At 41.9% G+C, this 57,671-nt stretch carries 56 protein-coding genes and 1 pseudogene (2 of these 57 cut by a window edge); 4 read left to right on the forward strand and 53 right to left on the reverse strand.

Features of this window, described 5'->3' with window-relative positions:
- A pseudogene (locus AC1FXP_RS10825) lies at nt 1-95 on the reverse strand (hypothetical protein) (its annotated part extends 46 nt beyond the left edge of the window); the annotation flags it as partial.
- Between the two features lie 233 nt (nt 96-328).
- Between AC1FXP_RS10825 and AC1FXP_RS10830 the strand changes: the two are divergent.
- Together AC1FXP_RS10830 and AC1FXP_RS10835 are read left to right on the forward strand one after the other, a co-directional pair.
- Nucleotides 329-1,186 (forward strand): MurR/RpiR family transcriptional regulator, encoded by an 858-nt coding sequence (locus AC1FXP_RS10830; RefSeq protein WP_480061210.1) that lies wholly within the window; start codon nt 329-331, stop codon nt 1,184-1,186.
- A 24-nt stretch (nt 1,187-1,210) separates the two neighbouring features.
- The gene (locus tag AC1FXP_RS10835) at nt 1,211-2,746 is read left to right on the forward strand and encodes a gluconokinase (protein ID WP_480061212.1); all 1,536 of its coding nucleotides are present in this window, start codon (nt 1,211-1,213) and stop codon (nt 2,744-2,746) included.
- A 515-nt stretch (nt 2,747-3,261) separates the two neighbouring features.
- Here AC1FXP_RS10835 and AC1FXP_RS10840 read toward each other — a convergent pair.
- From AC1FXP_RS10840 to prfA, 38 genes are all read right to left on the reverse strand, one after another.
- Nucleotides 3,262-3,531 carry a DNA primase gene (locus AC1FXP_RS10840; protein ID WP_480061214.1) on the reverse strand — a complete coding sequence of 90 codons (270 nt, stop codon included), beginning with the start codon at nt 3,529-3,531 and terminating at the stop codon, nt 3,262-3,264.
- Nucleotides 3,532-4,039: 508 nt separating this feature from the next.
- Nucleotides 4,040-4,462, reverse strand: a complete 423-nt coding sequence (gene fabZ / locus AC1FXP_RS10845; RefSeq protein WP_480061216.1) for a 3-hydroxyacyl-ACP dehydratase FabZ — start codon at nt 4,460-4,462, stop codon at nt 4,040-4,042.
- A 117-nt stretch (nt 4,463-4,579) separates the two neighbouring features.
- Nucleotides 4,580-5,221 carry a DNA-directed RNA polymerase subunit beta gene (locus AC1FXP_RS10850; RefSeq protein ID WP_480061218.1) on the reverse strand — a complete coding sequence of 214 codons (642 nt, stop codon included), beginning with the start codon at nt 5,219-5,221 and terminating at the stop codon, nt 4,580-4,582.
- A 56-nt stretch (nt 5,222-5,277) separates the two neighbouring features.
- Entirely contained in the window at nt 5,278-6,117 is an 840-nt protein-coding gene (locus AC1FXP_RS10855) for a flagellar hook-basal body protein (RefSeq protein ID WP_480061220.1), read from the reverse strand.
- 82 nt (nt 6,118-6,199) lie between these two features.
- Nucleotides 6,200-7,018 carry a flagellar hook-basal body protein gene (locus AC1FXP_RS10860; protein ID WP_480061221.1) on the reverse strand — a complete coding sequence of 273 codons (819 nt, stop codon included), beginning with the start codon at nt 7,016-7,018 and terminating at the stop codon, nt 6,200-6,202.
- 39 nt (nt 7,019-7,057) lie between these two features.
- The gene (gene mreB, locus AC1FXP_RS10865; RefSeq protein ID WP_480061223.1) at nt 7,058-8,062 is read right to left on the reverse strand and encodes a rod shape-determining protein MreB; all 1,005 of its coding nucleotides are present in this window, start codon (nt 8,060-8,062) and stop codon (nt 7,058-7,060) included.
- A gap of 129 nt (nt 8,063-8,191) precedes the next feature.
- A complete protein-coding gene (spoIIID, locus tag AC1FXP_RS10870; RefSeq protein ID WP_034632000.1) occupies nt 8,192-8,476 on the reverse strand; it encodes a sporulation transcriptional regulator SpoIIID in 285 nt (94 codons plus the stop codon).
- Between the two features lie 95 nt (nt 8,477-8,571).
- Nucleotides 8,572-9,255, reverse strand: coding sequence for a 3'-5' exonuclease (locus AC1FXP_RS10875; protein WP_480061225.1), 684 nt, complete (start codon nt 9,253-9,255; stop codon nt 8,572-8,574).
- Between the two features lie 39 nt (nt 9,256-9,294).
- The gene (locus AC1FXP_RS10880; protein ID WP_480061227.1) at nt 9,295-11,199 is read right to left on the reverse strand and encodes a DUF294 nucleotidyltransferase-like domain-containing protein; all 1,905 of its coding nucleotides are present in this window, start codon (nt 11,197-11,199) and stop codon (nt 9,295-9,297) included.
- Nucleotides 11,180-12,841 carry a sodium:solute symporter family protein gene (locus AC1FXP_RS10885; RefSeq protein WP_480061229.1) on the reverse strand — a complete coding sequence of 554 codons (1,662 nt, stop codon included), beginning with the start codon at nt 12,839-12,841 and terminating at the stop codon, nt 11,180-11,182. The genes AC1FXP_RS10880 and AC1FXP_RS10885 overlap by 20 nt, the downstream gene beginning before the upstream one ends.
- A gap of 42 nt (nt 12,842-12,883) precedes the next feature.
- Complete coding sequence (locus AC1FXP_RS10890; protein WP_480061231.1) at nt 12,884-13,186, reverse strand: DUF4212 domain-containing protein; 303 nt, start codon at nt 13,184-13,186, stop codon at nt 12,884-12,886.
- Between the two features lie 380 nt (nt 13,187-13,566).
- Nucleotides 13,567-13,743, reverse strand: a complete 177-nt coding sequence (locus AC1FXP_RS10895) for a hypothetical protein (RefSeq protein ID WP_250096833.1) — start codon at nt 13,741-13,743, stop codon at nt 13,567-13,569.
- 201 nt (nt 13,744-13,944) lie between these two features.
- Nucleotides 13,945-14,802: a stage II sporulation protein SpoIIQ gene (spoIIQ, locus tag AC1FXP_RS10900; protein ID WP_480061233.1), complete on the reverse strand. Its 858-nt coding sequence runs from the start codon at nt 14,800-14,802 to the stop codon at nt 13,945-13,947.
- 747 nt (nt 14,803-15,549) lie between these two features.
- Nucleotides 15,550-16,575, reverse strand: coding sequence for a stage II sporulation protein D (spoIID, locus tag AC1FXP_RS10905; RefSeq protein WP_480061235.1), 1,026 nt, complete (start codon nt 16,573-16,575; stop codon nt 15,550-15,552).
- 307 nt (nt 16,576-16,882) lie between these two features.
- Nucleotides 16,883-18,202 (reverse strand): UDP-N-acetylglucosamine 1-carboxyvinyltransferase, encoded by a 1,320-nt coding sequence (murA, locus tag AC1FXP_RS10910; protein WP_480061237.1) that lies wholly within the window; start codon nt 18,200-18,202, stop codon nt 16,883-16,885.
- Nucleotides 18,203-19,042: 840 nt separating this feature from the next.
- The gene (locus tag AC1FXP_RS10915) at nt 19,043-19,279 is read right to left on the reverse strand and encodes a DUF1146 family protein (RefSeq protein WP_480061239.1); all 237 of its coding nucleotides are present in this window, start codon (nt 19,277-19,279) and stop codon (nt 19,043-19,045) included.
- A gap of 542 nt (nt 19,280-19,821) precedes the next feature.
- Entirely contained in the window at nt 19,822-20,223 is a 402-nt protein-coding gene (locus AC1FXP_RS10920) for a F0F1 ATP synthase subunit epsilon (protein WP_480061241.1), read from the reverse strand.
- A gap of 81 nt (nt 20,224-20,304) precedes the next feature.
- Nucleotides 20,305-21,714: a F0F1 ATP synthase subunit beta gene (gene atpD, locus AC1FXP_RS10925; protein WP_480061243.1), complete on the reverse strand. Its 1,410-nt coding sequence runs from the start codon at nt 21,712-21,714 to the stop codon at nt 20,305-20,307.
- Nucleotides 21,715-21,880: 166 nt separating this feature from the next.
- Nucleotides 21,881-22,738 carry an ATP synthase F1 subunit gamma gene (gene atpG, locus AC1FXP_RS10930; RefSeq protein WP_480061245.1) on the reverse strand — a complete coding sequence of 286 codons (858 nt, stop codon included), beginning with the start codon at nt 22,736-22,738 and terminating at the stop codon, nt 21,881-21,883.
- A gap of 77 nt (nt 22,739-22,815) precedes the next feature.
- Complete coding sequence (gene atpA / locus AC1FXP_RS10935; protein ID WP_480061247.1) at nt 22,816-24,324, reverse strand: F0F1 ATP synthase subunit alpha; 1,509 nt, start codon at nt 24,322-24,324, stop codon at nt 22,816-22,818.
- A gap of 18 nt (nt 24,325-24,342) precedes the next feature.
- The gene (locus AC1FXP_RS10940) at nt 24,343-24,888 is read right to left on the reverse strand and encodes a F0F1 ATP synthase subunit delta (protein ID WP_480061249.1); all 546 of its coding nucleotides are present in this window, start codon (nt 24,886-24,888) and stop codon (nt 24,343-24,345) included.
- The gene (gene atpF / locus AC1FXP_RS10945; RefSeq protein WP_480061251.1) at nt 24,885-25,376 is read right to left on the reverse strand and encodes a F0F1 ATP synthase subunit B; all 492 of its coding nucleotides are present in this window, start codon (nt 25,374-25,376) and stop codon (nt 24,885-24,887) included. The genes AC1FXP_RS10940 and atpF overlap by 4 nt, the downstream gene beginning before the upstream one ends.
- A 156-nt stretch (nt 25,377-25,532) precedes the next feature.
- Nucleotides 25,533-25,745 carry a F0F1 ATP synthase subunit C gene (gene atpE / locus AC1FXP_RS10950; RefSeq protein WP_480061253.1) on the reverse strand — a complete coding sequence of 71 codons (213 nt, stop codon included), beginning with the start codon at nt 25,743-25,745 and terminating at the stop codon, nt 25,533-25,535.
- A 67-nt stretch (nt 25,746-25,812) separates the two neighbouring features.
- Complete coding sequence (gene atpB, locus AC1FXP_RS10955; protein WP_480061255.1) at nt 25,813-26,526, reverse strand: F0F1 ATP synthase subunit A; 714 nt, start codon at nt 26,524-26,526, stop codon at nt 25,813-25,815.
- A gap of 7 nt (nt 26,527-26,533) precedes the next feature.
- A complete protein-coding gene (locus AC1FXP_RS10960; RefSeq protein WP_480061257.1) occupies nt 26,534-26,926 on the reverse strand; it encodes an ATP synthase subunit I in 393 nt (130 codons plus the stop codon).
- A complete protein-coding gene (locus AC1FXP_RS10965) occupies nt 26,926-27,153 on the reverse strand; it encodes an AtpZ/AtpI family protein (protein ID WP_250096819.1) in 228 nt (75 codons plus the stop codon). Before AC1FXP_RS10965 ends, AC1FXP_RS10960 begins: the two co-directional genes overlap by 1 nt.
- A gap of 244 nt (nt 27,154-27,397) precedes the next feature.
- The gene (locus AC1FXP_RS10970; RefSeq protein ID WP_480061259.1) at nt 27,398-29,665 is read right to left on the reverse strand and encodes a S8 family serine peptidase; all 2,268 of its coding nucleotides are present in this window, start codon (nt 29,663-29,665) and stop codon (nt 27,398-27,400) included.
- A gap of 165 nt (nt 29,666-29,830) precedes the next feature.
- Complete coding sequence (upp, locus tag AC1FXP_RS10975) at nt 29,831-30,460, reverse strand: uracil phosphoribosyltransferase (RefSeq protein WP_480061261.1); 630 nt, start codon at nt 30,458-30,460, stop codon at nt 29,831-29,833.
- A gap of 515 nt (nt 30,461-30,975) precedes the next feature.
- On the reverse strand, nt 30,976-32,226 hold the full coding sequence (gene glyA / locus AC1FXP_RS10980; protein WP_480061263.1) for a serine hydroxymethyltransferase: 1,251 nt from the start codon (nt 32,224-32,226) through the stop codon (nt 30,976-30,978).
- 118 nt (nt 32,227-32,344) lie between these two features.
- The gene (locus AC1FXP_RS10985) at nt 32,345-32,908 is read right to left on the reverse strand and encodes a TIGR01440 family protein (protein ID WP_480061265.1); all 564 of its coding nucleotides are present in this window, start codon (nt 32,906-32,908) and stop codon (nt 32,345-32,347) included.
- Nucleotides 32,909-32,921: 13 nt separating this feature from the next.
- Nucleotides 32,922-33,359, reverse strand: a complete 438-nt coding sequence (gene rpiB / locus AC1FXP_RS10990; protein WP_480061267.1) for a ribose 5-phosphate isomerase B — start codon at nt 33,357-33,359, stop codon at nt 32,922-32,924.
- 124 nt (nt 33,360-33,483) lie between these two features.
- Complete coding sequence (locus AC1FXP_RS10995; protein ID WP_480061269.1) at nt 33,484-33,927, reverse strand: low molecular weight protein arginine phosphatase; 444 nt, start codon at nt 33,925-33,927, stop codon at nt 33,484-33,486.
- A 172-nt stretch (nt 33,928-34,099) separates the two neighbouring features.
- The gene (locus AC1FXP_RS11000) at nt 34,100-34,639 is read right to left on the reverse strand and encodes a manganese efflux pump MntP (RefSeq protein WP_480061271.1); all 540 of its coding nucleotides are present in this window, start codon (nt 34,637-34,639) and stop codon (nt 34,100-34,102) included.
- A gap of 299 nt (nt 34,640-34,938) precedes the next feature.
- A complete protein-coding gene (locus tag AC1FXP_RS11005; RefSeq protein WP_480061273.1) occupies nt 34,939-35,985 on the reverse strand; it encodes an L-threonylcarbamoyladenylate synthase in 1,047 nt (348 codons plus the stop codon).
- 223 nt (nt 35,986-36,208) lie between these two features.
- Complete coding sequence (locus AC1FXP_RS11010) at nt 36,209-36,658, reverse strand: GNAT family N-acetyltransferase (protein WP_480061275.1); 450 nt, start codon at nt 36,656-36,658, stop codon at nt 36,209-36,211.
- A gap of 124 nt (nt 36,659-36,782) precedes the next feature.
- Nucleotides 36,783-37,415 carry a stage II sporulation protein R gene (gene spoIIR / locus AC1FXP_RS11015; RefSeq protein WP_480061277.1) on the reverse strand — a complete coding sequence of 211 codons (633 nt, stop codon included), beginning with the start codon at nt 37,413-37,415 and terminating at the stop codon, nt 36,783-36,785.
- Between the two features lie 259 nt (nt 37,416-37,674).
- Nucleotides 37,675-38,535 (reverse strand): peptide chain release factor N(5)-glutamine methyltransferase, encoded by an 861-nt coding sequence (gene prmC, locus AC1FXP_RS11020; protein ID WP_480061367.1) that lies wholly within the window; start codon nt 38,533-38,535, stop codon nt 37,675-37,677.
- A gap of 10 nt (nt 38,536-38,545) precedes the next feature.
- On the reverse strand, nt 38,546-39,616 hold the full coding sequence (gene prfA / locus AC1FXP_RS11025; protein WP_480061279.1) for a peptide chain release factor 1: 1,071 nt from the start codon (nt 39,614-39,616) through the stop codon (nt 38,546-38,548).
- 393 nt (nt 39,617-40,009) lie between these two features.
- Here prfA and AC1FXP_RS11030 point away from each other — a divergent pair, with 393 nt between their 5' ends.
- On the forward strand, nt 40,010-41,323 hold the full coding sequence (locus AC1FXP_RS11030; protein WP_480061281.1) for an FAD-dependent oxidoreductase: 1,314 nt from the start codon (nt 40,010-40,012) through the stop codon (nt 41,321-41,323).
- Between the two features lie 214 nt (nt 41,324-41,537).
- Here AC1FXP_RS11030 and AC1FXP_RS11035 read toward each other — a convergent pair whose 3' ends face one another.
- The 9 genes from AC1FXP_RS11035 to AC1FXP_RS11075 all read right to left on the reverse strand — a co-directional run bounded on the left by AC1FXP_RS11035 (nt 41,538) and on the right by AC1FXP_RS11075 (nt 49,558).
- Entirely contained in the window at nt 41,538-41,999 is a 462-nt protein-coding gene (locus AC1FXP_RS11035) for a hypothetical protein (RefSeq protein WP_480061283.1), read from the reverse strand.
- Between the two features lie 105 nt (nt 42,000-42,104).
- Nucleotides 42,105-42,725, reverse strand: coding sequence for a thymidine kinase (locus AC1FXP_RS11040; RefSeq protein WP_480061285.1), 621 nt, complete (start codon nt 42,723-42,725; stop codon nt 42,105-42,107).
- Nucleotides 42,726-42,858: 133 nt separating this feature from the next.
- Nucleotides 42,859-43,104: a type B 50S ribosomal protein L31 gene (locus AC1FXP_RS11045; RefSeq protein ID WP_332628633.1), complete on the reverse strand. Its 246-nt coding sequence runs from the start codon at nt 43,102-43,104 to the stop codon at nt 42,859-42,861.
- Between the two features lie 150 nt (nt 43,105-43,254).
- Nucleotides 43,255-44,523: a transcription termination factor Rho gene (gene rho, locus AC1FXP_RS11050; RefSeq protein ID WP_480061288.1), complete on the reverse strand. Its 1,269-nt coding sequence runs from the start codon at nt 44,521-44,523 to the stop codon at nt 43,255-43,257.
- Between the two features lie 322 nt (nt 44,524-44,845).
- A complete protein-coding gene (gene glpX, locus AC1FXP_RS11055) occupies nt 44,846-45,811 on the reverse strand; it encodes a class II fructose-bisphosphatase (RefSeq protein ID WP_480061290.1) in 966 nt (321 codons plus the stop codon).
- Nucleotides 45,812-45,830: 19 nt separating this feature from the next.
- Nucleotides 45,831-47,114: a UDP-N-acetylglucosamine 1-carboxyvinyltransferase gene (locus AC1FXP_RS11060; RefSeq protein WP_480061292.1), complete on the reverse strand. Its 1,284-nt coding sequence runs from the start codon at nt 47,112-47,114 to the stop codon at nt 45,831-45,833.
- 154 nt (nt 47,115-47,268) lie between these two features.
- Entirely contained in the window at nt 47,269-47,910 is a 642-nt protein-coding gene (gene fsa, locus AC1FXP_RS11065) for a fructose-6-phosphate aldolase (RefSeq protein ID WP_480061294.1), read from the reverse strand.
- A 159-nt stretch (nt 47,911-48,069) separates the two neighbouring features.
- Entirely contained in the window at nt 48,070-48,933 is an 864-nt protein-coding gene (locus AC1FXP_RS11070; RefSeq protein ID WP_480061296.1) for a class II fructose-bisphosphate aldolase, read from the reverse strand.
- Nucleotides 48,934-49,195: 262 nt separating this feature from the next.
- Nucleotides 49,196-49,558 carry a response regulator gene (locus AC1FXP_RS11075; protein ID WP_480061298.1) on the reverse strand — a complete coding sequence of 121 codons (363 nt, stop codon included), beginning with the start codon at nt 49,556-49,558 and terminating at the stop codon, nt 49,196-49,198.
- A 237-nt stretch (nt 49,559-49,795) separates the two neighbouring features.
- On the opposite strand from AC1FXP_RS11075, the gene AC1FXP_RS11080 reads away from it, so the two are divergent.
- The gene (locus tag AC1FXP_RS11080; RefSeq protein WP_480061300.1) at nt 49,796-50,320 is read left to right on the forward strand and encodes a DUF2529 family protein; all 525 of its coding nucleotides are present in this window, start codon (nt 49,796-49,798) and stop codon (nt 50,318-50,320) included.
- A 167-nt stretch (nt 50,321-50,487) separates the two neighbouring features.
- Here the strand turns inward: AC1FXP_RS11080 and AC1FXP_RS11085 are convergent, their stop codons facing one another.
- The 5 genes from AC1FXP_RS11085 to AC1FXP_RS11105 form a co-directional block, all read right to left on the reverse strand.
- Nucleotides 50,488-51,087 carry a CBO0543 family protein gene (locus AC1FXP_RS11085; protein ID WP_480061302.1) on the reverse strand — a complete coding sequence of 200 codons (600 nt, stop codon included), beginning with the start codon at nt 51,085-51,087 and terminating at the stop codon, nt 50,488-50,490.
- 125 nt (nt 51,088-51,212) lie between these two features.
- The gene (locus AC1FXP_RS11090) at nt 51,213-52,811 is read right to left on the reverse strand and encodes a CTP synthase (RefSeq protein ID WP_480061304.1); all 1,599 of its coding nucleotides are present in this window, start codon (nt 52,809-52,811) and stop codon (nt 51,213-51,215) included.
- A 303-nt stretch (nt 52,812-53,114) separates the two neighbouring features.
- Nucleotides 53,115-53,645, reverse strand: a complete 531-nt coding sequence (rpoE, locus tag AC1FXP_RS11095; RefSeq protein WP_480061306.1) for a DNA-directed RNA polymerase subunit delta — start codon at nt 53,643-53,645, stop codon at nt 53,115-53,117.
- Between the two features lie 338 nt (nt 53,646-53,983).
- Complete coding sequence (icmF, locus tag AC1FXP_RS11100) at nt 53,984-57,223, reverse strand: fused isobutyryl-CoA mutase/GTPase IcmF (protein ID WP_480061308.1); 3,240 nt, start codon at nt 57,221-57,223, stop codon at nt 53,984-53,986.
- 16 nt (nt 57,224-57,239) lie between these two features.
- Nucleotides 57,240-57,671, reverse strand: the 3' portion of a protein-coding gene (locus tag AC1FXP_RS11105) for a TetR/AcrR family transcriptional regulator (RefSeq protein WP_480061310.1). Its footprint extends 207 nt past the window's final position; 432 of the gene's 639 nt are visible here — the last part of the coding sequence; the start codon falls outside the window, past its right edge; its stop codon occupies nt 57,240-57,242.

Below are 57,671 nucleotides of genomic sequence, written 5' to 3' on the forward strand. Positions count from 1 at the left end.
GGCAGACCAGGATGTCCGGAGTTTGCACGATTAATGCTATCAATTGATAAAGTTCGAATAGTATTAATAGAAAGTGTGTCGATGTTCTGATTCATTCAATTCCCTCCTGAAAGCAATTTATAGAAATATTTTTTACAGATAAGTTTGGCTTCCTCTACATTCTGAAATATATTTTTATGTATTACTTATCTAAAGAAAAAAACTTTCTTTTGTTATTGATTATATGCAAAAAATATTTTTTTACAAGTTTTTTTGTGAAAAATATTTTTTTATTTAGCGTTTTCGTATATGCTAAAGATGTGAATTTATATTCAAAGGAGAGAATACTATGCCATTCACTGAGGCTCATCCAACGATTACCAGAATCTCTTCTTCCTATACTTCTTTTAGTAGCAAAGAACAAATGATTGCCGATTATATTTTAGAAAATCCGAAAAAAATCATTCACTTAACGATTAGCCAAATTGCCGAAGATTTAGATATTGCCGAAGCAACTGTCTTTCGTTTTTGTAAAAGAATTGGATATAAAGGTTACCAAGCTATGAAGATAGCACTTGCGTCGGAATTCGTCGCACCTATTGAAGATATCCATGAGACAATTAGGGAAGATGATGATGAAAGTGTCGTAGCGGAGAAGGTTTTTAAATCAAATATACGGACCTTAGAAGAAACAAAACAGATCATAGAACAGACTTCATTTAAACAAGCAGTTGACGCAATTCTCAATGCCGAAAAAATTGAATTTTATGGATCTGGCGGTTCAGGAATGATTGCTAATGATGCACAGCATAAATTTCTACGGATTGGGATGAAAACATTTTTCTCTAGCGATAACCACTTACAAATTATGTCAGCATCGCAGTTATCACCAAAAGATCTAGTCTTCCTATTTTCACACTCCGGTGCTTCTAAAGATATAATTGAAGTTGCCGAATTAGCGAAAAGTACTGGTGCTACAACCATTGGCATAACAAACCTGGCGAAATCTCCTCTAAGTCAAACAGTTGATATTGCCTTATTTACGGCCTCAGCCGAAACAGAGTATAGATCGGAAGCACTTGCTTCTCGTATAGCACAGTTGAGTATTGTCGATGCTTTATTTGTGAATGTCAGCATGAGACGACAGCATATCGTCAAGGACTCGCTTCAAAAAATGCGGAAGGCAATTGCAAATAAGCGCATTTAGCCATTGAAGGGATTGGAAAATTAAATGAAAAAAAATTATGTATTAGGCTTAGACATTGGGACTACTAGTGCAAAAGCAGTTTTATTTCAAAGAAACGGTCTTGTTATTGCAGAGAATGAAAACGCATACCAAGTGTACCATCCTAACCCTTCTTGGGTTGAACAAAATCCATTAGAAATTGAACAAGCTGCCATTTCAGCCATTGCCGGTGCCGTTCAAAAGAGCGGAGTTCATCCAAATGAGATCGTTTGTGTCGGGATTTCTAGTGCAATGCATTCACTTATTTGTGTCAATGAACAGCATGAAGCTATCTCTCCTTCCATTACTTGGGCAGATGGCCGCAGCGTCGACCAGGCAAACCGATTAAAAGAGAGTAATGGAAGGAATATTTATCTGAAAACAGGAACACCTATTCACCCAATGTCACCTTTAACAAAATTAATTTGGATGAAAGAAACAGGGTATCAACCATACGTAGAAGCGGCAAAATTTGTTTCCATTAAAGAATTTTTAATGCTACGGTGGTTTGGTAAGTACATCGTTGATTACGCGATCGCCTCAGCGAGCGGTCTCTTTAATATCCATACGTTTCAATGGGACGAAGAAGCACTGTCTGATGCTGGCATCACAAGCGATCAACTCTCAGAACCTGTACCGTCTACCGCTATTTGCCAAGGCTTAACAGCAGAACTTGCTGAAAAGTTTTCTTTGCCGAAAGAAATTCCGTTTGTCATTGGTTCAAGTGATGGACCCCTTGCCAATCTCGGGATTGGAGCCATCAATCCTGGAGATGTCGCGATTACGATCGGGACGAGTGGTGCGATTAGGCAAATGTCCTCAAAGCCGCAAACCGATGAGTTACAGGAAATTTTTTGTTATGGTGTCACAAAAGACTTATGGATCATGGGTGGACCTACAAATAACGGCGGAATTGTCTTTCAATGGTTAAAAGATGTTCTCGGAGAAAAAGAAATTGAGCAGGCTCTAGCGGACGGAAGAAGCCCATATGATCTTTTAATGAATCTAGCAAAAGGGGTTAAACCCGGAGCAGAAGGCCTATTATTCTTACCATTTTTAAATGGAGAACGAGCACCTTATTGGGATGCAAATGCCCGAGGGAGCTTTATCGGATTAACTCTCTCTCATCACAAGCAGCATATGATTCGGGCGGGCTTAGAAGGAGTCATTTTTAGTATGTATAGTATCGGTGAAGCTCTTGAGCGTCTTGCTGGTGAGCCAGCTCAAATTTTTGCAAGCGGAGGATTTGCCCGATCACCACTTTGGTTGCAAATTTTAACAGATATTTTCGGTCATAAAGTTCAAGTGCCAGTCAGTCACCAAAGCTCAGCATGGGGTGCCGCTTGGTTTGGCCTTTATGCCCTTGGAGAAGTGTCATCACTTGCGGCAATAAAGGAGCACATTCCTATGAGTAATACTTTTGTACCTAATGCCGAAAATCACAAAGTGTATCAAGAGCTATATCAAACATACAGTGATCTTTACTTTTCGTTGAAGACTCACTTTAAAGCTCTTGCTACCATTCAACGAAATTCTCATTAAGAATAAAGGTTTCGTGAAAGATGATGAAAGTATACTTTTATCATCTTTTTTGTATGCAGACATTCCTTATCTTTGTTCTTTTATAAAGGCTCTTTTCGTAAAGATTGTTGCTTTTATTAAATCGATATGAACGAAAGTGGAATGGAGCGGAAGGCACTTGACTCCTGCGGGAAATAGAGGAAAAGGCAAGACCCCGCAGACGGAACGTCGAGGAGGCTTGGCTCCTCCCCGCGGAAAGCAAGTGCCTGCAGCGCAATGTAACGGACCCTGATTAATGTAGGAAAAAACCTACCGCCCGTAAGGAGTGCACTGAAAAAGGTGGACTTCCCTTTTTCAGTGCACTCTAAGCAATGGACGGAGCCGTTGCAATAATTTAAAAAGCCTGCTATGAGTGGTTTTCTCATAGCAGGCGTGCAACGTGTGGAGCCATTGCTACATAATCGAGGCACTGAAAAAGGTTTGTTTTCACCTTTTCCAGTGGCTTCCCCATAAGCGATAGGTTCCTATATCAGTAATTAGTTAGTTTCTTCTTCGTCTTCTTCCTCGTCAGCGAATTCGTCGCCTTCTTCTTCATCTAACTCGATATCGATTTCTTCTTCAGTATCGAATTCTTCATCGTCTAACGTAGGATCTTCTTCTACAGGCTCATCCATTGCTGGATCTTCTACTTGTTCTTCAACAGCTGGATCATCTAACATTGGCTCTTCTTCTGCAGGTGCTCCACAAGCTCCAAGTAAACCTACTGTTAATGCAGCTGCCGCTGTGGTCATTAAAATTTTCTTCATAATAATTACCCCCAAAATTTTTTATATGACTAGCAGATATATCTTTGGCTTGCTGTTAGTCTTTGTGTATCTTAGCAAGATTATTCATGCTCGTCTATGAATTGCGTACTTTTTTGGAAATGTCTAACAAGATTTTCACTTTGTTACATCTTTTTTCATAAAGTGGGTCAGACCCCTCGTAGCAATGTGCGGAGCCGCTGCCTTTTATTAAAAGCCTGCAATGAGCGGGTTTCATAGGTGCAAACTTGCTTTGCACCAGCAGCCGACTTTAGGAGGCTCATGTTTCTCATAGCAGGCGCGCAGTATGCGGAGCCATTGCTACTTCCTCGAATTTGCTAAAAGGGACTTTTTCAGTGGCCTTTTGTTAGTACCTTTTTCAGCGCTTTCCTTCTTTACAGTGTTAAAGCGAGCTAGACATACACAAAAGCAGAGCCTATCCGCTGTATTGGGATAGACTCTGCTTAGTTTCTCACGTTTGTATGATTTCATTCGTTCTCATTGCTTTGATTTACTTAACGGCAAACATAATATCTGTTTCACATGCAATTTCGCCATCAACCGTTGCAATGGCATGTCCTTTTCCGACAGGTCCTTTCAAGCGCACAATTTCCACCTCTAGGCGTAATTGGTCACCAGGCTTCACTTGTTTTTTGAAACGACAGTTATCAATTCCAGCGAAGAAAGCAAGCTTGCCGCGGTTTGCTTCAGGCTTTAAAATGGCTACCGCTCCCACTTGAGCTAGCGCTTCCACAATTAGGACTCCTGGCATAACCGGATAGTCAGGAAAATGTCCGTTAAAAAATTCTTCGTTCGCACTGACATTTTTGATTCCAACCGCTTTTTTTCCTTCTTCAATTTCCAAAATACGATCAACTAATAAAAACGGGTAACGATGCGGTATAATTTCTTTGATTTCTTCAATAGTAAGCATGTATGGTTCATCCCTTCAATATGTATATTTCTTCAATTATAGCATAACTTTCTTACTAATGAATAACAGCCGCGGTACATGCTTCCACATGCTATAAGCAAAAAAAATCGAGGACTGCTAGCGTCCTCGAATCATATCAATAATATGGTACCACGTTTCCGGCCTTGTTGCTTCACCAGCTTCACCACCGCCGATGACACTATAGCCAACGATCACGCCTAAAATTAAGCTTCCACCAACCAAAAGAATTGCAAGCAGTAGACGAAGCCAAATCGGAATAAGACGCAGACGCTCCTTCTTAGTGTGCTTTTTTCTTCGTGCCTCTCTTGTGGCTTCTTCCTCTTGATTTTTTTCCTGTGCTTGAAGAGCAAGTGCCTCGGCGTCAACAAGCTGCTCGTTCTTGTCATTTAGAGCTTCCTCATCTAAGAGTTCATCTGTGGAAAGATCCTCGTCCCCTAACGTAAGCGAGTTTTTGTCATCAAGCTTGTTAAGTTCTTCCACTTCTTCTAAGAGCTCTGTCTCGGTCATATGCTCAGAGCTTGTCAGTTCTTGATCAAGCAGCTGTTCGTCGTCATTTGAAGGCTCTGTCTCGTTGGATGCAACCTCATCATGCGTATCATCCAAAGCCTCTTCATGTATAACTGCATCATCTTTCTTGGAAGGTTCCACAAGCTCCGTCTCTTCGGTGTTCAAGTCCTTCTCTTCTGCTAGCTCTGATTCTAATTTTCGGCTTTTCTCATTTGATCGATTTTCAGTCATCGTTTTCTCCTCAATCTGTTCAGCCGTTCATGCTGATTTTCTTGCGTCTATTTTTATTATCTGCGGAGGCCGTTGACTAATCCAGACATTTCATCCGCCATTGAAATAGAACGCGCGTTGAATTGATAATGACGCTGCGCTTCAATTAACTCAGTCATTTCTTTGCTCAAGTCTACATTGGATCCTTCCAGAAAACCTTGGCTCACCATTTGTCCATTCGATGCAACATTTTCCTGTACATCTAAAAGTGCCAATCCTAATGCTTGCAGATCAGGAAAACGATACATATTGTCTCCAACAGCATTAAGCAGCTGCGGTTTTAGTACATTTGTTAAGCCAAGCTGTCCAACGTTTTGCACCGTTCCGTCATTTAATGTAACAAGCAATTGGCCTTCTCCAGAAAAGTTAATAGATTGAAAGTTTCGTGGTAGATTCATTCGATTCCCGTCTTGGTTTAAAACAAAATCACCATTATCTGTTACTAGTGCTAACGTTTGGGCGTTATCTGGGTCTTCCGTTAAGTAAAACGCTCCATCTCTTGTTAAACGCTCAACTAGTACACCATTTTCAATCGTTTGAATACGGAAGAAATGATTTTTTTCCGTTAAAGCAAAATCAAGTTCGCGCTCAGTCTTCATAAGAGCTCCGACTTCTGTACGAACAGCAGTTTGAGCAATTTTAGCTCCTGTTCCAACACGTATGCCATTAGGGGTAAGGCGGCCACCTTCAAATTCCGCTCTTGATTGATTGTTCACTTGCTGATGCAGCAAATCAGAAAACGTTGATTCACGACGCTTATAACCTGTTGTATTTGTGTTTGCAATGTTGTGTGAAATCGTATCAAGCTTTCTTTGAATCTGCCCCATTGTAACAGCAGCAATCATCGATGTGTTCATCGTCATCCCTCTTCTTTATAAAAATACGTGCTCAAACAGGAGCTCAAGCGAGCCACATCTTTTATGTGTCAACGAGATAAAGTTAACCTATCTTCCCTATTTCATTCACTGCTTTTTCCATGCTTTGATCATACGCTTGCAGGACTCGTTGATTTGCTTCAAATGACCGGTATGCGTTCATCATCTCTGTCATCGTCTGCTGAGCATCTACATTTGAACGCTCTAAAAAGCCTTGTTGCATTTGAAAACTGATTGCTCCGTTTCCAAATGCTGTTGGCAGGTCGCCCTCGCCTTCAAAACGTAGGAGCCCATTGCCTTCTTTTACAAGTTGCATTGGATCTTCTGCATAGACAACATTTAGTTGGGAAATCTGTGCTCCGGCTTGATTAAAAACAAATCCTTGCTCATCTACACGGAATTCCTCATTCCCAATTTCAATCGGCTGACCAAACGCATCTAGCACATAGTGGCCAGCTGGAGACGTTAGGAAGCCTGCTCCATCAACGGTAAGATTGCCATTTCGCGAATAACGAATGTCGCCATTTTCATTTTGAATCGTATAAAAAAGTGCGCCTGGTCGACCTGACTCAGTCTCAGGCATGACTCCCTGTAATAAAGCGATATCGGTGTTGTTTCCTGTTTCCATTAAGTCGCCTTGGCGGAAGTTCGGCATGCGTTCTTGTAAGTACACACCTGTTGTTAACTCACCAATTGTATGAGCTGGCCCTGGTATCCCTTGTGTATTCATTGCTTTGATTAGCATATTTGGAAACGCCCTGAGTGATGCTTGATCAGCTTTGAAACCTGGTGTATTGGCATTGGCTAAGTTATTTGTCAACATTTCTTGGCGCTGCTGTTGGGCAATCATCCCTGCTGCAGCCCCGTACATTCCACGAAGCATGCTCGTTTCCTCCTGCTACTATACTAATAGCTTGTCCGCTTATATACGTATTTTTTTACTAGACATACGATCTAGGTTTTCTAAAATAATCCCCGTTCCTTTTGCAACACAATGCATTGGCTCTTCTGCAACTAAGACAGGAACTTTAAGCTCCTCAGCTAGCAGTTGGTCAATGCCGTGCAATAAGGCTCCTCCGCCTGTTAAAATAACGCCGCGATCAATAATATCAGCTGAAAGCTCTGGAGGGGTTTGTTCTAACACTTGTCGTGAAGCTTGGACTATGTATGAAACAGATTCCAATAATGCTTCTTCAATCTCTTTTGAGTGTACCGTAATTGTTCTTGGAAGTCCACTTACCATATCACGTCCGCGAATGTCAATCTCTTCTTGTCGTCCACCCGGAAATACTGTTGCGACTTGGACTTTGATATTCTCAGCCGTTCTCTCACCAATTAAGAGCTTATATTTCTTCTTTATGTATGCCAGAATGTCTGAGTCGAAACGATCACCAGCTACTTTTATGGAAGAGGCGGTGACGATATCACCCATCGAAAGAACAGCAACATCTGTTGTTCCACCGCCTATGTCTACGACCATGTTCCCGCTTGGCTGAAAAATTTCCATCCCTGCTCCAATTGCAGCAACTTTTGGTTCTTCTTCCAAATAAACATTTTTCCCACCGCTTTTCTCTGCTGCTTCACGAATTGCTTTTTGCTCAACAGATGTAATGTTAGTTGGGCAGCAGATCAGAATTCTAGGCTTTGAGAAAAGACTTTTGACGTTGATCTTGCCTAAGAAATGTTTGAGCATTGATTCTGTCATTTCGAAGTTTGCAATGACACCGTCTTTCATTGGGCGTAGGGCAACAATATTTCCTGGTGTACGTCCGACCATACGGAACGCTTCCTCCCCTACTGCAAGTACTCGGTTGGTTGTTGTTTCAACCGCAACCACAGACGGTTCATTTAGGACAATTCCACTTCCTTTTACATAAATGAGGACATTTGCAGTACCTAGATCAATTCCAATATCGCGACCAAACATGATTCTTTTTCCTCCCTGTTATCCGAACATAATCGCATTTAGTATTACGATTTACCTAATTTTTTATTTTATCACATAATGTTCTAACAGGGTTCATTTTTTTGAAAAAATTGTTACATGATTTGGCAATTAATTTCGTGCTTTGACAATTGGTTCTGTTGATTCTTCTGATTTCCTATATTTCACCTTTGTAGCTTCTCCTCCGCGCAGGTGACGGATGGACTTGTGGTATTCCAGAATCTCCTTCACTTCATTTGCAAGCTCCGGGTTAATTTCTGGCAATCTTTCTGTGAGGTCTTTGTGTACGGTACTTTTTGAGACGCCGAATTCCTTGGCTATCGTTCTCACCGTTTTCTTTGTCTCAACAACATACCTACCTATCTTGATAGTTCGCTCTTTGATGTAATCGTGCACACGACTCGCCTCCTAATTCTGTGTTGGTGATTGGTACAGTTTATTAGGGGGAGTACGCAGATATACCACATTCTTGCAAGGACATGCTTGACTTTTCAGAATTGTATGTTCCTTTTAGACATGTCACTGATAGCTAAAAGGTCGGCAAATGTACGTTTGCCGCGGTTTTCAAGGTGATATAATAGCTCACAAAAAAGGTGCGCCGTTGTTAATGCATCGCCTAAAGCTTCGTGACGATTATAGATTCTTGTGCCAAATTGACTAGCGTAAACTTCTAAATCAAGCATGTACTTAGACGGGCTTATATAGCCAATCAGATCGAGCGTATCGATTGTTGTAGGCATATCGATTCGATACTGATGACGTTGTAATTCTTTTTTTATGACTAGCAAGTCGAAGCTTACATAGTGCCCGACCCAAATCGTGCTGTTTGCTCGCTCATTAAATTGTAGATACGCTTCGATCGTTTCAAGCGAGCTCGGAGAATGTCGAATTGTTTCCAAGGAAATACCGGTGAGCTCGGTAATCTCTTGTGGAATATTTCTCTCTGGATTTACATGTGTATGAAACGTTTCCTCTTCTAGGACGCGGTTTCCCTTCACATGAACCGCTCCAATTTCAATGAGCCGATCGTGCCTCCCTACCGCAAATCCTGTCGTCTCCGTGTCGAATACAGTAAAGGTGATATCAGAGATCGGCGTGTTAAGAGGCGTTTCAGTGTTGGTGATCAACCGGCTCGCTGGTAAAACAGGCTTCTTCCAAAACACGGAGTGGAGCACCCCCTTTCGCTTTAGCAGAGTGAAGAGGGGTCTGCCCCCTCAATACATCCCGACAACTTGGTTCTGCAGTGCTCGAATGGTTTTAAGTGATAATAGCAGTTCTTCTTTGTCCTTCGTTCGTAAGTGGTTGAAATCTATTAAACTATCATTCTCTCTGCCAGTTCGGTAGGCTTCCCATCCACGCTCCACACGAATCCGCAGCACCACCTCATAGGCAAAGCGCAACTCATCAGCGGTTTCCTCTGAGAGCACCTTTTTTTTCACGAGCCATTCCATTTGTTCTAACGGACTTCCGCCTCCAACGAGTCCCTTTCTCGCACAAAGCAGCTGCAGGCAATGATGAAACGGAAAAAGCGCCTGTTTTTTTAAGTCAACAGATTCCCGCTTCATCCTAAACAGCGCACGAATTGGATGATCAAACGTCGGCACAGGCTTCTCTTTCTCAAGTTCAGCCATTCTATATAAGAAGATACGTGACCGCTCAAGCTGTTCTTTCACACCCGTCACAAATTGGTCGTGCAGTGCTTCATCTCCATAGACATAGCGAAACGCCAAAAAATTATGAGCAAGCAAAATATTGTCATTTGTTGCTCGCATCCCCCAGCTACGCAACCGCTCCTTCCAAACCGTAAGCGTCCCGCGCCACTGTGACTCACTCGCCATCATCAAGCCCTTACACCGCTTATAGCCGGCAGCTTCTAAAAAACGGACGATCTCCGCACCCAATTTTTCAAAATACTCTTCAACCACTGCCGGATCACCGCCATCTTCATACACAAGAAAATGATCCTGATCTGTTAACATGAATTGTTCCTTTCGACCGCCACTTCCCATCATATACCAGGCAAATGCGACAGGCGGCTCACCGACCTCGGCGACAGCAAGCTCAATCACATGCCGAACGAAGCGATCATATAGCTTTGTCATCACATCAAGCGTATGGACCGTTGGGATACCGTCTTGAATCAAATTCCCTAACACATCATAAAAAGCAGAAGTAAGCTCATGTAGATTCTCAATCGTTGACTCCTCAACGGTTTGCAAAAGTTGCATCGTGCCGCGGTTTTTCTTTCGCAGTAAATCAGATAATGTCACCATCCCAATGACACGGCCGCGGTCCATCACCGGCAAATGCTTAATGCCATTCATCAAAAAACTCGACATCGCTTCGTAGTAGTACGCGTCCCGGGCAATAATGAAAGGGTGTGGAGTCATGATTTCACGAGCGACAGTCCCAGCACCTAATCCGCGCGCGACCACACGTTGCACGAGATCCTTTTCCGTTACAATCCCAATCAATTGGTCGCTATCATTTAATACGACAACTGAACTTGTGGAATGTTCCACCATCTTTCCTGCAATGTCCTGCACATCATCGTCCATATCCGCAACAACAACAGGTTCATTCATAATATCTTGAACTCTACGAATAAAAGGTTCGCTCTCTCCCCATTTGCTTGCTAGCTGTACTTGCTCAGCAAATGAACCATAAATATCACGCAGGCGAATCGTCGCTTGCTGCAACGCAAAATCTCGTACAGCCGGGTCTTCCCAGCGCATTTTGACAACAGTGTATGGAATATGAAGACATACCGACTCCTCCACAGCACCGACTTCTACCTCGTAGCGCTTGGGGTCCTCTGTTTTTCCTCCTAAAAAATCGGCTAAGCTTGAAAAACCAATCATATCGTTTTGCTCGAGCACCTCCAGGACCTCCTTCTGTTGGTGCTGCCCAAGCTCTGTTGCAACAAAAACTTCTGCTACCCCCTTTAGGATAAGCAGAAGTCCTTCTCTTGGTGCCTTCTTGTAAAGCACCTTGTCGCCTTTTTTATAGGATTTGAGAGCGCAGGCACCCAAGCATTCATCAAACTCTGAATCACTGAGTCCTTTGAAAATTGGATGCTCGCGAATTTGCATGTGGAACTTATTTTCCTGTTCCCTCATCCATCCATACCTCTCCGTCACGATACGTCATTTGTTCAGGATAACGGAGGTCAACGACTTCATCTTGAAGTTTTTGCGATGGTGCTGCTGTCATTTTTGAAACAAGGATTGTAACAAGTAAGTTAATTGGAACCCCAATTAAACCAGCACCTGTATCTTGAATACCAAATAGTGTAATGCCTGAACGTGCTAAGAAAATGTACGTAAGCGTAACCGTTAATCCCGTTAACATCCCGGCAATCGCACCTTGTTTGTTACAACGTTTCCACCATACACCAAGAAGCAAGACTGGGAAGAACGTTCCACCTGCAAGACCAAACGCCCAAGCAACAATTTGAGTAATAACCCCTGGTGGATTAAGCGCCACAACTCCTGCGACAACCGTTGCTAACACAATTGCCCAACGTCCTGCTGCTAAACGCTTTTTATCACTTGCATCTGGTTTTAATAAACGGTAGTAAATATCATGTGCAAACGAAGACGAGATCGTAATCAATAGACCACCGGCTGTTGAAAGGGCGGCTGCCATTGCACCGGCTGCAACTAAACCGATAACAAACACTCCAAGGTTCGCGATTTCCGGTGTCGCCATAACGACGATATCATTTGAAATGATAATCTCAGACCATTGAAGAATGCCATCCCCATTCGTATCAGCAAGCTGCAATAAACCTGTATTTACCCATGTTTCTGTCCAAGCTGGTAATTGATCAAGTGGCTGACCTGCTACACGCGTCATTAAAATGAAACGAGAGAATGCTGCATATGCAGGAGCGGATAAGTAAAGAAGTGCGATAAACACAAGTGCCCAAGCGCCGCTCCAACGTGCTGCTTTCATCGTTGTTACTGTGTAGAAACGAACGATAACGTGAGGAAGCGCTGCTGTACCAACCATTAATGTAAACATAAGTGCAATAAATTGTGATTTGTCGCTTTCAGCAAATGGAGCAAAATACTCCGATATCCCGAGTTCACGGTCAAGCTCCCCAAGCTGTGTCACGATGTTTCCATACGTTAACCATGGCAACGGATTGTTTGTCACTTGCAAAGACATAAATATGATTGGAATAATGTAGGCAATAATTAAAATCATGTATTGTGCTACCTGTGTCCACGTGATCCCTTTCATCCCGCCTAGTGTTGCGTAGATGGCAATAACGACAACTCCGATCATCGTTCCATACATCGCAGGGATGCTGAGGATACGTCCGATTACCACCCCAGAACCTGCAAGCTGACCGATAATGTATGTGAAACTGATGATAATCGTTGCAATCGCAGCGATTAGTCGTGCGGCGTTACTATCAAAGCGGTCACCGATAAATTCAGGAACCGTGTAACGTCCGTATTTTCTAAGCTGTGGTGCCAGTAAGAAAGTAAGGAATAAGTACCCACCAGTCCAACCCATTATGTAGGCTAAACCATCATATCCAAGAATCATCACTGTACCAGCCATTCCGATGAATGAGGCTGCACTCATCCAATCTCCACCGATCGCCATCCCGTTCCAGAAAGGCGGTACACCGCGGCTTGCTACGTAAAAATCAGAGGTTGCTTTTGCCCTGTTGTATACGGATATCCCAATATAAAGTCCAAATGTAGCCAAAATGAGAAGTAACGACACAATTGTTTGCTGATCCATTTATTTCTTCCCCCCTGCAGGTCTTTATTTTGCGAGCAAAACCTAGTGATCTAACACCTTTCCAGAACTAACTCTCGTATTATGTTCCTCATCAATTCCAAACTTTTTGTCGATCTGATCACTTATAATGGCATTTCCAAATAACAGGATGACGAATGTAACAACAGCTCCTTGTGCCCCCATATAATAATGGGCCGGCATTCCCATAATCGTAAATGTAGAAAACATTTCAGCAAAGGCAACAACACCAAATGAAACAAGCCCACCGATGAATAAGCAAATGACGACTAGCCAAGTACGAGCACGAAAGTATGCATCAGCCACTTTTTTATCAATTTTCTTCACAACTCATTCCTCCTCGTTTTTTATCAATCTCATTATTATGCGCAGCTGGCTAAGCTACTTCATCCCCCCCTTTACAGAGTAAACTTATCTTTTATATGGCTCTTAGATGTCGTTGGATTTTGTGACAGGACTTGCATCGTTTGAGAGGTTTTTGCTTTTTTGAAATGTACATGTTGATGATCGTCACAATCGGTACAAAAAGAAAGAAAATCGGGTGAATGGTGAAAACTAACAGCATCGTTAACACCCATGGCAGTACACTGAGCATAATGACATACCTAGAATTCGGCATCTCCTCTAGTTCTCCACGTTTACACTGCGAGCATACTGAATGGTCGGTCTGAATTAGACGTAGGTGACTCCTATTTTTCTTAGTCATTTTATCTCAACCCCATAATAAATCTTACTGTTTCAAAGAAGCCGAGTGGTACCATTGCAATTTGGACAATCATATAGATGAAAATGGAGATAAAGGGGACGGACAGCAATAATGGTTTTTTCAAGCGAAATGTAAAAATAATAGATAACAGCAAAATTACTAGAAAGACATACATCATTTTTTAGATCCCTCCAATGCCCTTTTGTAAGCGTTGTCATTATTGTTCTTAAAAAAAGTCGCCTGTTACAATAGAATTCTCATGCCAACCTTCTGTTCTATATCACATTATTTCAAAATTTCAGATTCTTGTCAAACATTTCCGTACGACAAAAAACACAAACTGACTTTTATTTGCAAGTCAGTTTGTGCTTGGCATCGTTTAGCCGATTTCACTTTGTTCTTCTTCGTCTTCACCTTCGTCATTGTTTTCTTCAGGTGTGACTTCATTTTCATCTGTCGTGCCATCTTCTTTGCCATCTTCTTCTTCAGCTGGCTTTTCTTCTTCTTTTTCTTGTTCATCCGCAATGTCTCTTACAGAGTCAATTGGTTGTTGGAACACATCATTTGGATTGACAGCAACGCCATCATAACGAATTTCAAAGTGTACGTGGATTCCAGCATCGGCATTGTAACTGTTGCGTCCTGCGCGGCCAAGAATCTCACCTTGCTCAAGTGTTGCGCCTTCTTCCACTTCCACATTTTCTAAACTGTGATAGTGTGTCACGACACCGTCTTCATGAGAAATTTCAACGACATAACCTAGCAATGAATCTTTCTCTGCTCTTACTACTGTTCCACTTAGGGCAGCAGCTACTTCAAAGCTTTCACCATCTACATGAGCGAAGTCCATTCCTTTATTCGGGAAATACGTATTATTGTAGTATACAAGAGCTTCTTGCTGTTCTTCAGGTGAACCATTCACATCATAGAAATACCCAACAACAGTGACTTCTTCTTCATCAACAACAGGCATTTTTACAACTTCAGATGAAGCCGTAACAGCTACAGCATCTTCACCATATGGATACATATCTCCAGTATAGTTTGGATCTGTTACTTCAACACTATCTTCTGGTGCTGCTGACTCGTCTCCACCTTGCATAACAAAAACGGCACTTAACACACCAGCTGCAGCTACTAAGTATACTGCAGGCAATACCCAGCGCTTACGTAATAAATTTTTTACATTTAGTTTTTCTTCAGATTTAGAAGAGCGATTGTTTTCTTCTTCTCTCATTTTCCATCACCTCAGCAATCATTCTGATCAGATTGCTAGAAATGTATACATCACATAAAAACTTTTTTTAAATTAGTTTTCGACAAATGGGTTTCTTTTATGCATTTTATTAATGAAAGTTGCTGATTGGCTTAGTGTTGCGTGTTGGTGAGAGGTTTTTATATGCTGATCCTCGTAATATTGAAATAAAAAAGGCAATTCACATACTATGGGTTCAGTTTTGGGAGAGAAAATGAAAAGTAACATTAAAAATAGCGTACAAATTCCCAATAAGAACCCGATCTTTTAAATTAACGGAGAAATTCCCCTTAATTGGTAATTAGCACTGAAAATAGCCTCAATAGACGGAGAGATTCCGCCTATTGACTCAGAAAATCCGAAATTGGGTAACTTTTCTTTGCATAATCGGAAAAACTCCCCCTATATACCTCGGAACGAGCTCTATTCTGCATTTAACCGAAAAATATCCGCTTATTTTACTATGGCTAGTTACAATATGGAACTTTTGTAGGAGACATTTTACTCTCGTTTGTTAAATTAATGAGAGTAGTTCAATAAGGGAAGAAAATATGAGTAAAAAGCACAGACAGATGAGGATAAATTCATTATCTGTCTGTGCTTTTTGTATGCTAATTATAGTGTTAAATGTAATGCTATTTAACCTGTGAATTAACGTTTTCCCTCCCAATCTTTACGAAACCATCCTAAAAAAAGACCCTTAACTTTAAGGGTCTTTCCTCTCACTTTTTACTCTGCTTTTGCTAACATTTCTGATACAAATGGATCGACTGGCTGGATTTCTACCCCTTTATAGTAATGATGGATGATGTCGGTATAGTTGCTGCCTTCCTTTGCCATCCCATCGGCTCCAAACTGGCTCATTCCAACACCATGGCCCCATCCTCTTGTTTGAATCGTAATTTGCTCTCCTTGACGCTGCCACTGAAAGTCAGATGAGTCTAGCGCTAATTTATCTCTCACCTCACGGCCAGTAAACTCTTGGCCATTTATGACTACTTTTGCCACGCGTCCACCCTCTGTTCGCTCTAAAATGGCCCCTACTGATCCGTCGTCAGGAAGTGTAACATTAAGCTTTTCTTGAAACTCACTAACCGTCACACTGGTTTCTGAAGTAAAACGAGGTGACACTTGATCCCATGGGCTTTCTACACTACGTAAATAAGGGATTGCATCTCCCCAATAGTCTTCCGAATTCTCGGTATAACCGTTGCTCGTTGAGAAAAACAACGCATCAATCGGCTCCCCTTCATACGTTAACACTTTGCCTTGAGTCGACAGTACAGCCTCCTGAATACGCGCCATGTTACGCTCGTAATCACCGCCCCAAAGCTCTCTTAACTCTTCTTCATTCTTATATACTTGATGGGTTGTCGTATCAGTCACCATCGCCCCTTCTGGCAGCTGTTCGGTACGCGGCTGTAAAATATGCTTCACCATATAAGTACGTGCCGTTAACGCTTGTGCCTTTAAAGCTTCCATTTCAAAGTTGGCGTGCATCTCAGACGCCACAACTCCCATAACATACCTTTCTAAAGGAGTTTCCTCCAATTGTTCGGTTGCCGTTCGAAAAACGGTAACGGCGACATCGTCCTCAGGAACATATGAAAATTGCTCTTCTGCCTCTTCTAACGTGATTGTCCGAGTGACGGTCGTCGTACTCTCTGCAGGATCTGAAAGAAATACTACTAATACGGCTGGAATAATGAGCACAACTGTGCATAAAATAGTGGCTACAACGAGAAGTCGTTTCATGTCTGATCCTCCATTTACTAATCTGTCTCTGTCTAAAAAAGTATATGAAAGCTTGGCAGGAAATAGAACTCACTTGCGATATGTGAAAATAAGAGATTTTGTGGGAAGGTTCGGTATTTCCAAAAGGGGCTAACGTTGCTTTTTGATGAGGTTTTTCATGAGATATAGCTTTACAACATTAGTTTGGACTATGGCGGAATTTTTTCCGTAATTTAGACAGTTGCGCTGATTATCCCTATATAGCAACAGACAAATTAACAAAAAAAAGATACAAACCAGCAGATTTGTATCTTCTCACTATCCATAATTAGATGGATTTAATTTGTAATGGAGCTGGAGCGTCTAGATTTTCGATTTCTTCTTCTAGTTCTACTTCTACTCTCTCTACATCTGCACCTAGTGCTTGAAGCTTTCCAGCTAAGTCTACGTATCCACGATCGATGTGTTTTAACTCCATTACGCGTGTAACACCATCTGCGATAAGACCTGCAATGATTAGAGCAGCACCTGCACGTAAGTCCGTAGCAGATACTTCTGCTCCTTGAAGATTGTTTGGTCCTGTGATAATGGCTGAACGGCCTTCAATTTTAATGTTTGAATTCATGCGGCGAAATTCTTCTACATGCATGAAACGATTTTCGAATACTGTTTCCGTGATGACACCTGTTCCCTCTGCAGCTAAGAGTAACGCCATCATTTGTGCTTGCATATCAGTTGGGAACCCTGGGTGAGGCATTGTTTTAAAGTCAACTGGCTTTAATTTTTCAGGTCCCACAACGCGTAAACCATTCTCTTCTTCAATGATCTTGACGCCCATTTCGCCCATTTTTGCAATCAGTGGACGTAAATGTTCAGAAACAGCACCTTCGACTAATACATCCCCTTTTGTGATCGCAGCTGCTACCATGAATGTTCCAGCTTCGATACGATCAGGGATTACCGTGTGCTCTGCTCCTACTAATTCGCCAACACCTTCGATACGGATTTCACCAGTACCGGCACCACGGACTTTCGCGCCCATTGCGTTCAAGTAATTAGCAACACAAACAATTTCAGGCTCTTCTGCAGCATTTTCAATAATCGTCGTTCCCTCTGCCATGGAAGCCGCCATCATGATGTTTTCTGTTGCACCTACACTTGGGAAGTCTAAATAAATTTTTGCACCTTGCAAGCGTCCGTCAATGCGTGCTTCAATAAATCCATTTCCGATCTCTACTGTTGCACCCATTGCTTCGAATCCTTTTAAGTGTTGATCAATTGGTCGTGATCCAATTGCACAACCGCCAGGAAGAGCAATTCTTGCTTTTCCTACACGCGCAAGAAGAGGTCCCATTACAAGGAAAGAAGCTCTCATCTTACGTACATATTCAAATGGTGCTTCTGTCTTTAATGGTTTTTCTGCATTTACAGCAAATTTCCCATCTTCATATTTAACATCGATATTTAAATTGCTTAAAACTTCTTTCATCGTGTATACATCTGCCAATTGTGGCACATCATATATGTGGCTTGTGCCGCGGCCTGCTAGGATTGATGCAGCAATTACAGGTAAGACTGCGTTTTTCGCGCCTTCTACCTTAACAGTGCCGCGTAGCTGATTGCCACCCCGGACAATAATTTTTTCCAACGTATTCCCCTCCGCGTCTAAATTATAGTCTCTTCTCTATCATCAATATTCAGTCGTAATAATAGGCGTTCCTATTGTCAACGTTGTCCCTGCGCCCAATCCTTCATTGAAGTCTCAATTTGCAACTTGGACATTCATATTTTTTTACTTTTTTTCTAATTATGGTGTCCATTTTGAATTATACGCGGAAAAGGAGAACAAACTGAGGAAGTCAGTGAGCTAACCGTTTCAGCTTAAAATTCTAAGATCCCACTCTCTCTCTCGTATCTTTGTTGGGAGAATCTGCTTGAAACCTCCATAGCTGGACATATAGTCGCAAATCCAATTCCTACATTAATAATGCATACTATATTAGATTCAAGTACAGATCCATTCGTTCCATGTACCGTATAGATGCCTAGGTACGTTGTTCATTGGTGTTGGATAAAGCGTAAAATGAAATTGATCCGGAACCTAATCGCTTGGATTTTTATGTAAAGTGAGCATGTCTATTCAGTCCCACCTATATCATCCATCCATCATGCTGTTCGATCTAGAGCTCATCAATCTAACGAATATTTTCGACGCCACTGCGTGCGGAATGCTCAATTCTTTACACGATCGAATGTGCTCTAAAGTTTCAATTTTTTTGAAACCCAGTGAATGGTTGCTGATATGACAGAACATCCATTTTTGCTCGCTGAACATGTTCATACCCTTTTATAGAAAGATTCAAACCAATTACAAGAACAATCAAACCTTACCCATGTTGTTCTCCTCTCCAAGAAAACGTTAATTACTATCATTTTTTCCTAAAGAGGAGTCAGCATACATGGAAGTTGTAGTCAAACTTGAAAGTGCTTACTCCCACAAAAACTTAAGCATTTGCGAAGAGTATAGGTAATCAAGAAAGAACTGACTAACCAATTGAGCAATGGCAATCGTCACGATTATCATGAGGACTTTTGCCTTCGGACCCTTTGGCTCTCTTACAAAAAGATCAAATCGAAAAGATTGTAATGCCCACCATGTAACGCCAATGAAAAACACATTGACCACAATATGTATGACCGCTTGCTGTCCCAATCCATCAAACATCGTCATCATTACTCCCTTATTCATGATCAAAAGAATGGCTGGTCTGCCAATGTATCAGTATCTTTACAAATTTCAGCCCATTTTCCATCATAACTGATTCACTGTAAAAAATCCACACGATTTTTCTAGTTGTTCGGACCTATTTTAGTCCCAATAAAAAAAGGACGTTCTTCCCTTTTTTTATTGGGACTAAGCAATGAGTGGAGCCGCCGTTTTCTCTTAAGCTTTTTGAGCGGGTTTCTCAAAAAGCGCACGGCGTGCGGAGCCATTGCCACTCTACACAGCCTATACCACTACAACACACTAAAAATACAATAAACCAACATCAAAAAAAGTACTAGCTAAAACGCACATTTTGCACCATTTTCCACAAAAAACACACAATTTCCGTTAATAAATTCGACACAATACAAATATTACATAAACATTGAACAAAAAAGCACAATTTTATTGGAAATAAAAAGGAAAACAATTGTCCCACAACTATAGTATTCTCAAGGTAAAAAAATAAGACACCCAAAGGCGTCTTATTTTTGTAAAGATTATTTACCTGCAACATCAAGACGGTTCGTTGCTCTTCTAAGTGCTAATTCAGCACGTTTGAAGTCAATCTCGTCTGATCTAGCTGATTCAATACGTTGTTTCGCACGTTTTTCAGCTTCTTTTGCACGGTCTACATCAATATCTGAAGGCAACTCAGCTGCCTCTGCTAAAATCGTTACCTGGTCTGGACGGACTTCAACAAATCCACCAGTCACAGCTACTTTTTCCACAGTGGTGCCTTTATTTAAGCGTACTGCTCCAACAGTTAATGGAGCAACTAACGGGATGTGATTTGGTAAAATACCGAGCTCGCCTTCTACTGTGCGAACAACGACCATATCAACAGCACCGTCATACACTTTGCCATCAGGAGTAACAACACTTACTTGAATTGTCGGCATTTGAAAACCCTCCTAAAGTAGCAAAACCGGGTTTTAATATTTGATAAAGCGAGTTTGCCCCGCCCTACCTTATAGCGCTATTTACGCCATTTCTTTTGCTTTTTCAACTACTTCTTCAATACGACCAACTAGACGGAATGCATCTTCAGGAAGATCGTCGTACTTACCTGAAAGAATTTCTTTAAAGCCTTTGATCGTTTCTTTCACTGGTACGTAAGATCCTGGCTGGCCAGTGAATTGTTCAGCAACGTGGAAGTTCTGAGATAAGAAGAATTGGATACGACGTGCACGCCCAACAATCAACTTATCTTCTTCAGAAAGCTCATCCATACCAAGGATCGCAATAATATCTTGTAATTCTTTATACTTTTGAAGTGTAGATTGTACTTCACGTGCAATACCGTAGTGCTCTTCTCCAACAATTTCAGGAGAAAGGGCACGTGATGTTGACGCAAGTGGGTCAACCGCCGGGTAGATACCCATCTCAGAAAGTTTACGCTCAAGGTTTGTCGTTGCATCTAAGTGAGCAAACGTCGTCGCTGGAGCTGGATCTGTATAGTCATCGGCTGGTACATAGATCGCTTGGATCGATGTTACTGAACCAACTTTTGTTGATGTGATACGCTCTTGTAATTGACCCATTTCTGTTGCAAGTGTTGGTTGGTAACCAACCGCAGATGGCATACGGCCTAGTAAGGCAGAAACCTCTGAACCTGCTTGCGTAAAACGGAAGATGTTATCGATGAAAAGAAGTACGTCTTGTCCATCGCGATCACGGAAATGCTCAGCCATTGTCAAGCCAGAAAGAGCAACACGCATACGTGCACCAGGTGGCTCGTTCATTTGACCAAATACCATTGCCGTTTTCTTAATAACACCAGAGTCAGTCATCTCGTGGAAAAGGTCATTTCCTTCACGAGTACGCTCACCTACACCAGCAAATACCGAGATACCACCGTGCTCTTGAGCGATGTTGTTGATTAATTCTTGGATAAGTACCGTCTTACCTACACCGGCACCTCCAAATAGACCGATCTTACCACCCTTAACGTATGGTGCAAGAAGGTCAACAACTTTGATCCCTGTTTCAAGGATTTCCGTCGTAGTTGAAAGCTCTTCAAATTTAGGAGCTTCACGGTGAATTGGATCACGCTTCACGTCTGCTGGAACTTGATCTTTTAGATCGATTGCTTCTCCAAGCACGTTGAATACACGTCCAAGTGTAGCTTCACCAACAGGTACAGAAATTGGCGCGCCTGTATCTACTGCTTCTGTTCCACGTACTAGACCATCCGTTGAATCCATTGCAACTGTACGAACTGAATTATCGCCAAGGTGCAAGGCAACTTCAAGAGTAACGTTTACATCAACAGCATTGTTATCGCTCTTTTGCGAAACAGTTAATGCATTGTTGATTTCAGGAAGGTTTCCACTGTCGAATTTTACGTCAACAACTGGACCCATTACCTGAGTAATGCGACCTTTATTCATTTTTTAGTCCCTCCTATTCACTTACTACTTGAAGGTTGAAGGTAGTTCGTAAACTCCTTCTTCCTCAATATGTCGGAGCGTTCTACTTGACCTTTAGCGGAAAAAGGGAACCCTCCTATTCACTTGCTTATGAGAGACTCCCTATATATGGGAGATCTCTTTTGTTCTATTCGAGAGCTGCAGCCCCGCCGACGATTTCCGTAATTTCTTGCGTAATCGCTGCTTGACGTGCTCGGTTGTATACTAATGTTAAATCATCAATGAGAGCAGTTGCATTGTCTGTTGCAGCGCTCATTGCCGTCATACGCGCACCAAATTCACTTGCTTTTGCATCAAGCAATGCACCGAAAATAAGGCTTTCTGCATATTGTGGCAATAAACGTTCTAAAATGGCTTGCTCAGACGGCTCATACTCATACGCTGTCGTCGTCACACCTTCCGCAATGTTTGTAAGCGGCAAGAGCTTTGACTCCGTTACTTCCTGTGTAAGTGCACTTACGAAGTGGTTGTACCACACGTATAGCTCATCAAACACCCCATCAGAAAACATCTCAACTGTTGTTTTAGCCAAGTTTTTAATATCGTTAAAATCTGGCTGATCCGCTAGTCCCGTGATTTCTTGAATGATTGGAAGATTACGTTTTTTGAATAAGTCACGTCCGATTCGACCGATGACAATAATTCCGTACTCATCAGGTGATTTGTGACGCTCACTAATCGTTTTGAGAAGGGAACGAACTAAACTTGCGTTGTAACCACCTGCTAACCCACGGTCAGATGTGATGACAACATAGCCAGTTTTCTTAACCGGACGCTCTTCTAGCATCGGGTGAGAAACTTCAGTTGATGAAGAAGCAATACTTGCGACCACCTCACGAATTTTTTCCGTGTATGGTTGGAATGCTTGTGCATTTGCTTGAGCCCGGTTCAACTTAGCTGCTGATACCATTTGCATCGCTTTTGTAATTTGCTTTGTCTTCTTTGTCGAAGTAATTCGTCCTTTTATATCTCGCATTGAAGCCATTTCTTTTCACCACCTTTTCGCAAAAACTAATCCGATCTACCTTTGATGTTCAAAATAGTCAGTTGAACAAATACTAATTAGTTACTAGGAACAAATCCTTTTTTGAACTCACTGATCGCAGCTTTGAACTCATCTTCATTCGGAAGACCACCAGTTGTGCGAATGTGATCAAGAATTTCTTTCTTGTTATGATCAAAGTATGTGAATAGCTCTGATTCAAAACGAAGAACGTCTTCAACTGGGATATCATCTAAGAAACCTTTTGTTAGAGCATAAATAATCGTTACTTGGTACTCAACCGGTTGTGGTTTGTGAAGGTCTTGTTTAAGAACCTCAACAGTACGTTGTCCTCGATTTAATTTCGCTTGAGTTGCTTTATCTAAATCAGATCCGAACTGAGCGAATGCTTCTAACTCACGGTATGCAGCTAAGTCAAGACGAAGTGTACCAGCTACTTTTTTCATTGCTTTAATTTGTGCAGAACCACCAACACGTGATACAGAAAGACCTGCGTTAACGGCTGGACGAACACCAGAGTAGAATAAATCTGATTGTAAGAAGATTTGTCCATCTGTGATCGAGATTACGTTTGTCGGAATATATGCTGATACGTCACCAGCTTGTGTTTCGATGAACGGAAGTGCTGTGATTGAACCGCCACCTAAATCATCGCTTAACTTTGCTGCACGTTCTAATAAACGAGAGTGTAAGTAGAATACATCCCCTGGGAATGCCTCACGACCTGGAGGACGACGTAACAATAATGAAAGCTCACGGTATGCAGCAGCTTGTTTAGAAAGATCATCATAGATGATTAACACGTGCTTGCCGTTATACATGAACTCCTCACCCATAGTTACCCCTGCATATGGGGCTAAGAATTGCATCGGTGCTGGATCAGATGCACTTGCAGAAACAACAATTGTATAGTCAAGAGCACCACGTGCGCGAAGTGTTTCTACTACACCCGCAACGGTTGTTTTCTTTTGACCAATCGCAACATAAATACAAATCATGTCTTGGTCTTTTTGGTTTAGGATTGTATCAATCGCAATCGCTGTTTTCCCTGTTTGACGGTCTCCGATAATTAACTCACGTTGACCACGGCCAATTGGAACCATTGTATCGATTGATTTAATACCAGTTTGAAGTGGCTCATGAACCGATTTACGAGCCATAACACCAGGTGCTTTGTTTTCAACTGGACGAGTTTTTGAAGAAGCAATTGGACCTAATCCATCGATAGGTTGTCCAAGAGCATTTACAACACGACCAAGTAACTCATCACCTACTGGTACTTCCATGATACGACCAGTACGTTTTACTTCGTCACCTTCGCGGATATCTGAGTAAGGACCCAAGATAATAATACCGATGTTATTCTCCTCAAGGTTCTGAGCCATTCCCATTACCCCGTTTGAGAACTCAAGAAGCTCACCAGCCATAACGTTTTCAAGGCCATGAGCAAGCGCGATACCGTCACCAACACGGATAACTGTACCTACATCCTGTACTTGAACATCAGACTGAAACTGTTCAATCTGCTGTTTAATAAGAGAACTAATTTCCTCTGCTTTAATGCTCATTGCTTTCACCCCTATCTTCTAGCGTGTTCCGGCTACGATATTACGCTCAAGCTTATCAAGCTGCGCTTTTACAGTGCCGTCATATATGCGATCCCCGATACGGATCTTAATTCCGCCGATTAAATCTGAATCAACGATGTTTTTTATTTCAAGCTTTGATTTCTTTGCTTTTTTTGCAAATACTTTTGCGATATGATCTTGCTCTTTCTCAGTTAATGGCTTAGTCGAATACACGATTGCTTCAGCCATATCTTGAGCCGAGTAGGCTAACTCTTTATATTTATTCACCATTGGAACAAGAACATCTGTTCGTTTACGGTCAATTAACATAAGAAGTACATTTAAGCTAACGTCACTTAAGCCTTTAAAGCTATCTTTAATGAAAGCTTGCTTCTGTGTAACGGTCACTTTCGGATGAGTTAAAAATTGTACAAGTTCAGGTGTTGATTCAACAACATTTTTCACAACTTGTAACTCTTCATTTACTTTTTTAAGGTCATGCTTTTCTTTAGCAAGCTGAAATAGCGCTGATGCATAACGATTCGCTACTGCTTGGTTGCTCATAGCTTATCGCCTACCTCTTTAAGATACTCTTCAACAAGTTTCTCTTGGGCCTTTTCATCTAACTCTTTTTCAATTACTTTTTTCGCAATTAAAACGGAAAGACCAGCCACTTGTTCACGAAGAGCTGATACAGCTTGTTCTTTCTCACGATGGATCTCGGCTAAAGCCGAATCTTTCAGGCGTTCAGCATTCTCACGTGCTTGTTCTAAAATATCTTGACCTTGTTGCTCGCTTAGTTTTTTCGCTTGTTGAATGATTTCTTGAGCTTCAAGCTTTGCTTTTTCTAACTCTTTGCGTTGTTGTTCAATATATCCCTCTGCATCTTTACGGCTTTTTTCAGCTGAGTCGATGTTTTCATTAACCATTTGCTCACGCTTCTCCATTACGCCAAGTAACGGCTTAAGAGCAAACTTATTAAGGAAGAAAAGTAATACTAAGAATGCTGCTAATTGATAAAGTATTGATCCCCATGGAATTACAAAACCCATTTCGATTCACTCCTTTCTTGGATGTGAAGATTCTTTCATATTTATAAATTTAATTGGCTGTAATCGTATAAATTTTTTTACATAAATGTGGGTGATACACAAGCAATGGCGCAGGTTCAAAGCCGAACGCTGTCGCCATTTTATGTGTACATAAAATTATCCAAATAACAATAAGAAAGAAAGAACGATCGCGATGATCGGAACTGCTTCCGCAAGAGGTACACCAATGAACATAAGTGTTTGAAGAGTACCACGAAGTTCTGGTTGACGAGTTACTCCTTCAAGTGTTGATCTTACGATAATTGCTACTGCAAATGAACCCCCGATTGCTGCTAAACCTGCTAAAATTGCTACTGCTAATGCTTCCATAATAATAAGTCCTCCTTAAGGATTGTAAATTTTTTATTATTTTAAACGCTCTTAGATAGAGCATGGTTTAATGATGTTCAACTTTATGTGCCATGTATACCATTGCGAGCATCGCAAAGATAAAGGCTTGCAAACTACCGATAAACATACCAAACGCTTGCCAAATCATCGTCGGGATAAAACCTCCAAACATACCAATTAAGCCTGAAGTCCCAAGACCGATGAGTAGTACCATTAAAATTTCTTTCGCATAGACGTTACCGAATAGACGCATTCCAAGCGTTAACGTATTTGCAAACTCTTCAATGATTTTAAAAGGTAATAGAAACGGTACCGGACGGATATAATCCTTTAGGTACTCTCCAAACCCTCTAATTTTAATTCCATAATAGTGAGTCATAACAATAACAAGTGCTGCCATTGATATTGTTAGAGCAGGGTCTGATGTTGGTGATTTCCACCAAACTTCATGAGTGTCTTTGTTGTAGATTTCAAACGGAATCCCTAACATATTGGCTACGAAGACGTAGAACAAAAGTGTAAATGCGAGCGCTATAAACTGCCCACCTACTTTCCAGCCCATGTTAGCTTTGATGATTCCTCGTACGAAATCAATCATCCACTCTAGGAAGTTTTGTAATCCACTTGGGCGCATTGCTAGTCGACGTGTTCCAATAAAACAAATTAAGAATACAATTAAACACGCAACAGTTGTCATTAAAACTGTAGACATATTAAACGTCAAACCAAAATACTCCCTTATGGGTGCTATATGATCCATAATGTTTTCACCTCTTTCTACCAAATTCAATAAGCATATCTGCCATAATGATAATATAGATCAGGGAAAACCCTGTAATGACCGAAATTAAATGCAGTGTCTCGGGGTACAACAGAGCTAACCACACACATAATAATGCCAACCCTATTCGAATTAAGACACCAAAACTTGCAATGATATAGGAGAACGCGGAATACTTTTTAAGTCCTGCAGCAACTTCTCCGATTACTTTCGTTTTTCGGAAGGTTGTCCAAAGACTAAGATAACTAAATGCTAGTCCAACTATGAGACCGAGGAATTGCGGTTTATATACCGTAATAAAGTAACCTACTGTAAAGAGCAACATAATCACACTTACAACAATGGTATATCGTTTCATCTTTCCTTCAACTGTTAACATTACTCTTTACCGTCTCCTAGAAAAGGTTTGACAGCGTTGTATACACCGTATAACCCTGTTGAAAGTCCTAAAAATAAGCACGTGATAAGAAAGAATGGTTTTGCTCCGAACTGATTTCCGAGCCATAACCCGAGAAAGACCCCACCAACAGTTCCTCCTACGACATAGGAAGAAATGATCGAAACGAGTACGATAGCACGTAACGGACTTCGTCTGCCATTCGTCATGAACAGCCTCCTCTTCGCCTTATGTTTTGGTCGAAAAATCATTCTAAACCTTCACACAATTTCATATATGTAAACCTTCTCACCACAACCTTTTTAATCGTACAATAGTGAAAACCCTGTGTCAATGCGATTCACCACTAAATAAATAGGATATTTCTCGCGTTCACACTATTGTCAAAAAAGGTCACAAAAGGGGGTCAGACCCCTCTTTCATGCTTCACAGTGGTAATAAGAAGTCTGACCCTTAATTTTCGCTCTGTTTCTCTTTTGGGAGCGAGGCTCCAATCGTAATCGTCGATTCAATCGTGTCCTCTTTCCCATCTTTTTTTGCAAAAATTAATGCTTTGTAATTGCCATCTGGCAAGTCAAGTTTGTCCCATTCTTTTCCGACCATGCCGCGTCCGACATCTTCCTTAAAGTCTAAAAACTTGACAAACTGGAAGGTGTCGGGGTCATACAAAGCGATACCCATTTCTTCCGCTCCACCTGGTAAGTACAGTTCATAACGGTATTCGCCAGGACGATCACCGTGTCCAAAGTTAAAGGCCATTGCCCTTGGGTAATCCGGTTCTTCAATGAAAAACACATAAGGTATCGAGATTGGATCTTTACCGCCTTCAATGACAATGTCCCCGTGATGGATTCCTTCTGCAAGTACGGCCGGAAAGAGATCTAGCTTGACCGTAACCTCTTTCTTCTCTCCTGGCTTAATTCTCGTTGCAAATGGAATCTCCCATTGCAACCCATCAGGTAGCTCAAATGGCGGCTTTACATGATACGTACGCGTCTTCTTATCGTGATTCTCAATCGTAAACGTCACTTCTCGTTTTTCCCGCGGATCCTCTTTTGTCCATTTTCCAAACGTAATTGCTCCTGGATACGCAAGAGTCGTCGCATCTATCGCCTTATCAACCTGAATTCGTCCTGCGCCTTGTTCATACGGATAATACGGCTCCCCATCCTCGTTCATAAGCTTTTTTGCCGTATTCATTAACGCCGCTTTAATTTGTTCCGGTGTCCAATCAGGGTGGGCTTGTTTCACTAACGCCGCCGCCCCTGCAACATGAGGAGCTGACATACTCGTTCCATTTAGTCCTAAGTAGCCTTTTGGTACGGTGCTATCAATGGAAACGCCTGGTGCAACTAAGTCAGGTTTTACTTCCCACGATTGCGTTACTGGTCCTCTTGAGCTAAACGGTGCGATAAAATCCTCCTCATTACGGTAGATCGTTCGTGCAAATTGACGATCTTTGCTTTCTTCAAGCTTCTCTAACAGCCACTCGCCATCTTCCTTAGAAATGCTGACAACAGGCAGCTTCATTCCTAGCTCAACAGCACCAACAAATGAACCAGGCAAGTTGTTATAAATGAGTACTGCTTTTGCTCCGTTCTCCTGTGCATGCTTCGCTTTTTCAGAAAAAGGGATCATACCTCTTTTGATTAAGACAATTTTGCCGTTGGCATCAACGTCTTCCCATTCTTCCTTCAGCCCATGCCCTACTTCGACTAGTTCAAAGTCTCTTTTTAAATTCCATGGCAACGTACCACCGATTGGATAAAGTGTGACTTCTTTGTCTAATCCAGGAATTGTAACAAATGGTGTTTTGATTGGTGGTGCCGAGGCCCCAACTGATATTGCTTTCGTTGACGTTCCCGGTGACCCAACTGTCCACATATTAGGCCCGCTATTTCCGTTTGAAGTAACGGCAACAATGCCTTCTTCCACCGCTTTATCAAGTGCCACACTCGTAGGCCAATCAGGTCCGTTCACTGTATTTCCCAGGGATAGATTAAGGACATCCACGTCATCTTCAATTGCTTTCTCAATCGCTTCAATGACTTGCTCTGTCGTACCTTGTCCACCCGGCCCTAGCGCACGATACGCATAAATATCTGCTTCTGGCGCCACACCTTTCAGCTGGCCATTTGCAGCAATAATTCCAGCTACATGCGTACCATGAAGAGTTGGCGGGCCTTGTGACGCAACGGTCTCCATAGGATCTCGGTCGTAATCAACAACGTCGTACCCGCCTTTGTAATTGTTTTTTAAATCTGGATGTCTGTAATCGATTCCTGTATCAATAACAGCAACTTTGATGCCCTTACCTGTTAAGTGTTCACCATTCGGGTCAAGACTCCCCCTAATGTTATCCGTGCCGATAAATGGCACACTTCCATCTAAGTTCGCTCTATATTCAACAACTTTATCTACTCGTTCTACCTCATTAAGCTCTTGCAACATCTTTACTTCACTTTCAAGCAGTTCGATTGAAAAGCCGTTTAGTGCTCGTTTAAATGTTTTCCTTACTTTGCTCGAAGGAAAAGTAGTGGTAACCTGCTTTAGTACATCATCAACCTCTCCTGCCGCTGTGACAATGACAACGACCTTCTCATCTGATTGATCCACCTTTCCAACGGTTGGGATTTCAGGGTATATTGCAGCCTGAGCAGAACTAAGACTGATGCTACATGCTATCGTAAATATTAATAAACACGCAATGACTCTTTTCATATCCATCTCCCCCACCATTTTGCATATGTAGATAGTATGAACAGCAAACGAGAAAACATGCAGGCGGTGCACTTTATCGTAGTAAAGAGGGGTCAGACCCCTCTTTACCCCTGTACAGCAAAAAAGAGGCGGGGCCATTGTAGTCCCTACCTCTTTTTGACGTCGTTATTTTGTTCCAAATAGACGATCTCCTGCATCGCCTAGCCCTGGAACTATGTAGCCTTTTTCATTTAGTTTTTCATCTAATGCAGCTAAGAAGATATCCACATCTGGATGCGCTTCTTGGGTTAGCTTCACGCCTTCAGGTGCTGCAACAAGACACATTAACTTAATCGTTTTTGCGCCGCGCTTTTTCAAGCTGTTAATCGCCTCAATTGCCGATCCACCTGTAGCCAGCATTGGATCAATGACGATAAATTCACGCTCTTCCACATCTGTTGGAAGCTTTACATAGTATTCTACCGGTTGCAACGTTTCTGGATCGCGATACAAGCCGACATGTCCCACTTTTGCTGCTGGAATCATACGAAGAATTCCATCTGTCATGCCAAGACCCGCACGAAGGATTGGCACAAGACCAAGCTTTTTCCCTGCGATTGTTTTTGAATTCGCTGTTCCTACAGGTGTTTCTACCGTTACATCTTGTAATGGGAGATCACGCGTAATTTCAAATGCCATTAAACCGGCAACTTCATCAACAAGCTCACGAAATTCCTTTGTCCCAGTTTCCTTATCACGGATATACGTTAGTTTATGCTGAATTAAAGGGTGATCAAACACGAAAACTTTGCTCATACGTTTTTTAGCTCCTTTATTCTTTCTTCATCAAATCAAGATGACTTCGCTTCTACAAGATTCTACATAAAAAGCTACTTCCCTTCAAGACTTACAGTTAGAAATTCTCCGAAACAATAGTTAAATTAATATTACGAATTTTCAGCTTGGCTGATCTTCTGGCCACAAACAGCTTTTTAAAGTGCTGCTACTTTTCTTTGTTATTTTTATGGGGGATGTGTTCTCCACATGTTCGTTCCATTTCGCTCCAGCCACTCGCTTTCCGCGGGGAGGTGCCGAGCCTCCTCGGCTGCGCCTGTGGGGTCTCGCCCCTACCTCTTCATCCCGCAGGAGTCGAGTGACTTCCGCTCCATTTCACTATGAGAAAAAACGTTTTTTCACAGCAACAATATTTATGAAATCAGCTAAATTTTTAACAAGCATATGACACGCAGGTTCAAGAGCCCTACTGTCTTGCCCCCTCCGCACACCACAAAAAAAGCCGGACCCCTTAATTAAGGTCCAGCTTTTTCATCTTAAAGATGCGTATACATCGGGAATTTCGCTGTTAATTCAGCTACACGAGTACGTGCTTCTTCAAGTTTTTCTTCATTATCAACATTTTTAAGAGTAAGAGCAATGATTGAACCGATCTCATCCATTGCTTCAAGATCTAAGCCGCGTGATGTAACAGCTGCTGTTCCGATACGGATACCACTTGTCACAAATGGGCTTTGTGGATCGAATGGAATCGTGTTTTTGTTCGTTGTAATCCCAACTTCATCAAGAGCATGCTCTGCTACTTTACCTGTTAGGTCAAGTGAGCGTAAGTCTAGAAGAAGAAGGTGATTATCCGTTCCACCTGAAACGATGTTGATCCCTTCGCTCATTAATTTTTCAGCAAGGCGTTTTGCATTATCGATAATTGCTTGTCCGTAAGCTTTGAAATCTGGTGTTAAAACTTCACCAAATGACACAGCTTTAGCAGCGATGACGTGCATTAGTGGACCACCTTGAATTCCAGGGAAGATCGATTTATCAATCTTCTTACCGAACTCTTCTTTACATAGGATCATTCCACCACGTGGACCACGTAGGGTCTTGTGAGTCGTCGTTGTTACAAAATGAGAATACGGAACAGGATTTGGATGTAAGCCAGCAGCTACAAGACCTGCGATGTGCGCCATATCAACCATTAGGTATGCGCCTACCTCATCAGCGATTTCACGGAATTTCGCAAAATCGATCTCACGCGGGTACGCACTCGCACCAGCAACGATTAGCTTAGGCTTATGTTCTTTTGCTAATTCACGAACAACATCATAATCAATGTATTGCGTTTCTTTGTCAACGCCATACTCAACGAAGTTATATTGAACACCACTGAAGTTAACTGGGCTTCCGTGTGTTAAGTGTCCACCGTGAGAAAGGTTCATCCCAAGAACGGTATCGCCTTGCTCTAGAATTGTGAAGTAAACAGCCATGTTCGCTTGTGCACCTGAGTGAGGCTGCACGTTCACATACTCAGCACCGAAGATTTCTTTCGCGCGATCACGAGCTAAATCTTCTACAATATCAACATATTCACAACCGCCATAGTAGCGGCGACCAGGATAACCCTCAGCGTATTTGTTTGTTAATACAGAACCTTGAGCTTCCATAACAGCAGCACTTACGAAATTTTCTGACGCAATTAATTCAATTTTGTCGCGCTGACGTCCTAGCTCCTGCTCTACAGCTGCAAATACTTTCGAATCTTGCTCTTTTAATGACTTTTGATTCAACATCTCTATTCCCCTTCCAATTGCTTATATTTCGGTTTTCTAACCACCTGACATCTGATTCGCTTTTATCTTACCATAAACAATCATCTATTTCCGTATGAAATTAATAAAAAATTATTTTTTATTCATGTTCGTCTGTTTTTTCATAAACAGCCCGAATGCCGCCGATTAGTTTTGATCGGGTTTTTGCCATCGTCAAATGCGCTTCCCCTATCGTTTTAACACGGCTTCTGATTGGAACAGCCACTTTGCGCAAGTGCATCCCTATAAGAGTATCCCCAATATCAATGCCCGCTTCTGCTTGAACTTCCTCAACTAACGCAGGATTTTTCATCTTTTTAAACGCATAAGTCGCCATCGCACCGCCTGCTTTTCGAACAGGAACAGCCGATACGAGCTCATAGCCACGTTGTTTTGCTGTTTCCTCTTCAATGACAAGAGCCCGATTTAAATGCTCACAGCATTGAAAGGCCAACTTCACACCTGTTTCTTGTTGCTGTTTTTTTAGAACACCGTAAATGGCTTCAGCGACTTCATGTGATCCATTTGAACCAATATGTGAGCCGATCACTTCACTTGTGCTTGTCCCAACAACGAGAAGGACATCTTCGGATAACGGAAACGCTGCATGTAAATCTTGCAGCGCAAAAGTCAACTGTTCTTTCAATTGTTCAATTGGAGTCATAGCGCGCCTCCTATTATGCTTCGTAATCAGTAATCTTCTTTACTCTATTTGCATGTCTTCCGCCCTCAAATTCGGCACCAAGCCAAATGTGGGCTATTTCTCTTGCAAGTCCTGGACCAATGACTCTCTCACCCATCGCCAAAATATTGCTGTCATTATGTTCCCTTGTTACTTTGGCTGTAAACATATCATGAACAAGTGCACAGCGAATCCCTTTTACTTTGTTCGCTGCAATCGACATACCAATACCTGTTCCACAAATAAGAATACCGCGGTCAAACTCGCGATTCGCTACTTTTTCAGCAACCGGTAATGCATAATCCGGGTAATCAACGGACGTACTGCATTCACATCCAAAATCTTCATAAGAGATTCCGAGCTCGTCCATTAACATTTTGATCTCTTCACGAATATGTATCCCGCCATGGTCAGAAGCAATTGCTACTTTCATCTTAATGTACCCCATTCCTAATTTATATTGTAAAACGCTCGAATTTTTTATTATCTATTGCAAGCTGTTGAATGAATGACTTGAACGAGCGAGTTGAAAAATGTTCTACTCCACCTCATTAAGATTATTCCGTTAATTTTTTTGTGACTATATCTAAGCATTGTTCAATCTGTTCAGCTGTTTGTCGGTACGCTTCAATCGGACCACCGATCGGATCAGCAATATCTAGTTCATACGTATGTGGGTCGACGAATTCCTTCAACGTAAAAAGCTTCTCGTTCACATGTGGATAGAAGACTTTGATCATCTCTTTATGAGAAGTTGTCATCGTCAAGATCACATCCGCCCAGCCTAATAACTCTTCTGTCACTAATTGCGAAGCATGTTCGGCTGATATTCCTTTTTCAGCTAAAACCGCTTTTGTCCCTTCTGATGCCGGGCTGTTCGGAAAAGCTTGCACTCCAGCAGATTTCACTTCAATACTCTCGTCCATCCGCGAACGAAGAAGCGCCTCTGCCATCGGACTTCTGCACGTATTTCCGGTGCAAACAAACAACACTTTTTTCATGTAATGTCCAACGTCCTTTCTGTTTCAATACAATTGGGGCTTTTAGTCTCTCTTTACGAAGCACTCCCCTTACTATTACGTTCCATATTATCATAACGAATTTGAAAACGGTATATGCAACGGAGGCATTTCTTTCCTTTTACCTTCCATGTTAGGTGGGGTTTTTTATTGCTTAAAAAATGAGTTTAATTCCAAATCCTATTAAGATGAAGCCTCCAAGCAGCTCCCCGTAAGATCCTGCGTATTGTTGAAGCCTCGAGCCCATTAATAGACCGATCCATGAAAGGACCATGCTGACGATTCCAATCATCAGTACCGTTACCGCCGTCTGCGCCCCTAGCATCCCGAAACTCAATCCAGCAGAAAAACTATCTAGACTTACACTTAAAGCAAAAAGAACAAGCCCTAGACCTACTGGTTGCATCAACTTGTCGTCCTCATCAGTTTTAAAGGAAGAAAGCACCATCTGTAAGCCAATGATTAATAAAAGTCCACCACCAATTACTGTGGCAATCATTCCAAAATAGTTTGATAACAACTTGCCTGTTGCAATTCCTAAAAGCGGCATAATAATATGAAACAATCCGATCGTAACGCCAATATTAAAAATTTGCTTTAGTCGCAAACCAAGCATACCCATTCCAAGTGCTATCGAAAACGCATCCATCCCAAGCGCACTGGCCATGATAAAAAGTGTCACAAACTCGCCCATCAACAACCACTCCTTGTACATGCTATTCCAATGTATGCACGTCCAAAAGAAAATAGACAACCAACTTTGAAGTCGACTGCCTATTTGAGTGGGGTGAGCCGGGGTCTGACCCCTTTGCAGTTCCGAGGAAGCAGCAATGGCTCCACACGTTGCGCGCCTGCTATGAGAAACCCACTCATAGCAGGCTTTAAGACAAAGCAACGGTTCCGCTCATTGCTTAAAGGCCATTGAAAAAGGTAAAAACCACACCTTTTTCAGTGGCCTTAAAACCGTACCTTTTTCAACGGCCTTGTAACATGCTACAGAGGGGTCTGACCCCCTGCTGCTTTTTCAAGGCGATTCATAATGGCGATACCTAGTCCTTCGTGTGGAAAAACTTCTGAAAATATCACTTCTACCCCGCGCTCATCGAACTTGCGCAAGCTGTCATAGAGCGCGGTTGCGACAGACGCTAAATCCGTTCTTGATCCGCACGGAACAATGACATCTGCATCTTCATACCGACATGCTCCTTCTTCCGTTGTTAAAACTCCTACACACTTTCCGTCCGCTTTCGCCTGTGCCACTAGCTCCAAAATCCTCTCTTTCTCCCGTACTAAATACAACGTACCCGCTGGCGAATAATGTGTATACTTCATCCCTGGGGATAACGGCGTTTGATCCTCCGACAATAGCGATGGGTCAACGTTAACCTCACCAACTACTGCCTCAAGCTCCTCTTTCGTTACACCACCCGGTCGATACAAAACAGGAACATCCTTCGAGCAGTCAAGTACCGTTGATTCAAGGCCCACTCCCGTTTGCCCTCCATCAACTATGCCTTTTATCCTTCCTTTTAGATCATGATACACATGTCCCGCTGTCGTTGGGCTCGGTTTTCCGGACAAATTCGCACTAGGCGCTGCAACAGGAACGCCCGCCGCTCGCAACAATTCTCTAGCAACAGGATGATCCGGCATTCTTACAGCTACCGTATCAAGTCCTGCGGTCACACTTGAAGCAACCGCTTCTTTTTTCTTAAAAATTAACGTTAACGGCCCAGGCCAAAAATGCTTCATTAATAAATGAGCAATTTCTGGAACATCCGATACTAACTCGCTTAGTTGATCTATTTCAGCAATGTGGACAATAAGTGGATTATCACTTGGGCGACCTTTCGCTTCGAAAATCCGTTTCACCGCTCGCTCATCTAACGCATTCGCTCCAAGTCCATACACGGTCTCCGTAGGAAAGGCTACAACTTCCCCTTTTTTTATCCACAACGCAGCTTCCTTTATTAATTGGAGATTTTCTTCACTTCCGGAAAAGTTATCCACACTCCAATATTTCGTTTGTTCATAACTCACTGTTCATCGCTCCTATCTCTTCCATTTTGCAAGTGTTGTCTTTCGATGTCAACAAAACGAAGAAAATTCGACACAAACCTTAGAAAATCAGGCATCTCACACGCAAAACCACATGATTCTTCTCTCTATTTCGACAATATTTCTATTCACACACAAAAACAGGTTATCCACAACTGTGGACAACCTGTAGATAACTTCCAATATTTATTCACTTTTCCACAACTTACTCTGTTAATTCACAAGCCCACACTTTCGCTTCTGCTTTCTCTGTCGCATTTCGTTTAAAATGCTCCGAACGCTTTAACGATTCTGGTACATCTTTCTTATCCACTTCTCGAAAGCCTAACTGATGAAACAGTGCATTCGTTCCTTTTGCACACAAATATACTGTTTCAATGTGTTGCTCCTCGGCATACTGCAACGTTAGCTGCAGAAATTCTAAGCTAAGCTTCGCATTCCAAATCGGAGAGTCCAACACGAGCGAACGAAGCAATCCATTCTCTTCATACTTTTCCACACCCACTGTGCCAATTAAACTTTTATCTTCATCCTCCACAACAAGAAAGCTTTCAATATATTGTTCAATTCCTTCATCACGCAATCCAGCTTTTGCGACCAACTTCTGAATCGGAAGCATGTCCTTATTCTTCGCTTTCCGCACGACAATACCCATAAGCTCCACCCTCTCTTACACTCTTACTAGATATGTATGAGGGGCTTGTATGTTTTATGCTATCTTTCTTATTTTCGCATAAAAATAATGCTAGAGGAACCTTTTTGTTCCTCTAGCATCCACCTTACACATTTTCAGAAGTAAAGATACGATCTTTAATTTTTGAAAAAATTTCTACTACGAAAAACTTAACCTCAACCTCTTCCATATCGTCCTCGTCTGTTTTCTCAACTTCTTCTTCAGCATCAGCTGCTACTGCATCACCATTTGCCATATCAAGAAAGCATAACGGCGGGAACAACACACACCACCAGTTTTCACCTTTTCCTTCTCCTAGTGTAATTAACACCGCATCGTACAAACCAGCTGGATAGACAATGTTGCCGTATAACTTTGTCGGAAACTCCACTTCTGAAAAACTGACTTCAAACGATTGGTTCATTCCCATTTTTGCTAACTCTCGCTCTACGATGTCTTCTATTTTTGCTAGATTGTCTTCAATCATCGCTTTTCCTTCTTCTAAGTCTCTCACGCCAAGAACCATTTCTGTAATGGCCGCATTCACTTCATCACGAATTTCACGCTTTAACGCTTGATCTCGTACTGAATCACTATTTGCTAGAATTCTAAGTCTAACTGCTTCCTCTTGACTTACTTCATTATGTAAAGACGCAACCGCCACTGCGTTTTGAGATTCCCAATTCATGATTAGAACAAATAAAGAGAATAATAGATAAATAACAACATTTGGTTTCATTTCAAAAGCACCGTCCCTTCATAAAAACATTGTGGCCAGGACAGTACTTTTTTAAACTTAGAATCTAGAAAAAAATCTATTATCTCTAAAACTGTGAGAAGCAGTTGAGATGATAAGCAAACGTCAACACCTCCCAGCGGAAAGCGAGTGACTGGAGCGTAATGCAATAAAAGTAACAATCTATGATAGAGGTAGAGCGATACTGACTTTTCGAACAAAAAAAAATCCCGCTAGGAACTCCTAGCAGGCATTGTAAACGTTACTTTTTCATATTCCCATAAGCAAAGACCATGCGTTCCTTGCCATTGATATCAACTTTGATTTCCGTCGTCGCATGAGGGAATGTCGTTTGAAGCATATCTTTCACGACCAGGGCCTGACCAACACCGACTTCAAATCCAACTATCCCCTTGTCTTTCAGCACTTTTGGAAGCTGCTCCATAAATCGGCGATACAAATCCAGCCCATCACAACCGCCAAATAACGCTAAATGCGGTTCATGCTCCCTGACATGCACAGCTAAACTCGGCGCATCGGAGAGTGGAATGTACGGCGGATTAGAAACGACCACTTCGACTTGAAGTCCTTCCTCAACAATTGGCGTGAGCAAGTCCCCATTTTTGAAGCGAACCTTCGCACCGAGATCTTCCGCATTTTTTTTCGCTACTTTAAGTGCCTCTTCAGAAATATCAATAGCATGAACGTCAATCGTTTCGTCCTCTAGCGCAAGGGTGACAGAAATAACACCGCTACCTGCTCCAACGTCAATCAATTGGATTGATTCTTGTTGAAAAAGCTTCTGCTTGAGCTCTGTAATAGCAACGACGAGCTCTTCCGTTTCAGGACGCGGAATCAACACATTTCCATTTACGATAAAACGTCTCCCGTAAAACTCTTCATAGCCGATAATATGTTGTACAGGAGAGCCTTTGGCGTGACGTTCGATGTCTTGCTTAAGGCGCTTGAAGAGTTCCGATTCTATTCTATCATCTAGTATCATGAGCAGTTTTGCCCTATTTACTTGATAATAGTGACGCAGTAACCATTCCGCAACAGGCGGCTCTAACCCTCTTTTCTCTAAAAAAGAAGAAGCCCAACGAAGGGCCTCACGAATCGTCATTTCTTTCATCTTACTGCTCTGCATTTTGCATCGCTTCGGCTTGCTCTTCCACGATCAAAGCATCAATAATTTCATCAAGCTTTCCTTGAAGAATTTGCTCAAGTTTTTGAATTGTCAGCCCAATACGGTGATCTGTTACACGGCTTTGCGGGAAGTTATACGTACGAATACGCTCAGAACGGTCCCCTGTACCAACAGCAAGCTTACGGTTTTGGTCGTATTCCGCTTGGATTTCACGATTAATTTTATCATAGACACGCGCACGAAGAACTTTCATCGCTTTTTCTTTGTTCTTAATTTGTGACTTTTCGTCCTGACAAGATACCACTGTATTAGTCGGTAAGTGCGTTAAACGAACAGCAGACATCGTTGTATTTACACTTTGTCCACCCGGTCCACTTGAAGCAAATGTATCGACACGAATATCTTTTTCATGAATATCAACTTCAACTTCTTCCGCTTCAGGTAGAACAGCTACCGTCGCTGTTGATGTATGAATTCGGCCGCCTGATTCCGTTGTAGGGACACGCTGTACACGATGTGCGCCGTTTTCATATTTCAATTTCGAGTATGCACCTTGACCGTTGATTGTAAAAATAATTTCCTTATACCCGCCAAGCTCAGTTGTTGTTGACTCAATCACATCAGTCTTCCAGCCTTGCGCTTCCGCAAAGCGACTGTACATTTTGTAAAGATCACCCGCAAACAACTGCGCCTCATCTCCACCTGCCGCTCCGCGAATTTCCATGATTACGTTCTTATCATCATTCGGGTCTTTTGGCAGAAGAAGAATTTTCAAACGAGCTTCGAGCTCTTCTTTGCGATCAGCAAGCTCACTAATTTCTTCCTTTACCATTGCATACATTTCATCATCTAAGTTTTCTTCAAGCATCGCTTTCGCATCTTTATGCTGCCCATTCACTTCTTTATATTCTCGGTACACTTGAACAGTTTCTTCTAAGTCCGATTGTTCCTTTGAATATTCACGCAATTTTTTTGAATCATTTATGACATCAGGATCACTAAGTAACTCGTTGAGACGATCATAACGATCCTCAACTGATTGTAAACGATCTAACACGGCTCTTCACCTCATTAAGATTTTCCAGTGTATAACATTATAATTATAGTATATAGGAAGAATAGGGTCAATGAGAGACATATCCCAAAAGGCCGATTTTGCCTTTTGGGATATGTCTCTATGCAGTGAGCGGAGCCGGCGTTATCTCTTAAGCCTTTTGAGTGCTCTTCTCAAAAGGCGCACGCCGAGCGGAGCCACTGCAAAACTTGCTCTCTCTTTTTCCGACAAAAGGCCGATTTTGCCTTTTGGGATATGTCTCGATGCGACACCTATATATGGAAAAGGCTATTTTTACTTTTGATTTAATACTACCACATTAATATAGCCTTCCCCATTTTTGCTTAACTAGAAGTAATTTGGGGAAAGTAACTATATAAAAGGAGTGATGTTTCGATGAAATATGTCATTATCGGTGGCGATGCAGCTGGGATGAGTGCGGCGATGCAAATTGTTCGCCATGACGAGAACGCTGACGTAACTACACTTGAAATGGGAGAAGTGTACTCTTATGCTCAATGCGGGCTACCCTATGTCGTTGGTGGCGTAATTGATTCATTTGATTCGTTGATTGCACGCTCCGTAGAGACTTTCCGTGAGAAATATGGAATTGATGCCCGTGTGAATCATGAAGTAAAGGCTGTTGATGTCGAGAAAAAAGTCGTCTCTGGAGATGGATTTGAGGTTCCTTATGACAAGTTGTTAGTTGCAACCGGTGCGAGCCCTGTTGTTCCGCCTTGGGACGGAGTTGATTTAAAAGGCATTCACTCAGTGAAGACCATTCCTGATACGAAAGCACTGATAAAGGATTTAGATGGAGTTTCCAAGGTTGTCGTCATTGGTGGAGGATATATTGGTCTAGAAATGGCTGAGAACTTTGTAGAGATAGGAAAAGACGTAACGATGATTGAACGCAACCCTAGGTTAGCAGGAATTTTTGATGAAGAGTTTAGCGAAAAGATTGGCGAGGAAGCCGTGAAACACGGGATTAAGCTGAGGTTTAATGAATCGGTCGAAGCATTTGAAGGTGGGGATGATGGTCGAATTGCACGTGTGGTGACAGATAAAGGTGATGTTGATGCTGATCTCGTTGTGATTGCAATCGGCGTCAAACCAAATACAAGCTTTCTTGATGGAACAGGAATTCATTTATTTGCAAATGGTGCGATTAAAGTGAATTCGTTTATGGAGACAAATATCGAGGATGTCTATGCTGCCGGAGATTGCGCGACTCAATACCACCGAGTGAAGGAGCGAGATGATTATATACCACTTGGCACACACGCAAATAAACAGGGACGGCTTGCCGGACGTGCAATGGTCGGTGCTCCTCGGCCATTTCAAGGAATTGTTGGTACATCCATTATTAAATTTTTTGATTTGAATTTGGGGAGAACCGGCTTGTCCGAAAAGGAGATCAAGGCACAAGGTTACCCTTTTGAGACAATTAGCGCTCAAATTCCGCATATTGCTGGCTATTATCCAGAACCAAAAAAACTAGATATTCGGATAAGCTATCATACAGAAACAGAACGATTGCTCGGCGCTCAAGTGATCGGCGAAGCAGGTGTCGATAAGCGTATTGATGTACTAGCAACCGCACTCTTTCATAACATGCGCGTTTCTGAGCTTGAGGATTTGGACCTAGCATATGCCCCACCATATAACGGCGTATGGGATCCAATACAAAGAACGGCCAGGAGACTGTGAGTTTTTGTATAGGCCACAGAAAAAGGTACGGTTTTGACCTTTTTCTGTGGCCTTTAAGCAATGAGCGGAACCGTTGCTTTGTCTTAAAGCCTGCTATGAGTGGTTTTTTCATAGCAGGCGCGCAACGTGTGGAGCCATTGCCGCTTCCTCGAATCCGCTAAAAAGGACTTTTCAGTGACCCCTTTCCACAACTTCCCCAAAAAAAGAACGCCCATCAGGCGTTCCTTTCACTAACATGGACTTCATATCGCGGAATTTCCTTACGAAGTGCTCGGTTCAGCTTGTCCATCTCTTTTTTCTTATCTTCTTCATTTAAGCCAGCAGGTGGTGTGACATTGACGAAGGCGTGATGCCCGGCAATGATAACCATCCCTGCATCCATGCCATGTTCGTCTTCGATAATATGGTGAATCAGCGCTTCGTCATTGCCGAGATGTCTGCGTTCTCGGTGTAAGGATTTGAAGCCTGTTCCTGTATTGATTTCACCTGGGTGGTCGTACGCCGGTGGTTGGCGAAACAAACTTCCATAGTTGACTGGTCCCGGACCTAGCAATCCATATGCTAGTTGACCAGCATCTGGTGTTCGCGCCTCAGGATTATTATGAGTTACGGCGTTACCTTGAGCCTGTGGTGGCTGAGGATCCTCTCCACACCCTGTCACTAACACTAGTCCCATCGCCATACAGCTTAGCCATTTTTTGTTCATGTCCAAAGCACCTCCATGCTCACCTAAAATGGGGCTGCATAATTAGTATGTCCGGACGATCAGCAAAGGTTCCTGTTAGTTTTGACCAGACTTTATCGCAAGTCCAGGCAAAAGTGGCGGCTTATTTGGAATTTCATGACAATGTCGGCAGCGTGGCTCATACGATTCTGATGCACCGACAAGAATGACTGGATCGGTATAAGATGCTGGCTCGCCATCAATTAAGCGCTGCGTTCTGCTCGCTGGTGAACCGCAGCTTGGACACACCGCTTGAAGCTTTGTAACTTCTTCGGCTAATGCCATTAAGCGTTGTGTCGGACCGAATGGCTCGCCGCGGAAATCTTGATCAAGCCCCGCACATATAACACGTTTTCCATTATTCGCAAGTTCATCGACGACAGCGATAATCGCTTCATCGAAAAATTGCACCTCGTCGATTGCAACGACTTGAGTTTCTTCTTTCACTAGATCAAGAATATCCATCGAGTGCTTGACAGGAGTCGCCACAACTTTTGTTCCATTATGGGACACGACTTCTTCCTCACTATAGCGGTTATCGATTTCTGGTTTAAATACTTGGACAATTAATTTTCCAAAACTCACACGACGGACGCGTCTAATTAACTCTTCTGACTTTCCGGAAAACATGCTCCCGCAGATCACTTCGATCCAGCCTTCTTGTTTCATCACGTACATTAATTTCCCCCACCTTACAGCCAATGTATCTTTTATATGAACGGAATCAATCCAGTTATAAATATCATTACTACGTAGTATGTGCAAAAAAAACAGGCAAGAGCTTCACGCTTGCCTGTTAGTTTATCCAGTTTTACTTCATGTTGTATTTCTTCTTGAACTTATCAACACGGCCACCAACATCAGTAAGCTTCTGCTTACCAGTGTAGAACGGGTGAGAATCCGAGCTAATCTCAACTTTTAGAAGTGGATACGTGTTACCGTCTTCCCATTCGATCGTTTCGTTTGATCCTTTTGTAGAACCAGACAAAAACTTAAAGCCTGTGCTTGTATCTTGGAAAACCACTTTTTGGTAATTAGGGTGAATTCCTTGTTTCATTACTTTCATCTCCTTTTGCCCTGAATCTCTTCGAAACAGAGTTATCTAAATCACACATGACGAAATTATAACAAGTTGAAGGGCAAAAATCAACTCTGTTCACATAGAAATAATTGGTTTATGTCGACAGAAGCCTTCCCAACGCGTACCTTACCTCTTTACTCTACGCTTCATTTCCTCATCCATCGCTTCAAAGAAATCAACATTTGTTTTTGTTTCTTTCACTCGCTTAATAAAGTGATCAACAAATTCTGGCGTATCGCTCATGGTTTTGCGGATCGCCCACAGTTTTTCTAGCTGATTTTTTGGCATAAGAAGTTCTTCTTTTCTTGTACCAGATCTGCGAATATCGATGGAAGGGAAAATACGACGCTCTGACAATTTACGGTCAAGATGCAACTCCATGTTTCCTGTCCCTTTGAATTCCTCGTAGATGACATCGTCCATTCTTGAACCTGTCTCAACAAGGGCAGTCGCTAAAATCGTTAAGCTTCCGCCTTCTTCAATGTTTCTTGCAGCACCGAAGAAACGTTTCGGACGGTGGAACGCTGCTGGGTCAATACCCCCAGATAGAGTTCGTCCACTTGGCGGGATGACGAGGTTATACGCACGAGCTAATCGAGTAATACTATCCATAAGAATGACCACATCTTTTTTATGTTCAACAAGTCTCATCGCTCTTTCAAGGACGAGTTCAGCTACTTTTATATGATTTTCAGGAACTTCATCGAATGTTGAGCTGACGACTTCTGCTTTTACGGAACGCTCAATGTCAGTTACTTCCTCAGGACGCTCGTCAATTAAAAGAACAATCAATTCGACATCAGGATGGTTTTCAGCAATGCTATTTGCAACTTCCTTCATCAAAGATGTCTTTCCTGCTTTTGGCGGAGCGACAATCAATCCACGTTGACCAAAACCAACAGGTGAGATCATATCGATAATTCGTGACGACACACGACCAGGTTTCGTTTCTAGCTCAATCTTTTGTTCAGGATAAAGCGGTGTCAAAGCAGGAAAATACGGACGATCTCTTGACGTTTCAGGAGCATCACCATTCACAGCTTCTACATGAAGAAGTCCGTGATAACGCTCATTTTCCTTTGGCGGCCTCACTTTTCCAGAAACCTTATCACCATTTCTCAAATCAAAACGGCGGATTTGCGACGCAGAAATATAAATATCCTCTGAGCTTGGCATGTAATTAATTGGGCGCAAGAAACCAAAGCCTTCAGATTGGATAATTTCCAATACACCTTCCATGAACATAAGTCCATCTTTTTCTGCTTGTGCTTTTAAAATAGCAAAGACTAGTTCTTTTTTTGTTAATTTACTATAATAGGAAACCTTGTACTCTTTGGCTAATTCATAGAGCTCTTTCAGCTTCATATTTTCTAATTCGGAGATATTGACTCCCATTAGGAACACCACACTTCTATATTTAATAAATCCCCATGTGCACAACAAGTAAGCATGAGTGCAAGGAGACAGTTTTTTTCAATTTTTAAGCATAGGAAAAAATCATACTAAATTCCTCATTGTATCTTTAAACTTTAGAGAATTCATAAAGTGTAAAGGAAAATTCGAGGGTTCTGGAGATTAGAGGGAAAGGACAAATAAAAAGTACGAACATATATACTATTTTAACCACAATACTAATAATTATTCAATAAGAAAATATAAATTCATAAATGATACATAATTTGAGGAAACTGAACAACGTCCAGTTTCCTCTCCATAATCAACGAATAACTAAATCCGGTTTCTTTTTCATACTATGTTTTCCATCAACGAAACGTACAGTTCCTGACTTCGCACGCATAACAAGGGATTGCGTCGTTGCAGATGAACCATGATAGCGAACACCTTTTAACAATTCACCATCTGTTACACCTGTTGCTGCAAAAATACAATCATCGCCTGAAACGAGGTCGTCCATGTGTAATACTTTGTTCACATCTTCAATCCCCATTTTCTTACAACGAGCTAACTCTTCTTCGTTAGCAGGGAGAAGTTTACCTTGAAGCTCTCCACCTAAACATTTCAAACCAACTGCAGCGATAACTCCCTCAGGAGCTCCACCAGACCCAAGCATAATATCTACACCCGTGTCGCCGAATGCTGTGTTGATTGCTGCGGCTACATCACCATCAGATAGAAGCTTAATTCTAGCACCAGCTGAACGGATATCGTGAATCATTTTTTCGTGACGGTCACGATATAAGATTGAAACAACGAGGTCTTCGATATCTTTGCCCTTGGCTTGTGCAACGGCTTTTAAGTTATCAATTATTGGAGCATCAATATTGATTTTGCCAACAGCCTCTGGTCCAACAGCGATTTTGTCCATGTACATATCTGGAGCATGAAGGAGGTTGCCGTGGTCAGCGATTGCAAGTACGGCTAGTGCATTCCATTGACCTGAAGCAACAATATTTGTTCCTTCTAATGGATCTACAGCGACATCAACACGAGAACCATAGCCATTACCAAGCTTTTCGCCGATATAAAGCATTGGCGCCTCGTCCATTTCGCCTTCCCCGATTACAACCGTTCCCTTCATTGGAATCGTATCAAATACGTCACGCATCGCTTCAGTTGCAGCACGGTCAGCTTCATCTTTGTTTCCTCGTCCCATCCAGCGACCTGATGCTAGTGCAGCAGCTTCTGTTACGCGGACTAACTCCATCGATAAACTTCTCTCCATCTTGCTCCCCCCACGTCATTTAACTGTTTACTTGATCTAATTCCTCTTCGGTCATCGATTCACGCCAAATCTTTGCGCCCAAACCGATCAATTTCTCTTCTAAGTTGGCATAACCACGGTCAATATGTTCCAGTCCGGAAATTTCCGTAACTCCTTCAGCAAGAAGACCAGCTACAACGAGAGCTGCGCCTGCTCGTAAGTCGCTTGCACGAACCTTTGCACCTTGCAACTTCGTTTTGCCGTTGATAATTGCTGAGCGACCTTCCACTTTGACATTGGCACCCATTCTTCTTAATTCATCAATATGCTTAAACCGAGCGTTGTAAATCGTATCTGTTACAATGCTTGTCCCATCTGCTTGTGTTAAGAGACTTGTAAATGGTTGTTGAAGGTCTGTTGGGAAACCAGGATAGACAAGTGTTTTAATGTCCACCCCAACTTTTTCCCCACTGTTATGTATCAACAATTTGTCATCTGATACTTCAATACCTACGCCCATTTCTCTCAGCTTTGCAATCAGCGATTCCACGTGATACGGAATTATGTTATCGATGATCACTTTCTGCCCCATAGCCGCAGCTAAAATCATATACGTCCCCGCTTCAATACGATCCGGAATAATCGAGTGTCTGCAGCCTGAAAGCGACTCAACCCCATCAATTCGAATCACATTTGTACCGGCACCTTTAATCTTTGCTCCCATACTTGTTAGAAGGGTTGCTACATCAATAATTTCCGGCTCTTTTGCAGCATTTTCAATGATCGTTTGACCTTTAGCTTTCACAGCAGCAAGCATAATATTGATCGTAGCGCCCACACTAACAACATCAAGGTAAATTCGTGCTCCCTTGAGCTCATCAGCACGTAAATAAATGGCACCTTGCTCATTTGTTACCTTAGCGCCTAATGCTTCAAATCCTTTAATATGTTGATCAATCGGCCTTGGTCCTAGATTACAACCACCAGGTAAGCCGATCACAGCTTTTTTAAATTTTCCGAGCATAGCCCCCATTAAATAGTAGGAAGCACGTAATTTTTTCACACGTCCATTCGGTAATGGCATCGCAATCATCGATTCTGGATTGATTACCATTTCGTTATCACTTAATTCGACTTTGCCGCCAATTTCCTCAAGTAGTTCGCCAAGCAATTGAACGTCGGAAATCTCCGGTAAATTATCAATTGTCACTTTAGAATCTGCTAAAATAGCTGCAGGAATTAACGCAACCGCACTATTTTTTGCTCCACTAATTTGCACTGTACCTTCTAGCGGATATCCGCCTTCAATCATTAATTTATCCATAACCGCATCCCTTCCGTTGGTGCATTTATAAAAAGACACAATTTTGCTCTCTATATTCCATTATAACCACAACATAGAAAATGTAACGTGTTTTTCTATGTACGATTGTAAAGGAATTCCGAACAAAATGCTACGGACGGCAAGGCGATAATTATTAGCGGTTATTCCAGTCTGCTAAAAATTTCTCAATTCCTTGATCAGTTAATGGATGCTTTGAAAGCTGCTGAATAACGTTGAACGGAATCGTTGCAATATGAGCTCCTTTGCGAGCTGCCTCAGACACATGAACTGGATGACGAACAGATGCAGCAATAATTTCTGTTGGAATTTCATGAGCATCGAAGATTTCTACGATTTCAGAAATAAGCTCTAAACCGTTTTGACCGATATCATCAAGTCTACCTAGGAATGGAGACACATACGTTGCTCCTGCACGTGCTGCAAGCAATGCTTGTACACCTGAGAATACAAGAGTTACGTTTGTTTTGATGCCTAGTTCAGAGAATGCGTGAACCGCTTTTAGGCCTTCAGTTGTCATCGGAACTTTCACCGTAATGTTTGGAGCGATTGCCGCTAGTTCTTTTCCTTCTGCAATCATTCCTTCTGCATCTAGTGCAATGACTTCAGCACTAACTGAGTTTTCTGTTACAACTGTTGTAATCTCACGTAAACGGTCATGGAAGTCTACGCCTTCTTTTGCTACAAGTGAAGGGTTTGTTGTAACCCCTGCTAAAATACCTAAAGACTTTGCTTCCTTAATTTGCTCAATGTTTGCAGTATCAATAAAAAATTTCATGTTTCTCTTCCTCCCAAAATTTCATCTGTATTTTTCTTAATCATTATAACACGACAAAAATCGTCGAAGCGTTTACAAAATTGTTTTTTTAGAAAATTTGAAATAAAAATATTCCATTAAAAGCAGCTCATAATGAACTGCTTTTAATGGGAATTTCATTTATGCTTTGTTTGAAGAACCAAATTCACGCATTTTGCCTTTAACTGTTTCTTTGATCGCTTCACGTGCAGGGCCTAAGTATTTACGAGGATCGTATTCTTCAGGTTTTGCAGCTAGTGTTTCACGAACAGCTTTTGCAGAAGAGATTTGGCTTTCTGTATTTACATTAATTTTCGCATGTCCAAATTGGATTGCTTTTTGAATATCACCAGTTGGGATACCAGTACCACCGTGTAGTACAAGAGGGATACCTACTAACTCGTCGATTTCCTTCATGCGGTCAAATCCAAGGTTTGGCTCACCTTTGTAAGGACCGTGAACAGAACCAAGAGCTGGAGCGAAGCAGTCTACGCCAGTTGCTTCAACTAGTTCTTTACACTCAGATGGAATCGCGTATGCAGCGTCTGCATCATCAACGATTAGGTCATCTTCTTGTCCACCGATACGACCAAGCTCAGCTTCTACTGATACTCCAAGAGCATGAGCAACAGCCACTACTTGCTTCGTGATTGCGATGTTCTCTTCTAAAGGATGGTGAGATCCGTCAATCATAACAGATGTGAAACCTGCATGGATTGCTTCCACACATTTCTCAAAACTTGAACCGTGGTCAAGGTGAATTGCAACAGGAACTGTTACGTTGTACTCTTCGATAAGAGCTTCAACAATTGCCACAATTGTTTTGAAACCACCCATGTAACGAGCTGCACCTTCAGATACACCTAAGATTACTGGTGATTTTTCTTCTTCTGCAGCTTGTAAGATCGCTTGAGTAAATTCAAGGTTATTTAAGTTGAATTGACCCACTGCATAGCTTTCTGCCTTTGCTTTGTTAAGCATGTCCTTCATTGATACTAAAGGCATTGTACATCCTCCTTCATGTTAGAGCGAATCTAAATAGATAACAGCCGTAAATTTGATCGCCGTATCTATTTAACAAGTTACCCGAAATGTCAGCAAATATCCAACTTGCCTATGTATAAAGTCTCTTGCTAAATAGAGATAAATCTATAAAGAGCTCGATAGTTAATCGAGTTTATTATAGCATATCTCGATCAAAAAACACGGGTTTCTACAAGGTTTTCGCAACTTTTTGAATGTAAGCGTTTTATATTGAAAGTCGTCACTACGATACAGCTAAGCTGTTTTTAATGACTTCACGAATATCATCAATATCGAATGGTTTTGCAAAATGAGTGATTGCTCCTAAGCTCATTGCTTCATTGATTAAATTCAATTCACCATATGCTGTCATCATAATAACGTCAACTTCAACATGATTCTGTTTAATGCGTTTTAAAATTTCCAAACCGTCCATTCCTGGAATCTTCATATCAAGAAGAACGAGGTCAGGCTTTTCTTCTTCAACTATTTTCAGTGCTTGTACCCCATTTGCTGCCTCATGCATAACATATCCGTCTTTTTGAAGGATTTCACAAAGCAATACCCGAATTCCATACTGATCGTCTACGACTAAAATTTTCTTCACTGAAAACACTCCTCTCAAATTTGGTGTGTATTATTTTCTTTCCGAAGTTATATCAGTTAAAATAAATCACACACATTTCACAACAAGATTAGTTCTGTATAACCTTATAAAAATCCTTCCTCAATCTTAAACAATCGTCGGACAGTGTCCGACATTCGGTGTCTAAGGTTGTCGATATGCTTACCTGTCGCAACGTCTAGTGCACATAATACTTGTTCTAAATAGGAGGCCCACGTTTTGAAAAAAATTTTCACAACACAACTGATTGGTTTATTAAATAACTTAGATGAATTTCTACTTGAAGACGCAGCCCGCTTGTTAAGCCAAGCTCTTGTTGGTGATGGCCGCATCTATATTTATGGCAAAGATGAAATGGCAGCTGTTAGTGCCGAAGCTTTGTACGGAAAAGAGTCGCTCTCTCAAGTTTCTCCCTTATTTGAAGAAGGAAGAATGGTTAAGCTAGATCCTGCAGACCGAGTATTCCTCCTTTCAAGGGAATCTGGCGATCATGAAATGTTAGCAATCGCTGAACAAATTAGTGAGCAAAATATTGCTGTTGTTGGCTTAACCGCAGCGCATCATGACGAAGGAAAGCCGCAGTGGCCGGACTTGGTCGACATTCACCTTGATTTAGGTGTGACTCAAAGTCTCGTCCCAACCGGTTCAGGTGATCGGATCGGTTATCCGGCATCACTATTAGCGTTATATACGTACTTTTGCTTATATTTGCTTATTTCTGAGATCCTATCCGAGATTGAATAGTTTTTTTATGGAAAATGAGAGTTGATTTGGCGGATTCTGTCCGATCCAACTTGCGCCAGATTCTGTCCAAACTACGCCACCTTCTGTCCTACCTGGGCTTTTTACTGTCCAAACACTCTTTATACACTTCAAAAAGCAAAACACCGCACATTCGGTGTTTTGCTTTTTTAAATTTTTGCATGTGTATGATGTTTAATGTAGATAAACAGTTTGGTAAACCAATAAGCAACCGAAGCCAAAATATAGTTCCCTGCAAACATATAAAAATTTAGTAATGTTTCGTGCAGTTGAAGAACATTAATTTTTTCATACAAGTAAAAGATCCCCATTTGTCTATGTAGTTCAATAAAGCCAATTCCCATCACTGCACTTACTACTAGCAGCCAAAGGTGAAAATTCTTTCCTCGATCCGTACAAAATTGATACAACAACAAATAAACCACTGGTAGAAGCGATGCATTTATTGATAACGTAAAAGGATACTGAGGCAAGATCATATACGGATGTTCCCAATACCCATACCTACTCATGTAAGCATCAAGATAAGTGAACAGAACATGGGCTGTGTATCCGTAAAATAAAATCTCAAAAAAACGTTTTCTGTTTAAAAGTAGGTACAAAACAGCTAACGGAATAATAAGCCAAAAAACAAGATACCAAAACTGCCATGTTGATGGATCTGAAAAAGCAGCCCAATACTCATCACTTAACATGTTGGTTTCTACCCGGGCTTCATTCACTTTGTCGATAAACTCCTGATGTGTCATAACAGCGCTCCCTCCACCCATATTTTTGGTTAATGGCGATGTAATTATTCAACAGCACAAAAAGGGTCTGACCCCTACCCCCAGGGGGTAGAGGTCAGACCCCTCTTCATTACACTAAAGCAATATTATTTTTTCAGAGATGCACCGACAAATTCTCTAAATAGAGGTTGCGGACGTGTTGGTCTTGAGCTGAATTCTGGGTGGAACTGTGATGCGATAAAATAAGGGTGCTCTTCTAGCTCAATGATTTCAACAAGTCTTCCGTCTGGGCTTGTCCCAGAGAAGATGAATCCTGCTTTTTCCATTTGGTCACGGTACTCATTGTTGAACTCATAACGGTGACGGTGACGCTCATACACAATTTGCTCGTTGTATGTTGCAGATGCAACCGTTCCGTCTGTTAACTTACAAGGGAACAAACCAAGGCGAAGCGTTCCACCCATATCTTCTACGTCCTTTTGTTCAGGAAGCAGGTCAATGATTGGATATGGAGTTTCTGGATTTAACTCTGCAGAGTGAGCACCTTCTAATCCAAGTACGTTACGTGCATACTCAATTGAAGCTAGCTGCATTCCTAAACAAATTCCTAAGAATGGAACATTATTCTCACGAGCATAACGAATCGCTGAAATTTTCCCTTCTACTCCACGATCACCAAATCCACCAGGAACTAAAATTCCATCCGCTGAACCAACTAACTCAGCAACATTCTCATCTGTCACTTCCTCAGCATCAATCCACTGTATATCAATATCGGCATCAAACGCATAACCAGCGTGACGAAGCGCTTCTGCTACTGACAAATATGCATCTTGCAAAGCAACGTATTTACCAACAAGGGCAATCGTCACTTTTCCAGATAAGTTCTGTACTTTCTCAACTAACGCTGTCCACTCTGTCATATCCGCTTCTTTGCATTCAAGCTTCAAGTGCTTACAGACAATTGCATCAAGATGTTGTGCTTGAAGATCTAATGGCACTTGATAAAGGGTATCAGCATCGCGTGCTTCAATAACCGCGTTTTTATCGATATCACAGAATAACGCAATTTTCTCCTTCATATCTTGAGGAACTGGCTTTTCTGTACGAACGACGATCACATTTGGTTGAATACCAAGGCTGCGTAACTCTTTTACACTATGTTGTGTTGGTTTTGATTTCATTTCACCAGCAGCAGCAAGATAAGGGATGAGCGTACAGTGAACATACATCACATTTTCGTATCCAGCATCGCTTTTAATTTGGCGAATGGCTTCTAGGAACGGCAAGCTTTCAATATCCCCTACGGTTCCACCGATTTCTGTGATCACCACATCTGCGCTTGTTTCGCGCCCTGCACGAAAGACTCGCTCTTTAATTTCATTTGTCACGTGTGGGATAACTTGAACCGTTCCACCTAAATAATCACCGCGACGCTCTTTCTTTAAAACAGTTGAGTACACACGTCCTGTTGTTACGTTACTGTTTTGACTAAGGTTAATATCAATAAAACGCTCATAGTGTCCTAAGTCTAAGTCTGTTTCTGCTCCATCTTCTGTAACGAATACTTCCCCGTGCTGATACGGGCTCATCGTTCCTGGGTCCACGTTAATGTATGGGTCAAATTTCTGGATCGTAACTTTCAAGCCACGGTTTTTTAATAAACGTCCTAGTGATGCAGCTGTAATTCCTTTTCCGAGTGATGACACCACGCCACCAGTTACAAAAATATACTTCGTTGCCATGTTTTCGTCTCCCTTGCTTAATATATAAGTATTCTCTCCTACACGGAGCGTCTTCACAGGAAATGCAATTGCTAAGTGTAGCCAACACACAGCTGGCATACAAATAACCACGGGGTACTTATTCATTAGACTTCCCTTTAGGATATGCTATATAAAAATAAAAAAACAAAAGTGACAGCTCTCCCTAGAAAGGGGGCGCACTTTTGTTTTTGTTTTATAAAATTATTCCAATTAGATTTCTTAAGCCCTAAATGATTCTACCTATATTGCTTACAGAAGTCAAGTAGATTTCACACGTTGAAATTAACGGATTTCCTCATCGTTCTCTTCTAAATCTTCGTCATCATCTGTGTCGTCTATATCCAAGTCTTCATCCGTATCATCGAAATCCTTGTCATCATCTTCATCTTCATCTTCATCGAGATCTTCCTCATTGGAAATTTCATCAAGCTCATCTTCAAGATCTTCATATTCATCTTCGTAATCTTCAAATCCATCATCAAGTGTATCGACATCATCCAATGCTGCCTTCGCCTTTTTACGAGGCTTCACAGGTGTTGTAATTTCTTCTTCAGCCTGCTCTAATGGATACCAACTTTTTAAACCCCAACGGTTGTCTCCTAAAGAGTGAAAGCGTCCATCGATGTTCATATCTGTGTATAGGTTTGCAATACGTTGTACCACTTCTGCTTTTGACATTTCCTTAACCTCTGCCACTTTGTTTACGAGGTCATAATAATCATAAGGTGTGCGCTCATCCTTCATGATTTCAAACGCAACCTCCACCATCGACATCTCTTGTAATTCTTCTTTATCCAATTCTTGTAGCTTCATCAAAAGGCACGTCCTTTCAGTCAATCTTCTTCTATCTATTGATCCAATCGTTGTTGGTATTTCAAGCATACTTTTCATTATAAACATATTTCCGGCGTTTATGCTAGTTCATGGAAGAAGAAAGTCTTTTACCTAGACAAGTAGTGTCCCTTTATCACTAGCTCTAAGCCAATATAACGCTGATAAAGTTCTGCAATCATCTTTCTCCACCTAAATTATGGCATTTCATCCATTATACAATATTCTTTTAATTTTGAAACCTCTAAAATAGTAAAGAAGGCCACTGAAAAAGGTGTGGTTTTTACCTTTTTCAATGGCCTTTCCAGCTTTCAAAAAGCCTACATATTCCTACGATACTGCCCTCCTACTTCGTAAAGAGCTGCCGTAATTTGCCCCAAACTTGCTACTTTGACGGTCTCCATCAACTGTGAAAATACATTTCCACCTTGAATCGCTGTTTGCTGGAGCTGCTTCAAAGCTACTGTTGATTCTTGTTCATGCTTCTTTTGGAACTTACGTAAATTGATAATTTGTTGTTCCTTCTCTTCCTGTGTCGCACGAGCCAACTCTAGTTCGAATTCATTGTCAGCTTCTTCACGGTTCGGATTTAAATACGTGTTTACACCTATAATCGGCAGATCACCTGTATGCTTTTTCATCTCATAAAACATGGACTCCTCTTGAATTTTGCTGCGCTGATACTGAGTTTCCATCGCTCCGAGTACCCCTTTGCGATCATCAATTTGCTCAAGCTCGCGCAATACAGCCTCTTCTACCAAATTCGTTAATTCCTCAATGATGAAAGAGCCTTGTAACGAGTTTTCATTTTTGGCAAGACCGAGCTCCTTTGAAATGATCATTTGAATCGCCATCGCTCGTCTAACTGAGTTCTCTGTTGGCGTCGTGATCGCTTCATCATACGCATTAGTATGAAGCGAATTGCAGTTGTCATAAATAGCCATTAATGCTTGTAGCGTTGTTCTTATATCATTAAAGTCAATTTCCTGAGCATGCAACGACCGGCCCGATGTTTGAATATGATATTTTAATTTTTGGCTTCTTTCATTCGCCTTGTATTTATGCTTCATGACCGTTGACCAGATTCTTCTTGCGACCCGACCAATGACCGTATATTCCGGGTCCAAACCATTGCTGAAGAAAAACGACAGATTCGGTGCAAACTTGTTTATATCCATGTCGCGGCTTAAGTAATATTCGACATACGTAAACCCATTGGCAAGTGTAAAGGCAAGCTGCGAAATCGGATTTGCTCCCGCCTCAGCAATATGATAGCCAGAAATTGAGACCGAATAATAGTTACGAACGTCATAATCAATAAAATATTGCTGAATATCGCCCATCATTCGTAGCGCAAATTCGGTTGAAAAAATACAGGTGTTTTGCCCTTGGTCTTCTTTTAAAATATCAGCTTGAACCGTTCCTCTTACAACTTTAAGTGTTTGTCGTTTAATCGACTCAAGCTCTTTTTCTGTCGGCTTGCGCCCGTGCTCCTCTTTAAAACGTTCTGACTGCTGGTCAATTGCTGTATTCATAAACATCGCAAGTAAAATCGGAGCCGGACCATTAATCGTCATCGAAACCGATGTTTGCGGCGCGCACAAATCAAAGCCTGCATACAGCTTCTTCATATCATCTAGCGTACAAACACTAACCCCGCTCTCACCAACCTTGCCGTATATATCAGGCCGATAATCAGGATCTTCCCCGTACAACGTAACCGAATCAAACGCCGTACTTAAACGCTTTGCCTCATCATCTTTTGATAAATAATGAAAACGACGGTTCGTTCTCTCCGGTGTCCCTTCACCAGCAAATTGCCGTTTCGGATCTTCTCCTTTCCTCTTAAAAGGAAACACTCCCGCTGTAAATGGAAACTGTCCAGGAACATTCTCTTCCATCGACCATTTTAAAATGTCTCCCCAATCTGAGAATTTCGGCAGCGCCACCTTTGGAATTTTCAACCCGGATAAGCTTTCTGTCGTCAGTTCTGTCACGATCTCTTTATCGCGAATTTTAGTCACAAAGGTGTCTTGTTTGTATGCTTCTTTTAACGAATTCCAGCTGTCGAGAATTTGTTTTGATGCTTTGAGGAGCTGCGCTTCGTATTGTTGCTTAAGATCAAGTAGCTGCTTTGTTGCAACGTCGGTTTCTAGCGCTTGTTCCTCAAGTGTGTTAAGCGCACCTGTTATCTGGAACAATTTACGTGCAACCTCCGCCTGTTCATCGGTTGTTTTTTTATACTGCCTAATCGTTTGGACGATGTCTCGCAAATAATGAGTTTGCTCCGGTGGGATGATGATGTTTTGTTTAATAACTTCTGCACTCGTTTCAATCATTGTTTCCCAGTTGTTATGGCTAATACTAGCAATAAGATCAATCAAAGCGGCAAACAGCGTATTGGTCCCAAGATCATTAAACTGACTTGCAATCGTCCCGTACACAGGCATAGCATCAAGCGGTTCATCAAAACGGTTGTGACTGCGTTGATATTGTTTGCGAACATGCCTCAGTGCATCCTCTGACCCTTTTCGGTCAAATTTATTAATCGCAATCAAATCAGCAAAATCGATCATATCAATTTTCTCAAGCTGAGAAGGCGCCCCGTAATCACTCGTCATCACATACATCGAAATATCTGCGACCTCGATGATTTCAGCATCCCCTTGGCCAATCCCGCTCGTTTCAACAATAATCAAATCATAGCCAGCTGCTTTCACAACTGCGATCGCCTCTTTCAGGCTCGCTGAAATCTCTGTGCGCGACCCACGTGTCGCAAGCGAACGCATAAAGACACGCGGATGATGAATGGAATTCATCCGAATTCGGTCCCCAAGCAGCGCTCCCCCTGTTTTTTGTTTGGTCGGATCAATTGAAAGAATCGCGACCGTTTTATCCTCAAACTCAAATAAAAATCTCCGAACCAGTTCATCGGTTAAAGAGCTTTTCCCCGCTCCGCCTGTACCTGTAATCCCGACAACTGGAGTGGCCACGGCGAGTTGCTTGATTGCTTGAAATGTTTTTTGGAACATGCCTTCTTGTTGATGTTCCGCAATGGTGATGAGTCGTGCAACCGTGCTCGGATTTTTTTCTTTCAGCTTTGTGATTTCAGTGTCGCCTTTGCCTGCGACACTGAAATCACACTCTCTCAGCATTTGACCAATCATGCCTTGGAGACCATGCTTGCGTCCATCTTCAGGTGAAAAAATCCGAGAAATCCCGTACTCATGTAGCTCTTTCATTTCTGGCGGGGTGATGACACCGCCTCCTCCCCCGTAAATACGGATATGCCCTGCCCCTTTTTCTTGCAACAGATCATAACAGTATTTAAAAAACTCGACATGACCTCCTTGATAAGAGGAAATCGCAATCCCTTGGACATCCTCCTGTATGGAAACGTTTACAATTTCCTCGACAGAGCGGTTATGCCCGAGGTGAATGACCTCAGCCCCGCTCGCCTGCAAAATTCTTCTCATAATGTTAATGGACGCATCATGACCATCAAACAAACTTGACGCGGTCACAAAACGCACATGATTTTTCGGACGGTACTCTGACATGAACACTACTCCTCCTTTAAATCGGACGGTGATTGACTCCTTGAAGCAGCTGCTCGATTTGCAAATTCGTATATTCTTCTAAACTAAAATGCTTCTGAATTTGCCACCTTCTAAATGTCCACATATGTCCTTGCACTAAAATATTATGAGCAACTAGCTTCACCCTAGCATCATCATCTACTTGGATTACCCCTTCCTTGGCGCAATCACGAATGACTTTTTCAATCATTTCGGTCATTTCTACTTCTTTTTGGAGCACGTAAGACAGCGCCTCTTTCGGAAGGGATTTCGCCTCCTGATACATGACAAGCACCTCATCCTGCATATCATGAATCACTTGAAAATATGCAGAAACGGCCTTTTTCAGCCTATCAATCCCTTCGTTATTTGTATCAAGATGATAAGCTAGACGATCTCTTACCTCTTCATAAATCGCATCACAAACAAG

This window comes from Halalkalibacter sp. HAAS-P013 (genome assembly GCF_056619925.1).

Coding starts and splice junctions, on each gene's coding strand:
- atpB (WP_480061255.1), bottom strand. CDS start 26,526: ATGGATCATATAGCACCCATAAGGGAGTATTTTGGTTTGACGTTTAAT.
- rho (WP_480061288.1), bottom strand. CDS start 44,523: ATGGGAGTCAATATCTCCGAATTAGAAAATATGAAGCTGAAAGAGCTC.
- prmC (WP_480061367.1), bottom strand. CDS start 38,535: ATGACGATTCGTGAGGCCCTTCGTTGGGCTTCTTCTTTTTTAGAGAAA.
- AC1FXP_RS11000 (WP_480061271.1), bottom strand. CDS start 34,639: ATGGGCGAGTTTGTGACACTTTTTATCATGGCCAGTGCGCTTGGGATG.
- atpD (WP_480061243.1), bottom strand. CDS start 21,714: ATGAATAAAGGTCGCATTACTCAGGTAATGGGTCCAGTTGTTGACGTA.
- fabZ (WP_480061216.1), bottom strand. CDS start 4,462: ATGCTTACTATTGAAGAAATCAAAGAAATTATACCGCATCGTTACCCG.
- AC1FXP_RS10970 (WP_480061259.1), bottom strand. CDS start 29,665: ATGAAAAGAGTCATTGCGTGTTTATTAATATTTACGATAGCATGTAGC.
- upp (WP_480061261.1), bottom strand. CDS start 30,460: ATGAGCAAAGTTTTCGTGTTTGATCACCCTTTAATTCAGCATAAACTA.
- AC1FXP_RS11045 (WP_332628633.1), bottom strand. CDS start 43,104: ATGAAACAAGGAATTCACCCTAATTACCAAAAAGTGGTTTTCCAAGAT.
- AC1FXP_RS10895 (WP_250096833.1), bottom strand. CDS start 13,743: ATGATGTATGTCTTTCTAGTAATTTTGCTGTTATCTATTATTTTTACA.
- AC1FXP_RS10915 (WP_480061239.1), bottom strand. CDS start 19,279: ATGTTTGATGGATTGGGACAGCAAGCGGTCATACATATTGTGGTCAAT.
- AC1FXP_RS10855 (WP_480061220.1), bottom strand. CDS start 6,117: ATGAACACATCGATGATTGCTGCTGTTACAATGGGGCAGATTCAAAGA.
- AC1FXP_RS10940 (WP_480061249.1), bottom strand. CDS start 24,888: ATGAGCAACCAAGCAGTAGCGAATCGTTATGCATCAGCGCTATTTCAG.
- AC1FXP_RS10960 (WP_480061257.1), bottom strand. CDS start 26,926: ATGTTAACAGTTGAAGGAAAGATGAAACGATATACCATTGTTGTAAGT.
- atpE (WP_480061253.1), bottom strand. CDS start 25,745: ATGGAAGCATTAGCAGTAGCAATTTTAGCAGGTTTAGCAGCAATCGGG.
- spoIIQ (WP_480061233.1), bottom strand. CDS start 14,802: ATGAGAGAAGAAGAAAACAATCGCTCTTCTAAATCTGAAGAAAAACTA.
- AC1FXP_RS11085 (WP_480061302.1), bottom strand. CDS start 51,087: ATGACACATCAGGAGTTTATCGACAAAGTGAATGAAGCCCGGGTAGAA.
- AC1FXP_RS11040 (WP_480061285.1), bottom strand. CDS start 42,725: ATGTACGTGATGAAACAAGAAGGCTGGATCGAAGTGATCTGCGGGAGC.
- atpA (WP_480061247.1), bottom strand. CDS start 24,324: ATGAGCATTAAAGCAGAGGAAATTAGTTCTCTTATTAAACAGCAGATT.
- AC1FXP_RS10860 (WP_480061221.1), bottom strand. CDS start 7,018: ATGCTTCGTGGAATGTACGGGGCTGCAGCAGGGATGATTGCCCAACAG.
- glyA (WP_480061263.1), bottom strand. CDS start 32,226: ATGTTGAATCAAAAGTCATTAAAAGAGCAAGATTCGAAAGTATTTGCA.
- AC1FXP_RS11090 (WP_480061304.1), bottom strand. CDS start 52,811: ATGGCAACGAAGTATATTTTTGTAACTGGTGGCGTGGTGTCATCACTC.
- rpiB (WP_480061267.1), bottom strand. CDS start 33,359: ATGAAAGTAGCAATTGCTTCTGACCATGGCGGGATACATATTCGTGAA.
- AC1FXP_RS10850 (WP_480061218.1), bottom strand. CDS start 5,221: ATGACTGAAAATCGATCAAATGAGAAAAGCCGAAAATTAGAATCAGAG.
- AC1FXP_RS10920 (WP_480061241.1), bottom strand. CDS start 20,223: ATGCCGACAATTCAAGTAAGTGTTGTTACTCCTGATGGCAAAGTGTAT.
- AC1FXP_RS10995 (WP_480061269.1), bottom strand. CDS start 33,927: ATGAAAAAAGTGTTGTTTGTTTGCACCGGAAATACGTGCAGAAGTCCG.
- icmF (WP_480061308.1), bottom strand. CDS start 57,223: ATGTCAGAGTACCGTCCGAAAAATCATGTGCGTTTTGTGACCGCGTCA.
- AC1FXP_RS10965 (WP_250096819.1), bottom strand. CDS start 27,153: ATGACGAATGGCAGACGAAGTCCGTTACGTGCTATCGTACTCGTTTCG.
- spoIID (WP_480061235.1), bottom strand. CDS start 16,575: ATGAAACGACTTCTCGTTGTAGCCACTATTTTATGCACAGTTGTGCTC.
- AC1FXP_RS10880 (WP_480061227.1), bottom strand. CDS start 11,199: ATGAGGGAACAGGAAAATAAGTTCCACATGCAAATTCGCGAGCATCCA.
- mreB (WP_480061223.1), bottom strand. CDS start 8,062: ATGTTTGGTCGCGATATTGGAATTGATCTAGGTACTGCAAATGTCCTC.
- AC1FXP_RS11010 (WP_480061275.1), bottom strand. CDS start 36,658: ATGGGTATTGTCGTGCGGAAAGCGAAGAATAAGGACATGCTTCCGATT.
- AC1FXP_RS11070 (WP_480061296.1), bottom strand. CDS start 48,933: ATGCCTTTAGTATCAATGAAGGACATGCTTAACAAAGCAAAGGCAGAA.
- AC1FXP_RS10985 (WP_480061265.1), bottom strand. CDS start 32,908: ATGACTCCAATTGAACAATTGAAAGAACAGTTGACTTTTGCGCTGCAA.
- AC1FXP_RS10885 (WP_480061229.1), bottom strand. CDS start 12,841: ATGGATCAGCAAACAATTGTGTCGTTACTTCTCATTTTGGCTACATTT.
- AC1FXP_RS11030 (WP_480061281.1), top strand. CDS start 40,010: ATGAAATATGTCATTATCGGTGGCGATGCAGCTGGGATGAGTGCGGCG.
- AC1FXP_RS11035 (WP_480061283.1), bottom strand. CDS start 41,999: ATGGGACTAGTGTTAGTGACAGGGTGTGGAGAGGATCCTCAGCCACCA.
- AC1FXP_RS11060 (WP_480061292.1), bottom strand. CDS start 47,114: ATGGATAAATTAATGATTGAAGGCGGATATCCGCTAGAAGGTACAGTG.
- glpX (WP_480061290.1), bottom strand. CDS start 45,811: ATGGAGAGAAGTTTATCGATGGAGTTAGTCCGCGTAACAGAAGCTGCT.
- fsa (WP_480061294.1), bottom strand. CDS start 47,910: ATGAAATTTTTTATTGATACTGCAAACATTGAGCAAATTAAGGAAGCA.
- rpoE (WP_480061306.1), bottom strand. CDS start 53,645: ATGAAGCTACAAGAATTGGATAAAGAAGAATTACAAGAGATGTCGATG.
- AC1FXP_RS10830 (WP_480061210.1), top strand. CDS start 329: ATGCCATTCACTGAGGCTCATCCAACGATTACCAGAATCTCTTCTTCC.
- spoIIR (WP_480061277.1), bottom strand. CDS start 37,415: ATGAAACCAAATGTTGTTATTTATCTATTATTCTCTTTATTTGTTCTA.
- AC1FXP_RS10835 (WP_480061212.1), top strand. CDS start 1,211: ATGAAAAAAAATTATGTATTAGGCTTAGACATTGGGACTACTAGTGCA.
- atpG (WP_480061245.1), bottom strand. CDS start 22,738: ATGGCTTCAATGCGAGATATAAAAGGACGAATTACTTCGACAAAGAAG.
- AC1FXP_RS10840 (WP_480061214.1), bottom strand. CDS start 3,531: ATGAAGAAAATTTTAATGACCACAGCGGCAGCTGCATTAACAGTAGGT.
- atpF (WP_480061251.1), bottom strand. CDS start 25,376: ATGGGTTTTGTAATTCCATGGGGATCAATACTTTATCAATTAGCAGCA.